Source organism: Methylobacterium sp. Leaf88 (genome assembly GCF_001422795.1).
Taxonomy (GTDB): Bacteria; Pseudomonadota; Alphaproteobacteria; order Rhizobiales; family Beijerinckiaceae; genus Methylobacterium.
This window is the reverse complement of record NZ_LMMK01000012.1, coordinates 342,678-398,486: the sequence shown is the minus strand read 5'-3', so window position 1 is coordinate 398,486 and position 55,809 is coordinate 342,678. Positions and strand designations below refer to the sequence as shown.

The 55,809-nt window shown below is 68.7% G+C and carries 54 protein-coding genes (1 of these 54 cut by a window edge); 29 read left to right on the top strand and 25 right to left on the bottom strand.

Annotation, left to right across the window (positions count from 1 at the left end; translation table 11 throughout):
* Positions 1-509: the 5' portion of a UDP-2,3-diacylglucosamine diphosphatase gene (locus ASF20_RS08235; protein ID WP_056272837.1), read on the bottom strand. Its footprint begins 313 nt before the window's first position; only the first 509 of its 822 coding nucleotides appear in the window; its start codon is at positions 507-509; the stop codon falls past the left edge of the window.
* Between the two features lie 586 nt (positions 510-1,095).
* Here ASF20_RS08235 and ASF20_RS08230 point away from each other — a divergent pair.
* The 9 genes from ASF20_RS08230 to ASF20_RS08190 all read left to right on the top strand — a co-directional run bounded on the left by ASF20_RS08230 (position 1,096) and on the right by ASF20_RS08190 (position 12,116).
* Positions 1,096-2,304 carry an aminotransferase class V-fold PLP-dependent enzyme gene (locus tag ASF20_RS08230; RefSeq protein ID WP_056210979.1) on the top strand — a complete coding sequence of 403 codons (1,209 nt, stop codon included), beginning with the start codon at positions 1,096-1,098 and terminating at the stop codon, positions 2,302-2,304.
* A gap of 130 nt (positions 2,305-2,434) precedes the next feature.
* Entirely contained in the window at positions 2,435-3,373 is a 939-nt protein-coding gene (locus ASF20_RS08225; RefSeq protein ID WP_056210981.1) for a D-2-hydroxyacid dehydrogenase, read from the top strand.
* Positions 3,374-3,489: 116 nt separating this feature from the next.
* Entirely contained in the window at positions 3,490-4,350 is an 861-nt protein-coding gene (locus tag ASF20_RS08220) for an NADP-dependent methylenetetrahydromethanopterin/methylenetetrahydrofolate dehydrogenase (RefSeq protein ID WP_056272833.1), read from the top strand.
* A 5-nt stretch (positions 4,351-4,355) separates the two neighbouring features.
* Positions 4,356-4,997 carry a methenyltetrahydrofolate cyclohydrolase gene (gene fchA / locus ASF20_RS08215; RefSeq protein WP_056272830.1) on the top strand — a complete coding sequence of 214 codons (642 nt, stop codon included), beginning with the start codon at positions 4,356-4,358 and terminating at the stop codon, positions 4,995-4,997.
* A gap of 272 nt (positions 4,998-5,269) precedes the next feature.
* A complete protein-coding gene (locus ASF20_RS08210; RefSeq protein ID WP_056210987.1) occupies positions 5,270-6,448 on the top strand; it encodes a malate--CoA ligase subunit beta in 1,179 nt (392 codons plus the stop codon).
* Between the two features lie 18 nt (positions 6,449-6,466).
* The gene (gene sucD / locus ASF20_RS08205; protein ID WP_056210989.1) at positions 6,467-7,360 is read left to right on the top strand and encodes a succinate--CoA ligase subunit alpha; all 894 of its coding nucleotides are present in this window, start codon (positions 6,467-6,469) and stop codon (positions 7,358-7,360) included.
* A gap of 236 nt (positions 7,361-7,596) precedes the next feature.
* Positions 7,597-10,356, top strand: a complete 2,760-nt coding sequence (locus ASF20_RS08200; RefSeq protein WP_056210992.1) for a phosphoenolpyruvate carboxylase — start codon at positions 7,597-7,599, stop codon at positions 10,354-10,356.
* A gap of 130 nt (positions 10,357-10,486) precedes the next feature.
* On the top strand, positions 10,487-11,461 hold the full coding sequence (locus ASF20_RS08195) for a CoA ester lyase (RefSeq protein ID WP_056210994.1): 975 nt from the start codon (positions 10,487-10,489) through the stop codon (positions 11,459-11,461).
* 220 nt (positions 11,462-11,681) lie between these two features.
* Complete coding sequence (locus tag ASF20_RS08190; RefSeq protein WP_056272827.1) at positions 11,682-12,116, top strand: heme-binding protein; 435 nt, start codon at positions 11,682-11,684, stop codon at positions 12,114-12,116.
* A 107-nt stretch (positions 12,117-12,223) separates the two neighbouring features.
* Here the strand turns inward: ASF20_RS08190 and ASF20_RS08185 are convergent, their stop codons facing one another.
* Positions 12,224-13,093, bottom strand: a complete 870-nt coding sequence (locus ASF20_RS08185; protein ID WP_056272825.1) for a hypothetical protein — start codon at positions 13,091-13,093, stop codon at positions 12,224-12,226.
* Positions 13,094-13,324: 231 nt separating this feature from the next.
* Between ASF20_RS08185 and ASF20_RS08180 the strand changes: the two genes are divergently transcribed.
* Together ASF20_RS08180 and ASF20_RS08175 are read left to right on the top strand one after the other, a co-directional pair.
* Positions 13,325-13,504 carry a hypothetical protein gene (locus ASF20_RS08180; RefSeq protein WP_056189372.1) on the top strand — a complete coding sequence of 60 codons (180 nt, stop codon included), beginning with the start codon at positions 13,325-13,327 and terminating at the stop codon, positions 13,502-13,504.
* 131 nt (positions 13,505-13,635) lie between these two features.
* A complete protein-coding gene (locus ASF20_RS08175) occupies positions 13,636-13,854 on the top strand; it encodes a hypothetical protein (RefSeq protein WP_056272822.1) in 219 nt (72 codons plus the stop codon).
* 7 nt (positions 13,855-13,861) lie between these two features.
* On the opposite strand, the gene ASF20_RS23915 is transcribed toward ASF20_RS08175, so the two are convergent.
* The 3 genes from ASF20_RS23915 to ASF20_RS08165 all read right to left on the bottom strand — a co-directional run bounded on the left by ASF20_RS23915 (position 13,862) and on the right by ASF20_RS08165 (position 17,156).
* Positions 13,862-14,032 carry a hypothetical protein gene (locus ASF20_RS23915; RefSeq protein WP_156647994.1) on the bottom strand — a complete coding sequence of 57 codons (171 nt, stop codon included), beginning with the start codon at positions 14,030-14,032 and terminating at the stop codon, positions 13,862-13,864.
* 28 nt (positions 14,033-14,060) lie between these two features.
* A complete protein-coding gene (locus tag ASF20_RS08170; RefSeq protein ID WP_056272819.1) occupies positions 14,061-14,819 on the bottom strand; it encodes a molybdopterin-binding protein in 759 nt (252 codons plus the stop codon).
* A gap of 69 nt (positions 14,820-14,888) precedes the next feature.
* Complete coding sequence (locus ASF20_RS08165; RefSeq protein WP_056272815.1) at positions 14,889-17,156, bottom strand: transglycosylase SLT domain-containing protein; 2,268 nt, start codon at positions 17,154-17,156, stop codon at positions 14,889-14,891.
* A gap of 187 nt (positions 17,157-17,343) precedes the next feature.
* Between ASF20_RS08165 and dapA the strand changes: the two genes are divergently transcribed.
* Both dapA and smpB read left to right on the top strand, forming a co-directional pair.
* Positions 17,344-18,243, top strand: coding sequence for a 4-hydroxy-tetrahydrodipicolinate synthase (gene dapA, locus ASF20_RS08160; protein ID WP_056272814.1), 900 nt, complete (start codon positions 17,344-17,346; stop codon positions 18,241-18,243).
* An 82-nt stretch (positions 18,244-18,325) separates the two neighbouring features.
* Entirely contained in the window at positions 18,326-18,799 is a 474-nt protein-coding gene (smpB, locus tag ASF20_RS08155) for an SsrA-binding protein SmpB (protein WP_056189358.1), read from the top strand.
* A 554-nt stretch (positions 18,800-19,353) separates the two neighbouring features.
* Here smpB and ASF20_RS08150 read toward each other — a convergent pair.
* The 3 genes from ASF20_RS08150 to rpoZ form a co-directional block, all read right to left on the bottom strand.
* The gene (locus ASF20_RS08150; protein WP_056211007.1) at positions 19,354-20,028 is read right to left on the bottom strand and encodes an NYN domain-containing protein; all 675 of its coding nucleotides are present in this window, start codon (positions 20,026-20,028) and stop codon (positions 19,354-19,356) included.
* 385 nt (positions 20,029-20,413) lie between these two features.
* A complete protein-coding gene (locus ASF20_RS08145) occupies positions 20,414-22,657 on the bottom strand; it encodes a bifunctional (p)ppGpp synthetase/guanosine-3',5'-bis(diphosphate) 3'-pyrophosphohydrolase (protein ID WP_056272811.1) in 2,244 nt (747 codons plus the stop codon).
* A gap of 184 nt (positions 22,658-22,841) precedes the next feature.
* Entirely contained in the window at positions 22,842-23,252 is a 411-nt protein-coding gene (gene rpoZ / locus ASF20_RS08140; protein WP_056211011.1) for a DNA-directed RNA polymerase subunit omega, read from the bottom strand.
* Positions 23,253-23,484: 232 nt separating this feature from the next.
* On the opposite strand from rpoZ, the gene ASF20_RS08135 reads away from it, so the two are divergent.
* From ASF20_RS08135 to fabF, 5 genes are all read left to right on the top strand, one after another.
* Positions 23,485-24,207: a carbonic anhydrase gene (locus tag ASF20_RS08135; RefSeq protein WP_056272808.1), complete on the top strand. Its 723-nt coding sequence runs from the start codon at positions 23,485-23,487 to the stop codon at positions 24,205-24,207.
* Positions 24,208-24,324: 117 nt separating this feature from the next.
* A complete protein-coding gene (fabD, locus tag ASF20_RS08130) occupies positions 24,325-25,266 on the top strand; it encodes an ACP S-malonyltransferase (RefSeq protein WP_056273708.1) in 942 nt (313 codons plus the stop codon).
* A gap of 16 nt (positions 25,267-25,282) precedes the next feature.
* Positions 25,283-26,023 carry a 3-oxoacyl-[acyl-carrier-protein] reductase gene (fabG, locus tag ASF20_RS08125; protein ID WP_056272807.1) on the top strand — a complete coding sequence of 247 codons (741 nt, stop codon included), beginning with the start codon at positions 25,283-25,285 and terminating at the stop codon, positions 26,021-26,023.
* A gap of 374 nt (positions 26,024-26,397) precedes the next feature.
* Positions 26,398-26,634, top strand: a complete 237-nt coding sequence (locus ASF20_RS08120) for an acyl carrier protein (protein WP_018044468.1) — start codon at positions 26,398-26,400, stop codon at positions 26,632-26,634.
* 88 nt (positions 26,635-26,722) lie between these two features.
* A complete protein-coding gene (gene fabF, locus ASF20_RS08115; protein ID WP_056272804.1) occupies positions 26,723-27,985 on the top strand; it encodes a beta-ketoacyl-ACP synthase II in 1,263 nt (420 codons plus the stop codon).
* Positions 27,986-27,996: 11 nt separating this feature from the next.
* On the opposite strand, the gene ASF20_RS23910 is transcribed toward fabF, so the two are convergent.
* Positions 27,997-28,254 carry a hypothetical protein gene (locus ASF20_RS23910; RefSeq protein ID WP_156647993.1) on the bottom strand — a complete coding sequence of 86 codons (258 nt, stop codon included), beginning with the start codon at positions 28,252-28,254 and terminating at the stop codon, positions 27,997-27,999.
* A gap of 604 nt (positions 28,255-28,858) precedes the next feature.
* Positions 28,859-29,260 carry a hypothetical protein gene (locus ASF20_RS23905; protein ID WP_156647992.1) on the bottom strand — a complete coding sequence of 134 codons (402 nt, stop codon included), beginning with the start codon at positions 29,258-29,260 and terminating at the stop codon, positions 28,859-28,861.
* 294 nt (positions 29,261-29,554) lie between these two features.
* Between ASF20_RS23905 and mltG the strand changes: the two genes are divergently transcribed.
* The 4 genes from mltG (at position 29,555) to ASF20_RS08095 (ending at position 34,346) form a co-directional block, all read left to right on the top strand.
* Positions 29,555-30,916 carry an endolytic transglycosylase MltG gene (mltG, locus tag ASF20_RS08110; RefSeq protein WP_056272802.1) on the top strand — a complete coding sequence of 454 codons (1,362 nt, stop codon included), beginning with the start codon at positions 29,555-29,557 and terminating at the stop codon, positions 30,914-30,916.
* Positions 30,917-31,294: 378 nt separating this feature from the next.
* Positions 31,295-32,173 carry a YicC/YloC family endoribonuclease gene (locus tag ASF20_RS08105; RefSeq protein WP_056272799.1) on the top strand — a complete coding sequence of 293 codons (879 nt, stop codon included), beginning with the start codon at positions 31,295-31,297 and terminating at the stop codon, positions 32,171-32,173.
* Positions 32,174-32,185: 12 nt separating this feature from the next.
* Positions 32,186-32,848: a guanylate kinase gene (gene gmk / locus ASF20_RS08100; protein ID WP_056272798.1), complete on the top strand. Its 663-nt coding sequence runs from the start codon at positions 32,186-32,188 to the stop codon at positions 32,846-32,848.
* A 100-nt stretch (positions 32,849-32,948) separates the two neighbouring features.
* On the top strand, positions 32,949-34,346 hold the full coding sequence (locus ASF20_RS08095; RefSeq protein ID WP_056272794.1) for a dihydrolipoyl dehydrogenase: 1,398 nt from the start codon (positions 32,949-32,951) through the stop codon (positions 34,344-34,346).
* A 21-nt stretch (positions 34,347-34,367) separates the two neighbouring features.
* Here ASF20_RS08095 and ASF20_RS08090 read toward each other — a convergent pair whose 3' ends face one another.
* The 3 genes from ASF20_RS08090 to ASF20_RS08080 form a co-directional block, all read right to left on the bottom strand.
* Positions 34,368-35,282: an EamA family transporter gene (locus ASF20_RS08090; protein WP_056272791.1), complete on the bottom strand. Its 915-nt coding sequence runs from the start codon at positions 35,280-35,282 to the stop codon at positions 34,368-34,370.
* 10 nt (positions 35,283-35,292) lie between these two features.
* Positions 35,293-36,399 carry a lysylphosphatidylglycerol synthase domain-containing protein gene (locus tag ASF20_RS08085; RefSeq protein WP_056272786.1) on the bottom strand — a complete coding sequence of 369 codons (1,107 nt, stop codon included), beginning with the start codon at positions 36,397-36,399 and terminating at the stop codon, positions 35,293-35,295.
* A gap of 100 nt (positions 36,400-36,499) precedes the next feature.
* On the bottom strand, positions 36,500-36,877 hold the full coding sequence (locus ASF20_RS08080; protein WP_056272782.1) for a (2Fe-2S) ferredoxin domain-containing protein: 378 nt from the start codon (positions 36,875-36,877) through the stop codon (positions 36,500-36,502).
* Positions 36,878-37,153: 276 nt separating this feature from the next.
* Between ASF20_RS08080 and ASF20_RS08075 the strand changes: the two genes are divergently transcribed.
* A complete protein-coding gene (locus tag ASF20_RS08075) occupies positions 37,154-38,467 on the top strand; it encodes a hypothetical protein (protein WP_056211034.1) in 1,314 nt (437 codons plus the stop codon).
* Between the two features lie 136 nt (positions 38,468-38,603).
* A complete protein-coding gene (locus tag ASF20_RS08070) occupies positions 38,604-38,882 on the top strand; it encodes a hypothetical protein (protein ID WP_056211036.1) in 279 nt (92 codons plus the stop codon).
* Between the two features lie 42 nt (positions 38,883-38,924).
* On the opposite strand, the gene ASF20_RS08065 is transcribed toward ASF20_RS08070, so the two are convergent.
* From ASF20_RS08065 to ASF20_RS08030, 8 genes are all read right to left on the bottom strand, one after another.
* Positions 38,925-40,292: a sigma-54 dependent transcriptional regulator gene (locus ASF20_RS08065; RefSeq protein WP_056272777.1), complete on the bottom strand. Its 1,368-nt coding sequence runs from the start codon at positions 40,290-40,292 to the stop codon at positions 38,925-38,927.
* A gap of 65 nt (positions 40,293-40,357) precedes the next feature.
* Positions 40,358-40,702, bottom strand: coding sequence for a flagellar motor switch protein FliN (gene fliN / locus ASF20_RS08060; protein ID WP_056211040.1), 345 nt, complete (start codon positions 40,700-40,702; stop codon positions 40,358-40,360).
* A 40-nt stretch (positions 40,703-40,742) separates the two neighbouring features.
* Complete coding sequence (locus tag ASF20_RS08055; protein WP_056272775.1) at positions 40,743-41,342, bottom strand: FliH/SctL family protein; 600 nt, start codon at positions 41,340-41,342, stop codon at positions 40,743-40,745.
* Positions 41,339-42,391: a flagellar motor switch protein FliG gene (fliG, locus tag ASF20_RS08050; RefSeq protein ID WP_056272771.1), complete on the bottom strand. Its 1,053-nt coding sequence runs from the start codon at positions 42,389-42,391 to the stop codon at positions 41,339-41,341. The genes ASF20_RS08055 and fliG overlap by 4 nt, the downstream gene beginning before the upstream one ends.
* 42 nt (positions 42,392-42,433) lie before the next feature.
* Complete coding sequence (fliF, locus tag ASF20_RS08045; protein ID WP_056211431.1) at positions 42,434-44,047, bottom strand: flagellar basal-body MS-ring/collar protein FliF; 1,614 nt, start codon at positions 44,045-44,047, stop codon at positions 42,434-42,436.
* Positions 44,048-44,273: 226 nt separating this feature from the next.
* Positions 44,274-44,549, bottom strand: a complete 276-nt coding sequence (locus tag ASF20_RS08040) for a DUF1153 domain-containing protein (protein ID WP_018044452.1) — start codon at positions 44,547-44,549, stop codon at positions 44,274-44,276.
* Between the two features lie 101 nt (positions 44,550-44,650).
* Entirely contained in the window at positions 44,651-45,325 is a 675-nt protein-coding gene (locus ASF20_RS08035; RefSeq protein WP_056211045.1) for a flagellar hook capping FlgD N-terminal domain-containing protein, read from the bottom strand.
* Between the two features lie 11 nt (positions 45,326-45,336).
* Positions 45,337-46,770, bottom strand: a complete 1,434-nt coding sequence (locus ASF20_RS08030; RefSeq protein ID WP_056272768.1) for a flagellar hook-length control protein FliK — start codon at positions 46,768-46,770, stop codon at positions 45,337-45,339.
* A gap of 275 nt (positions 46,771-47,045) precedes the next feature.
* Here ASF20_RS08030 and mnmA point away from each other — a divergent pair, with 275 nt between their 5' ends.
* From mnmA to ASF20_RS08010, 4 genes are all read left to right on the top strand, one after another.
* On the top strand, positions 47,046-48,197 hold the full coding sequence (gene mnmA, locus ASF20_RS08025; protein WP_056272764.1) for a tRNA 2-thiouridine(34) synthase MnmA: 1,152 nt from the start codon (positions 47,046-47,048) through the stop codon (positions 48,195-48,197).
* A 52-nt stretch (positions 48,198-48,249) separates the two neighbouring features.
* On the top strand, positions 48,250-48,903 hold the full coding sequence (locus ASF20_RS08020; protein WP_056272761.1) for a class I SAM-dependent methyltransferase: 654 nt from the start codon (positions 48,250-48,252) through the stop codon (positions 48,901-48,903).
* Entirely contained in the window at positions 48,900-49,709 is an 810-nt protein-coding gene (locus ASF20_RS08015) for a VTT domain-containing protein (protein WP_056272758.1), read from the top strand. The genes ASF20_RS08020 and ASF20_RS08015 overlap by 4 nt, the downstream gene beginning before the upstream one ends.
* A 240-nt stretch (positions 49,710-49,949) precedes the next feature.
* On the top strand, positions 49,950-51,386 hold the full coding sequence (locus tag ASF20_RS08010) for a HAMP domain-containing sensor histidine kinase (RefSeq protein WP_244476381.1): 1,437 nt from the start codon (positions 49,950-49,952) through the stop codon (positions 51,384-51,386).
* A gap of 37 nt (positions 51,387-51,423) precedes the next feature.
* Here ASF20_RS08010 and bioB read toward each other — a convergent pair whose 3' ends face one another.
* Positions 51,424-52,446, bottom strand: coding sequence for a biotin synthase BioB (bioB, locus tag ASF20_RS08005; protein WP_056211057.1), 1,023 nt, complete (start codon positions 52,444-52,446; stop codon positions 51,424-51,426).
* A gap of 50 nt (positions 52,447-52,496) precedes the next feature.
* Positions 52,497-53,381 (bottom strand): fumarylacetoacetate hydrolase family protein, encoded by an 885-nt coding sequence (locus ASF20_RS08000; protein ID WP_056211059.1) that lies wholly within the window; start codon positions 53,379-53,381, stop codon positions 52,497-52,499.
* Between the two features lie 438 nt (positions 53,382-53,819).
* Between ASF20_RS08000 and ASF20_RS07995 the strand changes: the two genes are divergently transcribed.
* Positions 53,820-55,154, top strand: coding sequence for an outer membrane protein transport protein (locus ASF20_RS07995; protein WP_056273705.1), 1,335 nt, complete (start codon positions 53,820-53,822; stop codon positions 55,152-55,154).
* Between the two features lie 13 nt (positions 55,155-55,167).
* Here ASF20_RS07995 and ASF20_RS07990 read toward each other — a convergent pair whose 3' ends face one another.
* Both ASF20_RS07990 and ASF20_RS24885 read right to left on the bottom strand, forming a co-directional pair.
* Complete coding sequence (locus tag ASF20_RS07990) at positions 55,168-55,638, bottom strand: GNAT family N-acetyltransferase (RefSeq protein WP_244476358.1); 471 nt, start codon at positions 55,636-55,638, stop codon at positions 55,168-55,170.
* Positions 55,635-55,809, bottom strand: a 175-nt coding sequence (locus ASF20_RS24885) for a hypothetical protein (RefSeq protein ID WP_244476380.1), incomplete at its 5' end; no start/stop codon positions are given. The genes ASF20_RS07990 and ASF20_RS24885, both read right to left, overlap by 4 nt.

The following is a 55,809-nucleotide window of genomic DNA, read 5'->3' as shown; positions in this document are numbered from 1 at the left end:
GAGAGCGACCAGTAGGCGAGGCCGAGGCGGCGGCGCACGGTGTTGACGTAGGTGTTCACGAAGAGGGCGAAGGTGTAGGCGCCGTCGCCCAGGAACGCGAGCCACCGGGCATGGCGGACCACCATGTCGAATTGGTCGCCGTGGATGACGAGGTAGCGCTTGCCGTCGGCGGCCTCATGCACCCGCTGATCGGCGATTTCGATGCCACCGAAGGTCATGCCGATATAGTCGCGCAGGAACTCGTCGTGGTTGCCCGGGACGTAGACCAGCGTCGAGCCCTTGCGGACCTTGCGCATGAGCTTCTGCACGACGTCGTTGTGGCTCTGCGGCCAGTACCAGCCGGACTTGAGTTGCCAGCCATCCACGATGTCGCCGACGAGGTAGATCTCGTCCGCATCGTAATCACGCAGAAATTCGAGCAGCAGATCGGCTTGGCAACCCTTGGTCCCCAGATGCATGTCGGACAGGAACAGGGTCCGGACGCGGGTCGTCTCGGTGTCTTCGCCCACGTTCGCCTCCGGGACAGCCTCCGATCCCTGGAGCCAAACCGGATTCCCGTATCAGTTTGATGACGTCGGCCTCGCCAGACCGGCCGCCTTCGGCGCCGCGACGTAAGCTCTTCTTCCACAAAAAAAATTTTGATTTGAGACCAAGTATTTCGGGTTTTCCTTTCGGCGGGAAGCCGGGCATAGTCCCGCTCAAGGTGCCCCACCGGGCGGCGTTCGAGAACGCATGACCGGAGCCCATCGAGGCGAACTAAGGGTGCCGTCCCCGGGGACGACGACGCTGAAACGGCCCAGCGGTCAGCGCGTGTCGCGCGACCCGGCCCATGGAGAAGAGGCTTGTGGTATTCGGTGGCGCGCGCGGCGACGGGCGTCGAAGGGCTTTCTTCGGCGCGGGCGGACCTGGGTCCTGTATCCGTCCACAGGTCGCGCACGTACGAGTTCGTCCCGCGATTCATCTAACCAGCGGCCGCTACGAGCACTCGGGATCGTCCCGGGACGCCCCGTGCGATCCGCTTCAACCCTCGGCGCATCATTGTCGCCGCACGCCAGGGCGCGTGTGGTCACTAACGTGAGAAACGGAGAAAACATCATGGCGGCAACGCGACGTCCCGGCCGGAACCACCTGTTCGTCCCGGGCCCGACGAACATCCCGGATCGCGTGATGCGCGCGATGATGGTGCAGTCCGAGGATCACCGTTCGGTGGACTTCCCCACGCTGACCAAGCCGCTCTTCCAGGACACGAAGGCCGTCTACGGTTCGACCGAGGGCACCATCTTCCTGTTCCCGGCCTCCGGCACCGGCATCTGGGAATCCGCCCTGTCCAACACCCTGTCACGCGGTGACAAGGTCCTGGCCGCCCGCTTCGGCCAGTTCAGCCACCTCTGGATCGACATGGCCCAGCGCCTCGGCCTGGAAGTCATCGTCCAGGACGAGGAGTGGGGCACGGGTGCGAACCCGGAGCGGATCGGCGAGGCCCTGCGCGCCGACAAGAACCACGAGATCAAGGCCGTCATGGTCGTCCATAACGAGACCGCCACCGGCGTCACCAGCGATGTCGGTGCCGTGCGCAAGGCGATCGACGCCGCCGGCCACCCGGCCCTGCTGTTCGTCGACGGCGTCTCCTCGATCGGCTCGCTCCCCTTCAAGATGGACGAGTGGAAGGTCGATTGCGCCATCGCCGGCTCGCAGAAGGGCCTGATGCTCCCCGCCGGCCTCGGCGTAATCTGCGTCAGCCAGAAGGCGCTCAAGGCCGCCGACACCTCGTCGGGCCAGAACGACCGCCTCGCACACGTGTACTTCGACTGGGCCGACCACCAGAAGCAGAACCCGGCCGGCTACTTCCCCTACACCCCGTCGCTGCCGCTGCTCTACGGCCTGCGCGAGGCCCTGGCCTGCCTTAACGAGGAAGGCCTCGAGAACGTCTACCACCGCCATCACGTCCTCGGCGAGGCGACCCGCCAGGCCGTGGCCGCCTGGGGCCTGAAGACCTGTGCCAAGGAGCCCAAGTGGAACTCCGACACGGTCACGGCCATCCTGGTGCCGGAGGGCGTCGACGCCGCCGCGATCATCAAGCACGCCTACGTGCGCTACAACTTGGCGCTCGGCGCCGGTCTGAGCCAGGTGGCCGGCAAGGTGTTCCGCATCGGTCACGTCGGTGACATGAACGAACTGTCGCTGCTGGGCGCCATCGCGGGTGCCGAGATGTCGATGCTCGATCACGGCGTGAAGGTCCAGCCCGGCTCCGGCGTCGCCGCCGCCTCGAGCTACCTGCGCGAGAACCCGCTCTCGAAGTCCTGAGCCTCCCCGGGTTCCGGATCTTTCGAAGCCAGACGTTCGGCCGGGATGGGTTCGCCCATCCCGGCCACGACCTCGACCCCACCCGTGACGTGCCCTATCCGAGACTTGGCCGGATCGGCCAGAGGATTCCATGACGAAGAAGATCGTGTTCCTCGACCGCGAGTCCCTGGACGCCAAGGTCCGTGAGTTCAACTTCCCCCACGAGTACGTCGAGTACGAGTCGACCTGGACGCCGGAGGAGATCGTCGAGCGCCTGAAGGGTGCCGAGATCGCGCTGATCAACAAGGTCCCGATGCGGGCCGAAACCCTTAAGCAGCTCCCCGACCTCAAGCTGATCGCGGTGGCCGCCACCGGCACCGACGTGGTCGACAAGGAGGCCGCCAAGGCCCAGGGCATCACCGTCGTCAACATCCGCGGCTACGCCTTCAACACCGTGCCCGAGCACGTGATCGGCCTGATGTTCGCCCTGCGCCGGGCCATCGTGCCCTACGCCAACTCCGTGCGCCGGGGCGATTGGGCGAAGTCGACCCAATTCTGCTACTTCGACTACCCGATCCACGACATCGCCGGCTCGACGCTGGGCATCGTCGGCTACGGCGCGCTCGGCAAGTCCATCGCCAAGCGGGCGGAAGCCCTCGGCATGACGGTCATCGCCTACGACGTGTTCCCCCAGGAGGGCCTCGTCGACTTCGAGACGATCCTGCGCGAGTCCGACGTCATCACGCTGCACGCGCCGCTGACGCCCGAAACCCGCAACATGATCGGGCGCGAACAACTCGCGAAGATGAAGAAGCACGCGCTCCTCATCAACACCGCGCGCGGCGGCCTCGTCGACGAGGAGGCTCTGGCCGAAGCCCTTAAGGCGGGCACCATCGGCGGCGCCGGCTTCGACGTGGTGATGACCGAGCCGCCCAAGAACGGCAACATCCTGTGCGAGCTCGACCTGCCCAACCTCATCGTCACGCCGCACGTGGCCTGGGCCAGCAAGGAGGCCATGCAGATTCTCGCCGACCAGCTCGTCGACAATGTTGAGGCCTTCGTCGCCGGCAAGCCGCAGAACGTAGTGTGACGCGGGCCCGCGCTCCCCACTCGCGCGGGGGCGCATCGTGATCGCCGAAGCGATCGACCAAATCGAAACCAAACGCCAGCCGCGCCGAGCGCGGAACCGACAGGGATCCTGAAGACATGAAGAAGCTGCTGTTCCAATTCGACACCGACGCCGTCCCGAGCGTGTTCGACGTGGTCGTCGGTTACGATGGCGGCGCGGATCACATCACCGGCTACGGCAACGTCACTCCGGACAATGTCGGCGCACTGGTCGACGGCACGATCTACACCCGCGGCGGCTCCGAGAAGAAGTCGACGGCGATCTTCGTCGGCGGCGGCAGCATGGCGGCGGGCGAGGCCGTGTTTGAGGCGGTGAAGAAGCGCTTCTTCGGCCCGTTCCGCGTCTCGATCATGCTCGATTCCAACGGTTCCAACACCACCGCCGCCGCCGGCGTCGCGCTGGTGCAAAAGGCGGCCGGGTCGCTGCAGGGCAAGAAGGCCGTCGTGCTCGCGGGCACCGGCCCGGTCGGCATGCGCTCGGCCGCGCTCCTCGCGCAGGAAGGCGCCGACGTCATCCTGTGCGGTCGCTCCCTCGACAAGGCCCAGGCCGCCGCCGACCTGATCAACACCCGCTTCAAGGTGAACATCAAGGCCGCCGAGACGCCCGACGCCGCCTCGCGCGCACAGATCGTCAAGGGCCAAAACCTCGTGTTCTCGGCCGGCGCCATCGGCCTCGAGCTCCTGCCCGAGGACGCCTGGAAGGACGAGGCCAGCATCGAGTTCGTCTCCGATTACAACGCCCAGCCGCCCCTCGGCTTCGGCGGCATCGAGGCCATGGACAAGGGCAAGGATCGGCACGGCAAGAAAGTGTTCGGCGCGCTCGGCATCGGCGGCCTGAAGCTCAAGCTGCACCGCGCCTGCGTCGGCCAGCTATTCGACAACACCGAGCAGGTGCTCGACGCCGAGGCGATCTACGCGCTCGCCAAGAAGATGGCCTGATCGCCATGACGGAGAAAGAGAATCCCGCGCACGAGACGATCCAGACCTTCCTGGATGGTCTGGCGAGTTCGGCGCCCACGCCCGGCGGCGGCGGTGCCGCCGCCATCTCGGGCGCCATGGGTGCCGCCCTCCTCAGCATGGTGTGCAACCTCACCATCGGGAAGAAGAAGTACGTCGAGGTCGAGGGCGAGCTCACGGAGATCCTCGGACAGTCCGAGGCCCTGCGCGCCGAACTCACCGGCATGATCGCCGACGACGTCGAGGCCTTCGACGCGGTCATGGGCGCCTATGGGCTTCCCAAGACCACCGACGAGGAGAAGGCCGCGCGGGCGGACCGGATCCAGGCCGCCCTCAAGGTCGCCACCGACGTGCCGCTCGAATGTTGCCGCGCCTGCCGCAAGGTCATCGACCTCGCCCAGACGGTCGCCGACAAGGGCAACCTGAACGTGATCTCGGATGCCGGTGTTGCGGTGCTCTCCGCGCATGCGGGCCTGCGCAGCGCGGCCCTGAACGTCTACGTCAACGCCAAGGGCCTCGACGACCGCGCTTTCGCCGACGAGCGCCTGCGCGAACTCGAAACCCTCCTGGGCTCGGCCGGTCCACTGAACGAGTCCATCTATGAGGTCGTCAAGGCCAAGGTGAACTGAGGCGCGATCCGACCCGGGACCCGAGGTGAGTCGGCCTCGGGAACGTCCGGGCGGTTCCGCGAGGCATCGGCGCAAGACAAACCGGACGATCAGAGGTAACAAGAGCTGCTCCCGACGCCATCGGGGCAGCTCTTGTGCAAAATGAATACAGTTCACCGTCCCTCAAGGCAGAGTGAACGGTAATTTAAAAAAATATAAATGGCGAAGCACTTTCCGTGAAGTGAAATTTACGAGACAGTCGCCCCAAGAAAGAAACGCCGAGGAGAACGCTGATGGACGTGCACGAGTACCAAGCCAAGGAACTGCTTGCCGGCTTCGGTGTCGCCGTTCCCAAGGGAGCCGTGGCCTTCAGCGCCGACCAGGCGGTCTACGCCGCGACCGAGCTCGGCGGATCGTTCTGGGCCGTGAAGGCGCAGATCCACGCCGGCGCCCGCGGCAAGGCCGGCGGGATCAAGCTGTGCCGGACCTACAACGAGGTGCGCGACGCCGCCAAGGACCTCCTCGGCAAGCGCCTCGTGACCCTCCAAACGGGGCCCGAGGGCAAGCCGGTCCAGCGCGTCTACGTCGAGACCGCGGATCCGTTCGAGCGCGAACTCTACCTCGGCTACGTCCTCGACCGGAAGGCCGAGCGCGTGCGGGTCATCGCCTCCCAGCGCGGCGGCATGGACATCGAGGAGATCGCCGCCAATGAGCCGGAGGCGTTGATCCAGGTGGTCGTCGAACCCGCCGTCGGCCTGCAGCAGTTCCAGGCCCGCGAGATCGCGTTCCAGCTCGGCCTCAATATCAAGCAGGTGTCGGCCGCCGTGAAGACGATCATGAACGCCTACCGGGCGTTCCGCGATTGCGACGGCACCATGCTGGAGATCAACCCCCTGGTCGTCACCAAGGACGACCGGGTCCTGGCGCTCGACGCCAAGATGTCCTTCGACGACAACGCCATGTTCCGCCGGCGCAACATCGCCGACATGCACGACCCCTCGCAGGGCGACCCGCGCGAGGCCCAGGCCGCTGAGCACAACCTCTCGTATATCGGCCTCGAGGGTGAGATCGGCTGCATCGTCAACGGCGCCGGCCTCGCCATGGCCACCATGGACATGATCAAGCATGCCGGCGGCGAGCCCGCGAACTTCCTCGATGTCGGTGGCGGCGCCTCGCCGGACCGGGTCGCCACGGCCTTCCGCCTCGTCCTGTCGGATCGCAACGTGAAGGCGATCCTCGTCAACATCTTCGCTGGCATCAACCGCTGCGACTGGGTCGCGCAGGGCGTCATTCAGGCGGCGCGCGAGGTGAAGATCGACGTGCCGCTGATCGTGCGGCTCGCCGGCACGAACGTCGAGGCGGGCCAGAAGATCCTGGCCGAGAGCGGCCTCGACCTCATCACCGCCAACAGCCTGTCCGACGCCGCCGCCAAGGCCGTCGAGGCCTGCGCCGCGACCAAGCGCGCCAACTAAGAACGGGGAGGATACGTCATGAGCATTCTGATCGACGAGAAGACCCCGATCATCATCCAGGGCATCACGGGCGACAAGGGCACTTTCCACGCCAAGGAGATGATGGAGTACGGCTCCAACGTCGTCGGCGGCGTCACCCCCGGCAAGGGCGGCAAGACTCATCTCGGCGTGCCGGTGTTCAACACCGTCAGGGAGGCCGTGGAAGCCACCGGCGCCACCACCTCCATCACCTTCGTGGCGCCTCCCTTCGCGGCCGACGCCATCATGGAAGGGGCCGATGCCGGCCTCGCGCTGATCTGCTCGATCACCGACGGCATCCCGGCCCAGGACATGATGCGGGTGAAGCGCTATCTGCGCCGCTACCCCAAGGACAAGCGCACCATGGTGGTGGGCCCGAACTGCGCCGGCATCATCTCGCCCGGCAAGTCGATGCTCGGCATCATGCCCGGTCACATCTACCTGAAGGGCAATGTCGGCGTGATCTCGCGCTCCGGCACCCTCGGGTACGAGGCCGCCGCGCAGATGAAGGACGAGGGTATCGGCATCACCACCTCGGTGGGCATCGGCGGCGACCCGATCAACGGATCGTCGTTCCTCGATCATCTCGCTCTGTTCGAGCAGGACCCGGAGACCAAGGCCGTCCTGATGATCGGCGAGATCGGCGGTCCGCAGGAAGCCGAGGCCTCCGCCTGGATCAAGGAGAACATGACGAAGCCGGTCATCGGCTTCGTGGCCGGCCTCACCGCCCCGAAGGGCCGCCGCATGGGCCATGCCGGTGCGATCATCTCGGCGACCGGCGATTCCGCCGCCGAGAAGGCCGAGATCATGCGCTCCTTCGGTCTCACGGTCGCCCCGAGCCCCGGTGAGTTCGGCACGACGGTGGCGCAGGTGATGCGTAAGCTGGCGGCGTGAGCCGACGCCGATCCGTCCTGCGGATCGGCCACGCGCCGACATTCGAACCTCGACTCCCCGCTCCCCCCCGGCGGATCGCCGGCCTAGCCGAAACCGATCGCGCTTGTGGGGAGGGGCGACGCGACTGAAAACCCGACGGCTGGCGCCGATCCCATGCCGGCGGGGCGCAACAGACCAATCCATTGGCTGCCTCCGTCGCGGTCAATCGGCTGATACTTCCCTCGAGGTGGCCTTCGATGACGGATACCCTTCACGCCCCGGTCGGAGCCGTCGACCACGCCTTCGCGCCGCCCGTCATCACGGGCACCTCGTCGAAGGAAGCGCTCGACATCCTGTTCCATGCCCTCCTGGACGTTGCCCGCCGGCACGAGCCCGAGCTCGAGGATGTGCTGCACGGCCGCGCCAACATCTCGGAATTCTCGCCTGAGCTGCTGGCCCGTGCGCTGCAGGTGCAGGGCATCTGGTTCCAGCTCCTCTCGATCGCCGAGCAGAACGCCGCCATGCGCCGGCGCCGTCAGGTCGAGCGCACGAAGGGCCGCGAGGCGCTGAGCGGCAGCTTCAGCGCCGTGCTGGCCGATGCGGCGGCGAATGGCATCAAGGCGCCGGAAATCCACGCGCTGCTCAAGGATCTCCGAATCCGCCCGACGATCACCGCGCATCCCACCGAGGGCAAGCGCGTCACCGTGCTGGAGAAGTTCCGCCGCATCTACCTCGTGCTGCGCGAGCTGGAACTGCCGCGCTGGACCGAGCGCGAGCGCAACGGCCTAATGAACGAGCTGCGCGACCAGATTGAGCTCGTCTGGATGACGGGCGAACTCCACCTGGAGAAGGCCACCGTCGAGCGCGAGGTCGCCTGGGGCTTGCACTTCTTCGACGAGACGCTGTTCGAGATGCTGCCCGAGGTGCTCTATTCCCTGGAGGAGAGCCTGGCGCAGTACTACCCGGACGAAAAGTTCGAGGTGCCGGCGTTTTTCCAGTTCGGCTCCTGGATCGGCGGCGACCGCGACGGCAACCCCTACGTCACCTCGTCCGTCACCCGCACCACCCTGCAGCGCAACGCGCTCGCCTCCCTGCGGCGCTACCGCGACGGCGTGACGTCCCTCGGGCGCACGCTCTCCCTCACCGAACGCTCGCTGCCGGTGCCGGCGACCTTCAAGGCCGAATTGGCGCAGATGCTGGCCGAGAGCGGCGACGGCCGCGCCATCGCCAACCGCAACCCGGGCGAGGCCTATCGGCAGTTCCTCACCTGCATCCTGCGCAAGCTCGAGGCGACGATCCTGCGTAACAAGGGTCAGCGCTCGACCGGACCCGACTACCCGAGTGCCGACGGCCTCATCAACGACCTGCGGACCCTGGAGCAGGGGCTCGCCGACGCGAAATGCGCCTCGCTGGCGATCGACTTGGTGCGCCCGGTGCGGCGCATGGTGGAGATCTTCCGCTTCTCCACCGTCCGCCTGGACCTGCGCGAGAACACCACCCGCACCACCAAGACCCTGCAGGCCCTGTGGATTCAGTCCCATGGGCAGAACCGCACCCCGCCCGACGTCGATTCACCCGAGTGGAAGAAGTGGCTGATCGAGGAACTGGCCAAACCCCGGACCGGGGAGCGCAGCTTCGACGACCTGCCGGACGACGCCCGCGAGACCCTGGAGACCTTCGCGCTGGTGGGCGAGATGCGTGAGCAGCTCGACCGCGAAGCCTTCGGCGCCTTCATCCTGTCGATGACCCGCTCGGTGCAGGACATCCTCGGCGCCTACCTGCTGGCCAAGGAGGCCGGCAACTTCCTCGACGCCACCGGCACCGAAATTTGCTGTCTGCCGATCGTGCCGCTGTTCGAGACCATCGACGATCTCCGCGCCGCGCCTGCGATCATGAAGGAGCTGTTCTCGATCCCGGTGGTGCGCCGCTCGACCCGCTGGCAGGGCGGCGTCCAGGAGGTGATGATCGGGTACTCGGACTCGAACAAGGACGGCGGCTTCGTCGCCTCGAACTGGGAACTTTACAAGGCGCAGGACAAGCTGACCCAGCTCGGCAAGGCCTCCGGCGTGCCGATCGCGTTCTTCCACGGCCGCGGCGGTTCGGTCAGCCGGGGCGGCGCTCCGACCGCCCGGGCCATCGCGGCCCAGCCACCGGGCTCGATCAACGGACGCTTCCGCACCACCGAGCAGGGCGAAGTCGTCTCGTTCAAGTATGCCAACCGGGGTACCGCCGCCTACCAGATGGAGCTTCTGGCCTCCTCGGTCTTCGAGCACGCCCTGAAGTCGGAGCGCGAGGCCGCCAAGATCCCCCGTAACGAGTTCGACGATTGCCTGGAGGCGCTGTCGGGCGCCTCGCGCGCGGCCTACGTCAACCTGATCCAGCACCCCGACCTGGTGACGTATTTCGGCGCCGCGAGCCCCCTCGACGAGATCGCGCTCCTCAACATCGGCTCCCGCCCGGCCCGTCGCTTCGGCGCCCGCTCGCTCTCCGACCTGCGCGCCATCCCGTGGGTGTTCGCCTGGTCGCAGAACCGCCACGTCATCACGGGCTGGTATGGTGTCGGTTCGGGCCTCAAGAGCTTCCTCGATGTGCGCGGTCAGCAGGGCGAGGCCCAGCTGCGGCGGCTGTTCGCCGAATCGAAGCCGTTCCGGCTCATCCTCGATGAGGTCGAGAAGACGCTGCTGATGGTCGATCTGGAGATCGCGCGCGACTACGCGAGCCTCGTCCCCGACGAGAACGCGCGCAACAGCATTTTCCCGATGATCGAGGCCGAGTACGCCCTGACCCGCGAGATGGCCCTGCGGGTCAGCGGCGGCCGCGAGCTCGCCGAGCGCTTCCCCCTGTTCCGCGACCGCCTCAACGGGCGCCTGCCGACCATCAACCAGGTCAGCCGCGAGCAGGTCGAGCTCCTGCGCCGCTTCCGCTCGGAGGAGGACGAGGATCGACGCGAGGCGGTGAAGTCCGCCCTGCTGCTCTCGATCAATTGCATCGCCGTCGGCTTCGGCGCGACGGGGTGATCCATTTGTCCCAAGACCGAAGGCCACCACCGGCCCTCGGTCTTGCGCGCAGCCGCACCCGGACGGGTATGGTGGCCCGACCGTCGGGTCTCCTGAACGACCCAATCATTCGCAACAGGAAGGATTCCCCATGAGCTTTACCCTGATCCAACAGGCCACGCCGCGCCTCCACCGCTCGGAACTCGCCGTCCCGGGCTCCAACCCGACCTTCATGGAGAAGTCGGCCACCTCGAAGGCCGACGTGATCTTCCTCGATCTTGAGGACGCGGTCGCTCCCGACGACAAGGAGCAGGCCCGCAAGAACATCATCCAGGCGCTCAATGAGATCGACTGGGGCAACAAGACCATGATGATCCGCATCAACGGTCTCGACACCCACTACATGTACCGCGACGTGGTCGACATCGTTGAAGCGTGTCCGCGCCTCGACATGATCCTGATCCCCAAGGTCGGCGTGCCGGCCGACGTCTACGCCATCGACGTGATGGTGACGCAGATCGAGCAGGCCAAGAAGCGCGAGAAGAAGATCGGCTTCGAGGTCCTGATCGAAACCGCTCTCGGCATGGCCAACGTCGAGGCGATCGCCACCTCGTCGAAGCGCCTGGAAGCCATGTCCTTCGGCGTCGCAGACTACGCCGCTTCGACCCGCGCCCGCTCCACCGTCATCGGCGGCGTGAACAAGGACTATTCAGTCCTGACCGACAAGGACGAGGCCGGCAACCGCGAGACCCATTGGCAGGACCCGTGGCTGTTCGCCCAGGCCCGCATGATGGTCGCCTGCCGGGCCTATGGCCTGCGCCCGATCGACGGTCCCTTCGGCGACTTCTCCGATCCGGACGGCTACACCTCCGCCGCCCGCCGCTGCGCCGCGCTCGGCTTCGAAGGCAAGTGGGCGATCCACCCCTCGCAGATCGACCTCGCCAACGAGGTGTTCACCCCGTCCGCTGCCGAGGTCGACAAGGCTCGCCGCATCCTGGCGGCCATGGAAGATGCCGCCAAGGCCGGCAAGGGCGCCGTGTCCCTCGACGGCCGCCTCATCGACATCGCCTCAATCCGCATGGCCGAGGCGCTGATCGAGAAGGCCAACGCGATGTCGGCGAGCTGAAGGCTCGGCCCGACGCCTGACGAAACCCGCAACTCGGCCGCCCCTCTGGGGGCGGCCCTTTTGTTTGGTGACCGGTCCGCAGCCTGGCCGGCACCAAGACCGCCCGTCATTCGTTAATCCACGCCCGCCATGGCCAAGCGTTGCGGCAAACCTGCAAGAGCGAGCCGACTGACGGGCGCATGACATAAGACCCTCACCAGGTATTCAGGGAGATCCCATCATGCACGTGACCATCGAAGACGCGCACAAGGCCATCGAGGCCGCCCGCGCGAAGGCCGTGGAGCTCGGCACACAGATGTGCATCGCCGTCGTGGATTCCGGCGGAAACCTGAAGGCCTTCTACCGGATGGACGGCGCCTGGGTCGGCTCCATCGACATATCGCAGAAGAAGGCCAAGACCTCTGTCTTCTTCGGCATGATGACCGGGCAGATCGGTCAGCTCTCGCAGCCCGGCGGACCGCTCTACGGGATCGAGCATTCGAACGACGGCCTGATCACCTTCCCGGGCGGAATCCCGATCGTCGACAAGGACGGCGAGATGTCCGGCGCCATTGGCGTCAGTGGATCGACGGTCGAGAACGACCATGCGGTGGCGCTGGCCGGCGCAAGCTGCATCGGGTCGACGGAGCTGCCCGCGCACCCCTGGCGGACCTGATCTGCGCGCGACCCCCCTTCGAACAGCGAAAAGCCCCGCTCGCGAGAGCGGGGCTTTTCCTTGCGGGCCACGAACGCGACGGCCCCGCGGGGCCGCCGGATCGAAGCTTACATTGAGCCGAACTTGTAGTTGAAGCCAGCCTTGATCAGGTTGCCCTCGGTGTTGAAGCGCGAGGTGTACGAGCCGGTCGCCGGAGCGCCGAGACCGGTGTTGTTCACTAGAACGTTGCGGCTGCCGAGGTCGTAGCGGAGATACTCGGCCTTCAGCGTGATGGCGCTGGCGCCGAGAAGGCCGCCGATGAAGTTGAAGCGGTTCAGGAAGCTATCGGTGGGGATCGCGTACTCGATTCCGCCGCCGTATACGTAGCCCGTCTCCATGCCCTTGTAGCGACCGAAATAGGCGAGCTGATTGGCGGTGTTGAAGAAGTCGGCCTGGTACTTGACCTCGCCGTAGGCGAAACCACCGGTTCCGTACACGAGGAACCGATCGAAAGCGTAGCCCAGGCGACCCTGGACGGTGCCGAGATAGTTCAGACGGTTCCGGTAGCTGCTCGGATCCGGGATGAAGTTGTTCTGGGCGATGGCCGGGCCGAAATAGTCGCGGCGCTTGCCGATGTCGGTCCAGGTGACGTCGGCCTCGGCGCCGACGACGAAGCCGGAGCCCGGGGTGAACTGGTAGTTATAGCCGATGCCGCCACCGATGTTGCCGATGCCATCCTGCTCGGCCTTGAAGCTGGGAGCGCGGCGGCCGAGAGCGACGTTCGTGGCGGTGTTGGCGTTGTTGCCGACCGTGCGAATGGTCTGGCTGTCGCTGAAAGTGTAGGAGCTGTGCGTTCCCACGTAGAAACCGGTCCAGGTGAAGACCGGCACCGGCACGAAGACCGGCGGGGGCGCCTGACGGCGCGGAAGGTCGGCGGCATTTGCTGCGCCGATGGCGGCGAGCGAAGCGAGGCCAGCCAGGAAAGTCTTTGCAATCATCGGGGTGTCTGTCCCAGGGTCGGAGAGTTGCCGTCAAGCTACTCGCGGTTGTCCAAGCCGACTATGCCCCGCAAGCCACACCCCCCTCGGAAGCGTCAGACGGCGTACGAAATTCCGGCGGACGGCCCCGTCGGCATGCGAGCCGCGATGCACTGCGGGGGCCGACAACGGCCGGTTAAGCACGTCGCGCTATCCCAGTCCGGCACCCCTTCAGCCGTGACAGGAGCGACGATGACACGGGACCAGCTCGCCGCCGAACTGAAGCGCATCGCCACCGACCAGGTCAGTGACATCGAGCGCGCGGTCAAGGACGGCCACAAGACGATCGCCCTGAATGAGATCGCTGATCTCAACCGTAACCTGAAGGCCCTCGCGGCTGCCGTGAAAGGCAAGGGCCTGGTCCGAGCCTGACGTCGGCGCCGGCACATCTGCGTGTGCCGGCTCCCGAGATGTCGGGAGGGCGAGAAAAAGCTCGACAGACCGGTTGACCATTCCTGAACTTCGGCCAAATGTTCCTGATATGTTCTTAATCAGGATCGCTTATGCAGCCCCGGTCCACCTCCACGCCTGCCTGGACCGCGCCTGCGGAGGCGATCGTGGCCGCCTACCTGGAAGAGGCAGGCGGCGATGCGGTTCTCGCGCTCCGTCGCGGGGTGGCCGATGCCCTTACGGACCTTTGCGAGGCCGAGCGCCGGACCCTACGCCGGGATCGCCTGATCTCGCACGGCTACGTCCGGGGTCGGCCCGACCAGAACGGTTAGGGAGGGCTCACACCGCACCGTCGGAGGCTCTTCGCGCCTCGACCTCCGGCGCGACCCGACCGAAATTCAGAACCGCCGCCAGGGCGGTGTCACTGAAGATGTTTCCGATCAGGGCCGGCGGGAAGAGGCGCCCGGCATCGTCGCTTATCGAGCCGAGCCAGACGAAGAGGGCGATCACGATGGGAGCGGGCCGGTTCTGGGATTCTTCAGGCGGGCGTGCCGCTGCGCAATCTCGCGAGGAGCGCGTCCACTTCGGCCCGGGCGGCGTCCAGCGCCGTGGCTTCCCGACCGCGCACCACGATGCGATTGGCAAAACCGTTCGGCGTCATCGACGGATAGGAGCCGATCGAGACCGTGGGATGAGCCTTGGCGATGGCCGCGAGACCGCCGGCATAATTGCCTTCTGGTAGATTGCCGGCCTCGATCGTTTCCGACAGGACCTTGGCGCCGGTCACCAGCGTCGGCCCGACATTGTCGAGCATGGCCTGCATGATCCCCGGCACACCCGCCATGACGATGACGTTGTCGATGCGGAAGCCCGGCGCCTTGGAGATCGGGTTGGCGATGAGATCGGCCCCGGCGGGGATGCGTGCCATGCGAAGGCGGGCCTCGTTGAGGTCCTCGGGCTTGTGGCGCTCCAGCAGCATCGCCTTCGCGCGCGGATCGACGTCGATCGTGACGCCGAAGGCGGCAGCCACGCAGTCGGCGGTGATGTCGTCGTGGGTCGGGCCGATGCCCCCGGTGGTGAACAGGTAGGTGTAGGAAACGCGCAGGGCATTGATGGCAGGGACGATGCGGTCGGCCTCGTCGGGAACGATCCGAACTTCCTTCAGGTCGATGCCGATGGCGGTGCAATAGTCCGCGATCGTACCGATGTTCTTGTCCTTGGTGCGCCCGGACAGGATTTCGTCACCGATGACCAGGACGGCGGCGGTGACGGCGGCGGTTTCGGTGGGTTCGGGCACGGCGGATCCGGGGCAAGCGGGGGAGACCCTGCCAAGTAGCGCGGCCGGACCCACCTGACCACGCGACCTTCAGCGCGCCCCGCGCTGAAGGTCGCCGTCGATGAGCAGGGCGCTCTTGCCGTCCAGGCGATTGCGGTAGACCTGCAGGTTCTCCATCACCCGCTGGACGTAGTTACGCGTCTCGGTGAACGGGATGCGCTCGACCCAGTCGATGGGGTCGACACCGCCCTTGCGGGGATCGCCGTAGGCGTCGATCCACTTCTTCACGTTCCCGCCGCCGGCATTGTAGGAAGCGAAGGCAAGGATGTACGAGCCGCGCCAATCCTCCATCAGTTCGCCGAGATGGGCCTGACCAAGGCGGGCATTGTAGGCGGGGTCGCTGGTCAGGCGGTCCGGGTCGAAGCTGGCGCTGACCCGGCGCGCCGTGCGCTGGGCGGTGGCCGGCATCATCTGCATCAAGCCGCGGGCGCCCACGCTGGATTGCGCCTGCGGGTCGAATTGACTTTCCTGCCGAGCGATGGCGAAGACCATCGCCTTCTCCACCAGGGGAACGGCGGCCGAAGCCTCGTAGTTCGGGATGCCGATGGTCGGGTAGGCGTGGGCATCGAGCGGTAGCCCGCGCTGCACCGCGATCTTGCCGATGGCGACGAGGGCGCGGGAGTTGCGCTGCTCTGCGGCGACGTTGCCGAGCGCTTCGAGTTCGGCCGCATCCGTGAGGCGGTTCGCCGTATCGATGTAGAGCGGTAGCGCGAGGTCGCGGATCGCGGCAGCCTCCAGCATCTTCAGGGCACGGACGTAGAGGCGCTGGTCGAAGGCGGCCTGCTGGGTCGCGTCGAGGCTGGGGATGCTGCGCAGGGACAGGCTGGAACGTCCGAGTTTGGTCCGCGCCAGTTGTCCGTAATACGCGATGGGCTGGAGAGCGGCGCGCTCGTAGAAGGTCTTGGCGGACCCGGCCTGGCCCATCGCCTCGGCGGCCCGGCCCTGCCAATACGCGGTACGGGCGAGCGAGATCGGCGTCTCGGCGATCCGGGCGGCCTCGTCGAAGTGCTGCGCCGCCTTCGCGGCATCGTTCTGGAAGCGAAGGGCGATCCAGCCGGCGTGAAACTCGGCCTCGATGCGCTTCTCCACCGTGCGGGCGCAGGGGGCGCGGGCCACCGCATAGGCGGCGGCGGGGTCGTTGGCGTCGATGAGCTTGCGGGCGACGATCCGGCGCTCGACCCACCATTCGTCGCCGTCGACCAAAACGTCCGCGTTGGTCGGCGCGGTGGCCAGGATCGCGGCCGCCTCCACGACCTTGTCGTGGCGGCGCAGGTACTGCGCCCGGGACAGGATGTAGGAGGAATCGCTGCGCAGCGACGGCGGGACCGCGTTGAGGGCGGCAGGCGCGGCCGAACTCTTGTCCTCCACGGCTCGGCGGGCACGGACCAGGGTCGCGTAGCTGCCGCCGGCCAGGGTCGCGGCGCGACCGGCCGTGTCGTAATCCTCCTTCAGAAGGGCCCGCTCCATGCGGTAGCGGTGATCGATCCGGGTCAGAACCGTCGGAAAGGCATCCAGCACCTTCGTCTCGAGATTCCGGCCGAAGGTTTCCGAGCGCCACAGGTCGCGCACCAGAGCGGCGGCGTCCCCGTCGAGGCCGTCGGCCTTGAAGGCCAGCGCCAGGGCGAACTTGCCCGGCGCACTCGCCGGCCGCGAGGCGGCGAAGAAGGCCCGCACCGTGGCGGAATTCCTGCGCTCGGTCAGCAAGGCCTCCTCGGCGCGGCGGCGCAGGAGGGGGCCGGCCGGCCAGTCGGGATTGCTGCGCGTGAAGGCGACGGTGCGTTCGAAGCCGATGCCGGCACCGGCCCGGATCGCCACCCATTCGAGGAGCGCGCGCGCGGCCGGGTCCTTGACCCCGTCGCGCAGACGGTCGCCCTCGGAGACGCGCCCCTTGCGATAGGCGTCGATGGCTTGGCGCAGGGCCGGCAGGTCCACGTCAGGCGCCACCTGTGCCGCCCGGGCCGGGTCCGGCACATCGGGAATCGGAGCTGCGGGCGAAACCGCCGCGTCGGGAAGCGGAAACGCGATGCCGGCCTCAGGGTCGGCGGAGGCATAGGCCTTGGCGGCGGCGGGAAGAACCTGGCTCGGGGCGGCCTCCGGTGCTTTCGCGTCGATCTTGAGCGCGTCCGCCGCGACCGGGTCGGGGATCTTGGCTTCGGGCAGTGCCGCGGAGGGCGCCACCGCGTCGCTCGCCGGCCGCAGGCTCGGCTCCCCGTCCGGGCCCGCCGAGGCCGCGAGAGCGCCGGCCGAAGCCAGGCTGAGGGCCAGTATCAGGGCCGCGCGTTGCGTCGAGAACACCATGGTTCTTCCAGTCCCATCACCGTGGACAGACCTTCAAGCTCACCCGAAGGGCATTAAGAAGGCATTAACCCCATGAAAGCAGCGTTTGCGCCGGTGCGGGCGAGGGCCTATGTCTCCCCGTCCGCGCGAAGCGGTGCCGCTGCCGGACAACCGGCGCATGACGAGACCGACGTCTGGGAACGCCAGGATGACCGAGACCTCCACACGACGCCTCAGGGGCGCGATGTCCGCCCTCGTGACTCCGTTCAAGGACGGCGCCTTCGACGAGGCGGCCTTTCGCAAATTCGTGAATTGGCAGATCGCCGAGGGCATCCACGGGCTCGTTCCCACCGGTACCACCGGCGAGAGCCCGACCCTGAGCCATGCCGAGCACGACCGGGTGGTGGAGATCTGCATCGAGGAGGCCGCCGGCCGCGTTCCCGTGATCGCTGGCGCCGGCTCCAATTCCACTGCCGAGGCGGTGGAGCGCGCCCGCCACGCCGAGAAGGCGGGAGCGGATGCCGTACTCGTGGTCACGCCGTACTACAACAAGCCGACCCAGGCCGGCCTCTACGCGCATTTCAAGGCCGTGAACGACGCCATCGGCATTCCGATCATCCTCTACAACATTCCCGGGCGCTCCATCGTCGATATGAGCGTCGAGACGATGGCGCGCCTGTACGAACTGAAGAACATCGCCGGCGTGAAGGACGCGACGGCCAAGCTCGACCGGGTCAGCCTGCAGCGCCTAGCCATGGGCGAAGACTTCATCCAGCTTTCGGGCGAAGATGCGACGGCGCTCGGCTTCAACGCTCATGGCGGCCACGGCTGCATCTCGGTGGTCTCGAATGTCGCGCCACGGCTCTGTGCCGATCTCCAGGAGGCGAGCCTCGGTGGCGACTATGCCAAAGCGCTGCAGATCCAGGACCGGCTGATGCCGCTGCACGCCAGCATGTTCGTGGAGCCGAACCCGTCACCGGCGAAGTACGCGCTCGCGCGGCTCGGTCTGATGACCGACGAGGTCCGGCTTCCGCTCCTCACCGTGAGTGCAGAGACGAAAACCTTGGTCGACGCAGCCCTGCGTCACGCGGGCCTGCTCGACGCCTGAGCCCGACTGGCAAAGCGGTCCGCGCAGAACCATATTCCTCGGCCCGGTCGCGATGGCGCGACCGGCCTGACCCGACGTTGTGATGGCTCCCAAACCCGAATCGAACCGCCGCGTCGTCGCTGATAACCGCGCCGCCCGCTACCACTACGAGATCACCGATACGCTGGAGGCCGGACTCGCCCTGACGGGGACCGAGGTCAAATCCCTGCGCAAGGGCAAGGCGACGATCGGGGAGGCCTATGCCGGCCCGTCCGGCACCGACCTGATGCTGTTCAACGCCTACATCCCGGAATACGTCGAGGCGAACCGCTTCAACCACGAGACCAAGCGGCCCCGCCGGCTCCTGCTCCATCGTAAGCAGATCAACAAGCTGATCGGCGCCACCCAGCGTGAGGGCTTCACCGTGGTGCCGCTGAAGATCTACTTCAACGAGCAGGGACGCGCCAAGATCGAGCTCGGCCTTGGTCGAGGCAAGAAGCTGCACGACAAGCGCGAGGCTTCGAAGGAGCGGGATTGGCAGCGCGACCGCGCCCGCATCATGCGTGACAAGGGCTGAGGCCACGAGTGGTTCGCGGGCCCGGGCAATGCCGCGGCTACCAAGATCGGGGTCAGACAACATGCGGCAGCGCGTCCGCTGTCCAGGCGCCTACGGGTCGTCAGACGTTGCGCGCTCGCCCTGTTTTCCGAAGGCGGCCGAGAACCCATAACGCCATCCGCGTCCGCCGGCGGGCCACATCGAGCATCGACATCGGGTCCCCGCCGGCCAGCCGTAGGAACGGGTCGTGCCGAACATCGGCTCAGACGGCGCATCGGTCACGCGGGACAGGATGGTCTGCACTGTGATCGCCGCCTCCAATTGGAGCTGGAGACGTCGCGGAGCAGGTTGCGCCATTCCGGCATCGCCGGTACGCGTCGCTACAAACGCTGGAACGAAGCTTATGCGACGGGAGACGCTGTCGCCTTGACGTTGCTCTTGTGCCTCGGCCGAGGCGCCGATGACTTCGGCCAGGACGGCTCGATGCCCGTCGGCCGGCATGACGTTCGACCGGGCGACGGGATCGCCCGGCCTCATCCTTCAGTCTCTGCGGCAAGCGCCAGTCTTCCGACGTTTCAGGGCTCGACCGCCTCATCGCTCTGGCGAATGCCGTAACGGCTTTCCAGAGCGGGGCTCGGCCGCGCCGAGCGCTCCGGCGTCTCGCCGCGGAAGCGGGTTCCCGTATCGCCGGAATTTCGGCTGTCCGGGGCGCGCGGGCTTCGCTCGCCGGGATCGCGGCCGATCCGTGCGATCAGTTGCGCGAGATCCACGAACTCGTCGGCCTGCCGGCGCAGATCGTCCGCGATCATCGCGGGCTGCGTCTGGATCGTGCTGACGACCGTGACCCGAACACCGCGGCGCTGCATCGCCTCGACCAGGGACCGAAAATCCCCATCGCCGGAGAAGAGCACCATGTGGTCGATATGGGGGGCCAGTTCGAGCGCGTCGATCGCCAGCTCGATATCCATATTGCCCTTCACCTTCCGCCGACCCATCGAATCGACGAATTCCTTCGCAGGCTTGGTGACGACACGAAAGCCATTGTAATCGAGCCAATCGATCAGCGGACGAATGGACGAATATTCTTGGTCTTCCACAATTGCCGTATAATAGAAGGCGCGAAGAAGCGAATCTCTTGACTGGAACTCTCGTAGAAGACGCCGGTAATCGATGTCGAACCCGAGTGCCTTTGTCGCTGCGTAAAGATTCGCGCCATCAATAAATATGGCGCTGCGCTGTTGTGCGCTCATGGGTTGACCCGCTTAAGAGGAAGACAAAAAACGAATATCTTTGTAAAAAATAGTGGGCGACCCCGAACCTTATGCTTGCTCCGAAGCCCTGGTCGCAGATGCTGAGAATGCACTTGAAGCAAAGAAGAACGGATTGATCACGCAACGAAGCTTTGTCGACTGAAATACCTTCTGATTGTTTAAAGCCGTATCACGTCAGAAGTCAAATTTCGTCGGTTATGCATTCGGGCAGACAGCAATCTGCAGAGGTTCACGCCAGAAATACAACCGCCGCTGCGTGCCGCATCGGGTCCTTCGCGTTCTCGTCCACACGCGAGCGGATGGGCGAAAGGGGAGCGGCAGGCGGCCGAATAGACGCGTCGGGTTTGTTAAGCGCGCCTTCGCCTCAGCCGTTGACGCGTTCGACCTTGTTCACGGTCCGCTTTCCGCGAAGCTCAGAGATAATGGCGTTCAAGTGCTTCAGGTCCCAGACCGAGAGATCGATGACGATTTGGGTGAAATCCTGCGTCTTCCGCTTCATCGAAACATTGTCGATATTGCCGTCATGATCGGCGATCACCTGAGCGATCTGTGCGAGGACGCCGGGCTCGTTGATCGATTGCAAGGCGAGACGTGCCGGAAAGCGCTCGCTCGTCCCGGCCTCGACGTCCCAGCGCACATCGAGCCAGCGATCGGGCTCGTTGTCGAAATCGGCGAGAGCAGCCGACTGGATCGGGTAGATCGTGACGCCGACGCCCGACGTCAGGATACCGACGATGCGATCGCCCGGAACAGCACCACCGTTGGGCGCAAAGCTGACCGGCAGGTCGCTGTCGAGACCGCGGATCGGAATTCCGTCCGAGCGGCCATGCTCCGCGCTTCGCCCCTCCGGGAAGGTCAGCCGCATGGTCTGATCCTTGGACAGACTGAGGCGTCCGGCTCCGTCGGTCGAGGTCGGCTGCGGCAGGGGTGCCGGGGCACCGCGGCGCTCGTCCTTGTAGTCCGGATAGACCGCCCGCACGACATCGCCCGAGAACATCTCGCCCCGTCCGACGGCAGCAAAGACATCTTCGGTGCTCTGACGAGCGAGACGGGGCAGCGCCCCGCGGAGCTTATCCTCCGAGAAGCTCTTGGCCGCCCGCTCGAAGGCACGATCGAGGATCTGGCGCCCGAGGCCCGCATATTGGCGCCGGACGGCCGAGCGGGTCGCGCGCCGGATCGCCGAACGCGCCTTGCCGGTCACCACCAGGGATTCCCACGCAGCAGGCGGCGAGGCGCCATCCGACCGGGCGATCTCGACCTCGTCGCCATTGACGAGTTCGTGCAGCAGCGGTGCCATGCGGCCGTTGATCTTGGCACCCACCGCCGAGTTCCCAACGTCCGTATGGACGGCGTAGGCGAAATCGATCGGGGTCGCCCCGCGGGGGAGGGCGATCAGGCGACCCTTCGGTGTGAAACAGAACACCTGGTCCTGGAAGAGTTCGAGCTTGGTGTGCTCCAGGAATTCTTCGGGGCTGTCGCCCTCGGCCAGGAGTTCGATGGTTCGACGCAGCCATTGGTAGGCGCCGCTCTCGGTCGCGAGACGCGGGTGTCCACCGCCGATCTCGTCCTTGCCGCCGCTCTCCTTGTAGTGGGCGTGCGCCGCGATGCCGTACTCGGCGATCTCGTCCATGGCCGCCGTGCGGATCTGCAGCTCGACGCGCTGGCTCTTCGGGCCGATCACCGTGGTGTGAATCGAACGGTAGTCGTTCTGCTTCGGCGTCGAGATGTAGTCCTTGTACCGGCCTGGGACCATCGGCCAGCTCGTGTGCACGACACCGAGAGCGCCGTAGCAATCGGCCAGGGTCTCGACCACGACACGGAAGCCGAAGATGTCGGACAACTGCTCGAAGGCGACCGACTTGCGCTCCATCTTGGCCGAGATGGAGTAGGGCCGCTTCTGCCGCCCCGTGACGACGGCCTTGATGTCCTGGGCCGCGAGCTTGGCGGTCAGGTCATGCTCGATGCTCTCGACGAGGCGTTCCGACTTGGCGGAGAGGTCGGACAGCCGCTGGGCGATGGTGGCGTAGATCTCCGGCTTGAGGTTGCGGAGCGCGAGATCCTCGAGTTCCTCGCGCAACTCCTGCATGCCCATCCGCCCGGCGAGCGGCGCATAGATGTCGAGGGTCTCCTGTGCGATCCGCTCGCGCTTGTCCGCCCGCATGTGGTGGAGTGTGCGCATGTTGTGCAAGCGGTCGGCGAGCTTGACGAGCAGCACCCGGACATCGGCCGCCACCGCCAGGAGCAGCTTGCGGAAATTCTCCCCCTGCGCCGCCCGCTTGGACACGAGGTCGAGGCGCTTCAGCTTGGTCAGGCCGTCCACCAGGGCGCCGATCTCGGGGCTGAAAAGCTCCCGGATCTCGTCCAGGGTAGCCGCCGTATCCTCCACGGTGTCGTGCAGAACGGCCGCCACGATCGTGGCATCGTCGAGCCGGAGGTCGGTGAGGATCGCGGCGACTTCGAGGGGGTGGGCGAAGAAAGGGTCCCCGGAGGCCCGTTTCTGCGTGCCGTGGGCGCGCATGGCGTAGACGTAGGCGCGGTTCAGCAGGGCCTCGTTCGCGGCGGGATTGTAGCGCTTCACCCGCTCGACAAGTTCGTATTGGCGCATCATCCGCCGGAAGACCCTTTCACGCGCGACGGCCCCGGTACCGGATCCGTTCCCACGATGTGTCCCGCATCGCACGCGGGCACGCCAGCCCCACGGCGTCGCATCGGCCGCGATTCCGGGGTCCCGAGACGAAAAAACCCGGCGCAGCGGCCGGGTTCTTCATCGGATCTGGGGGATCGACGATGGCTTACTCGGCCTCGTCGTCCGTCTCGGTGGGCGGCGCCAGGTTCTCGAGGCCGCGTAGCAGGTCTTCCTCGCTCATGCGATCGAACTGGACGGCGCTGTCGTCGCTGGAGGAGGGGGGGGCGACGGCGGCAGCGGCCGGCGAGCTCGACAGCAGCGGCACGGTCTCGGCCTCCGGCTCGTCGACCTCGACGTACTTCTGCATCGAGTGGATGAGCTGCTCTTTCAGGTCGTCCGCGGTGATCGTCTCGTCGCCGATCTCGCGCAGGGCGCAGACGGGGTTCTTGTCGCGGTCGCGATCGATCGTCAGCGGCGCGCCGGCGGCGAGCAGGCGAGCGCGGTGGCTGGCCAGCAGAACCAGCTCGAAGCGGTTCTCGACCTTGTCGATGCAGTCTTCAACGGTGACGCGAGCCATGGCGGACGGCTCCTTCCTCGGACGGAATTTCTGGGCTGAGCCCGCCTCATACACCCCTTGACGCCGGGCAACAAGCGCTGCGGCGGGTCTATCCCGTTGCGCACGTTCGGCGATCCTTCGGCAATCCCCTTCTGCGGTCCCGCATAACGCCTCAGCGACGCGGTGCTGCGGCACGGTTTAGAAGATCCGGGCGCGGCGGTGCATCGGCCGGGCGAGGGGGGGATATTCCACGATGACCACGATACTCAGTCGTCGCAGCCTGCTCGGCTGTGGATGCCGGCTCGGGGCCGGATGCTTCGCGGCCACGGCGTTGCCGACCCTCGCCTTCGCCGCGGCGCCTTCGACCAAGAAGACGACCCTGACCGCCGACCAGGCGCTGGAGGCCCTGAAGGAAGGCAACCGCCTCTACCAGACCGACAGCCCTGTCCGCGCGGTCCAGGGTCGCGAGCGCCGGATCGAGATCGCGCTGGGCCAGACCCCGTTCGTGGTGCTGGTGAGCTGCTCGGATTCGCGCGTGTCGCCGGAGATCCTGTTCGGGCGCGGCCTCGGCGAGCTTTTCATCGTGCGCAACGCCGGCAATTGCGTCGACACCGCCGCTCTGGGCTCCATCGAGTACGGCGTCTCGCAGCTCGGCGTGCCCCTGGTGCTGGTGATGGGCCATAGCCGCTGCGGCGCGGTGGAAGCGGCGATCGACGTCGTCCAGAACAACACCGTCTTTCCGGGTTCGATCGGCCGGATGATCGAGCCGATCGTGCCCGCGGTGCTGTCGCAGCGCGACAAGCCCGGCGACTTCACCGAGAACTGCGTGCGCGCCAACGTCAACCGGGTGGTGGAGCGCCTGCGCAGCGCTTCGGAGCCGTCGCTCCTCGATCCCCTGAAAGCCGGCAAGCTGCGGATCGTCGGCGCCTCCTACAGCCTCGATTCCGGCACGGTCGACTTCTTCAACGAGGGGTAGGGCGCCCGGCCTCGCTGCGGTGCCATGTTGACACAGGTGGCGGGCGGTGCGACTGCGCCGCCCTTCCTGTCCCGGGCCGAGCCTCTCGGGGCGACCCGGCACCACGAGGACTTCACCATGGCGCGCGCTTGCATCTTCCCCGGCCAGGGCAGTCAGGCCGTCGGCATGGGACGGGCGCTGGCCGAACACTTCCATCAGGCCCGCGACGTGTTCGCGGAGGTCGACGAGGCCCTGGGCCAGCCGCTCTCCCGCCTGATGTTCGAGGGCCCGGCGGAGGAACTGACCCTCACCGCCAACGCCCAGCCCGCCCTGATGGCCGCGAGCCTCGCGACCCTGCGGGTGCTGGAGGCCGAGCGCGGCCTCGACCTGAAGCGGGACGTCGCCTGCGTGGCCGGCCATTCCCTGGGCGAGTATACGGCCTTGTGCGCCGCCGGCACCTTCTCCATCGCGGACGCCGCCCGGTTGCTGCGCATCCGCGGCACCGCCATGCAGGACGCGGTGGCCCCCGGGGCCGGCGCCATGGCGGCCTTGATCGGGGCCGATGCCGAGACCGCGCAGGCGATCGCCGCGGAGGCCGCCGAGGGCGCGGTCTGCGAGGTGGCCAACGACAACGGCGGCGGCCAGGTGGTGCTTTCCGGTGACAAAGACGCGGTCGAGCGAGCCGTGGCCCTGGCCCCGGGGCGGGGGATCAAGCGCGCGGTCCTGCTCAACGTCTCGGCCCCGTTTCACTGCTCGCTGATGGCGCCGGCCGCCGCTCGTATGCAGAGAGCACTTGTCGAGGTCGCGATGCACAGCCCCGTGGTGCCGGTCTACGCCAACGTGCTGGCCGCGCCCCTCACCGATCCCGCCGCGATTCGCGAGGCCCTGGTCGCCCAGGTCACCGGAACCGTGCGCTGGCGCGACTGCGTCGCCGCCATGGCGGCCGCCGGGGTCGACCAGTTCACCGAGATCGGCACCGGCAAGGTGCTCACCGGACTCGTCAAGCGGATCGCCGCCGGCGCGTCGGCGAGCGCGGTCGGCACCCCCGACGACATCGCCGCGTTCCCTGCCTTCGGCTGAACCTCGAGGAAAGCCCATGTTCGACCTGACCGGCCGCAAGGCCCTCGTCACCGGCGCCACCGGCGGCCTCGGCGGCGCCATCGCCCGGGGGCTGCACGCGCAGGGCGCGACCCTCGCCATCTCAGGCACGCGGCAGGCGGCCCTGGAGGCCTTCGCGGCCGAGCTCGGGGGTGAGCGAATCCACGTCGTGCCGGGCGACCTTTCCGACAAGGCCTCGGTGGAGGCCCTGGTGCCGGCGGCGGAGGCGGCGCTGGGCGGCCTCGACATCCTGGTCAACAACGCCGGCATCACCCGCGACAACCTCGTGCTGCGCATGAAGGACGACGAGTGGGACGCGGTGATCGCCGTCAACCTCTCGGCGGCGTTCCGGCTGTCGCGGGCGGCCGTGAAGGGCATGATGAAGCGCCGCCACGGCCGCATCGTGAACATCGGCTCGGTGGTGGGCGCCACCGGCAATCCGGGCCAGGTCAACTACGCCGCCGCCAAGGCGGGCCTGGTGGGCATGACCAAGGCGCTGGCGGCCGAGGTCGCCACCCGCAACCTCACGGTCAACTGCATCGCGCCGGGCTTCATCACGTCGCCGATGACCGACGCGCTGAACGACAAGCAGCGCGAGGGCATTCTCGGCCGCGTTCCCATGGGGCGGCTGGGCACCGGCGCCGACATCGCCGCCGCCGCGATCTACCTTGCCTCCGACGAGGCCGCCTACGTCACCGGCCAGACCCTGCACGTGAACGGCGGCATGGCCATGTATTGAGGGGTTCTGACCCCCGGTTTCGCTGCGGCGCACAGACCAAAAAACAGGCGATTGGCTCGAAAAGGCCACACCGATGAACGGGTTGTGAACAGCCTCTCGCCAGCGTCGGAACCCTGTGTTAACACCCCGGCTGCCGTGCGAGGGGGGTGCCGATTCAGCGTGTTGCGGAGGTTTGAAAAACGTGGGTCACTGACTGGACAAGTCCGGTGACTTGCCCGAAACGCGCGATCGAACACACCGGCCGCTCCATCCGAACAGGTCGTCCCGGGACGGGACGGCGGCCACGGCACCTTCACCGACCTTCCACCAGCAAGTCTCTTCACCCACAAGATCCTTGCACCATCACGACCTTGAAGAGCTAAGGACCAAGACCGATGAGCGATATCGCTGAGCGCGTGAAGAAGATCGTTGTCGAGCACCTCGGCGTGGAGCCGGAGAAGGTGGTCGAGGGCGCGAACTTCATCGATGATCTCGGCGCCGACAGCCTCGACACCGTCGAGCTCGTGATGGCGTTCGAGGAAGAGTTCAACGTCGAGATCCCCGACGACGCCGCCGAGACCATCCAGACGGTCGGCGATGCGGTGAAGTTCCTCGAGAAGAACTCCGCTTAAACGTCACGGGTCGTGCGTCCGCGGGGTCCCCTGAAACGGACCCCGCGCGCCATTCGTTGTGATGACAGGACCGGTTCGGGATAGCGCGATGCGTCGGGTAGTGGTGACGGGCTTGGGGATGGTGACGCCGCTGGCCAGCGGGGTCGAAGCCACCTGGAGCCGGTTGATCGCCGGCGAATCGGCGGCCAAGGTCGTGACGGCGTTCCCCGTCGACGATCTCGCCTGCCGCATCGCCTGTTCCGTGCCCTTCGGCGACGGCAGCGACGGCAGCTTCAATCCCGACGCCTTCATGGAGGTGAAAGAGCAGCGCAAGGTCGACCCGTTCATCGTCTACGCGATGGCGGCCGCCGGCGAGGCCCTGAACGATGCCGACTGGCACCCGACCTCCTACGAGGACCAGTGCGCCACCGGCGTCATGGTCGGCTCGGGCATCGGCGGCATCGGCGGCATCTACGACGCCTCGGTGACCCTGCACGACAAGGGCCCGCGCCGGATCTCCCCTTTCTTCATTCCCGGCCGCATCATCAATCTGGCTTCGGGCCAGATCTCGATCGCGCACGGCCTGAAGGGCCCGAACCACGCGGTGGTGACGGCCTGCTCCACCGGCGCCCACGCCATCGGCGACGCGGCCCGGCTGATCCAGTTCGGCGATGCCGACGTCATGGTGGCGGGCGGCGCCGAATCGCCGGTGAACCGCCTCGCGCTCGCCGGCTTCGCCGCCTGCCGCGCCCTCTCCACCGGCTTCAACGACGCGCCCACCAAGGCCTCGCGCCCCTACGACCGCGACCGCGACGGCTTCGTCATGGGCGAGGGCGCCGGCGTCGTCGTGCTTGAGGAGTACGAGCACGCCAAGGCCCGCGGCGCCAAGATCTACGCCGAGGTGATCGGCTACGGCCTCACGGGCGACGCCTACCACATCACCTCGCCGGCCCCGGACGGCGACGGCGCCTTCCGCTGCATGAGCGCCGCCGTGAAGCGCGCCGGCATCCAGGCCTCGGACCTCGACTACATCAACGCCCACGGCACCTCGACGCCCATGGGCGACGAGCTGGAGCTGAAGGCCGTGGAGCGCCTGCTGGGCGACCACGCCGCCAAGGCCTCGATGTCCTCGACCAAGTCCTCCATCGGCCACCTCCTCGGCGCCGCCGGCTCCGTGGAAGCGATCTTCTCGATCCTGGCCATCCGCGACGGCATCCTGCCCCCGACCCTCAACCTCGACACCCCCTCCGTCGAGACCGCGATCGACCTTGTGCCGCATGAGGCCAAGCGCAAGCGGGTGGATACGGTGCTGTCGAATTCGTTCGGGTTTGGTGGGACGAATGCGAGCTTGGTGATGCGGCGGGTGGATTGAAATCCAACCCGTTACTCGTCGATACGACACGCTAGACCTGCTATTATAGCTGCATGTCGCAGATTATGCCGATCTGTATCGGCAGCCGCGATCATTCTTTGCTCCACATTGACGCCCGCGTCATTCAATGCCGCTTTAAACTCATTCTGGAAGCGCGCTTCGACGATCCGATCCATTGGATCGGTGAGCATGATGACGCGTTTTGGTTGGCGACGAGCAATTTCACTCGCATAATCAATGGGATCGACGAAGTCGGCATACCCGGTCACGTCCATCGTCAATCTAAGCGCCATTCCGCGCTGACGAACCGCAACATTACCCGACGCGATGATGGCGCAACCAATGTCGTCTCGCCGTGCGAGAAGCGCTCCGACCAGATGGCCGCCCCCCGGAGAAACCGGCCAGATCGAAGGATTTCCAACCGGACCGGCCCTTCAACGCATCAAGCGCAGCGTCCACCAAGGCGACTTCACGTGCCCTTCGACGCTCCAAGTGATGACCTGTAGAGCCAAATATTCTCGGCCGCGCCAAATTGATCAAGGTCCGACCTGCGGAGGCCGCGTAGAAGCTCACCTCACCTTGCATCAGGTTCGGCGTCAGCTTTTGGTAGAACTCTGCCACGCGCCAGAGCGGAGGTTCTCCGTAGGGCGATGCCAAATGAACCACATCGCCTTCCAGAAAGACCAAAGGCGATCGTTTCTCTGTTCCTGCCTCAGCCTTATAGAAGCGCAAACAATCGTTGCGTCCCTCGACCGAAAACCGAATTTGATGTGCGCCACCGCAATCGCCGGAAAGGCACCCCTCTAGAACGTCATCTGCAGAGAATGGCACCTCGTCCATTGAACCCAAGTCTCGGAGGATCATCACCGACCTCTACAGGCGTGAGGAAACAGAGCTGACGCGTATGTCCCGAACCGGCGCGATGCGCTTCTTCGGCACAAGGAGGACCACAGCGGTCACAAAGGCAAGGAGGATCAATAAGCATATTCGGATCACGCCAATGTGCCGACGTATAATGCGAACAATAGCCGTATTATTGAGATAGGCAGAATTTTTGACAATCAAATACAGAAAACTACCAAAGAACGTATAAGCGCTTAAAATAAGTATGATAGTGAAAATTCCGTCGTTGGCCGGATGGCGAGGCGTCAATCCGGTGATCGAGAGGGTAAACACAATAAAGAACGGAGCCAGCAAAAATCCGGCAATGATATTTCCGCGTCTCATGTGAAAAACATGCAATCTGCCAAGGTCATAGACTTTAGCATAGGGCATAATTGAAGTCTATCGATATCATAGATCGATTGCGCATGCCTTCTCAGTCAATACGTGTCGAGCGCCGAACTTCCTCTCGGCAAAAACCGGTCGCCGCCCCGCGCTCCGCCGACCGGAAGAATCGCCAAGGCTCAGCCGTCTTGCCGGTTCGGCCCATCCCATTTCGCCACAAAACCCACCAAGTTCGCGCGCCAGACTGCCCGTCCCGTGCGCCCCCCTCGACTCGGGCGCACGGACTCCCCTAAAAATCCGGCGGCGGCCGGGGCGGGGACCTGAGGCCCGAACAGGATGTCCATGTTCTTCCGCAAACGCCCAGATCCGGCGCAGACGCCGGTGGCCTCCGACGAGCCGGCCCTGCCCAACCGGCTCTCGCCCCGCAGCCCCAGCGAGGCGATCAAGCCCACCGCCGCGCCGCCGCCGCCCGACCGTCCGGTCCGTGAGCGCGGCGGGCTGCTGGCCCGCATCTCCGGCCTGCTCACCGCCTCGGTCGTTCTGGCCATCGCCGTGATGATCGGCGTGACCCTGTTCGAGCGCCAGACCAAGGAGCCGGGTCCGCTGCCCGCCGACAAGGTCGTGGTCATCCCGCCCCGCAGCGGCACCACCGAGATCGCCGAGGCGCTCAGCCGCGAGGGCGTCATCACCCACACCGCCCTGTTCGAGTGGGCCGCGCGCTTCTCGGGCAAGGCCCTGAAGGCCGGCGAGTACACCTTCAAGGCCCATGCGAGCATCGGGGAGGCCATCGAGACCCTGTCCTCCGGCCGGCAGGTGCAGCACGCCATCACCTTCCCGGAGGGGCTGACCTCCGAGCAGATCGTGATGCGCCTCAACGACAACGACGTGCTCACCGGCGACGTCAACGAGATCCCGCCCGAGGGCTCGCTCCTGCCCGACACCTACAAGTTCGAGCGCGGCGCCACCCGGCAGCAGATCGTCAACCTGATGCGCGCCAAGCAGCGCGAGGTCCTGAACCAGATCTGGCTGCGCCGCTCGGCCGAGATCCCGGTCAAGACGCCGGCCGAGATGGTGACCCTGGCCTCCATCGTGGAGAAGGAGACCGGCCGGGCCGACGAGCGGCCCCGCGTCGCCGGGGTGTTCGTCAACCGCCTGAACAAGCGCATGAAGCTGCAATCGGACCCCACCATCGTGTACGGGCTGGTGGGCGGGCGCGGCACCCTCGGGCGCGGCATCCAGCGGGCCGAGATCGAGCGCGCCACGCCCTACAACACCTACGTGATCGAGGGCCTGCCCCCGGGCCCCATCGCCAATCCGGGCCGCGCCGCCCTGGAGGCCGTGGCCAACCCCTCGCGCACCAAGGACCTGTTCTTCGTGGCCGACGGCACCGGCGGCCATGCCTTCGCCGAAACCCTGGAGGGCCATTCCCGCAACGTCGCCCGCTGGCGCCAGGTCGAGCGCGCCCGCCAGACGCCGACGCCGGACGCGGTGGTCGACAAGGCCGATCCGCCGGGTGCGCCCACCGTCCCCGGCACCGCCTCGGCCTACGCCCCCGACGGCACCAACATGGCCGCCAGCCCCGACGGCGCCGGCAACCGCGCGAAGGCCTTCGACGCCTCGGAGGGCACGCGCCTCGACCCCCTGCGCAACAAGACCTTCGACCTGAACTCGCCCAAGACCGTGCCGGTGCTCAAGCAGCCGTAGGGTCCGCCCACGCAGCCGGATGATCCACCCCGTCATCCCGGGGCCGCGCAGCGGAGCCCGGGATCCAGACACACAGGTGGGGCAAGGCCTTGCGCCGTCGGCGGCTCTGGATTGCACGCCTCCGGCGCGCCCCTGCGGGTCCGGGCTCGCCTGCGGCGCCCCGGAATGACGGGGTGTCATACGAACTCCGTTTGATCCCTTCGGGATGGCGGAGTTCGGCTTCGCTCAAGCGCCGCGCGGGCTGAGCGATACGGACCCCGCTTGAATCAAGCGGAGCCCGTATCATGTCCTGCAACCGACCCGCCTCCGCAACCGGCAGGGTCCCCCGACCACCCCCAGCCTCTCCCCACAGGGGCCGGGACGAACGCGAAGACAGCCATGATCCTCTCCAGCATGACGGGCTTCGCCCGCGCCGCCGGCTCCACCGGGCCGGTCCAGTGGGCCTGGGAGGTCCGCAGCGTGAACGGGCGCGGGCTCGACGTGCGCCTGCGCGTTCCCAACGGCTACGACGCCGTGGGCGAGGTCGCCCGCACCGCCCTGCAGAAGAGCCTGGCGCGGGGCCAGTGCCAGCTCTCCCTGACCCTCACCCGGCCGGAGGCGGCGCCCCGCGTCCGGATCAACGAGGCGCTGCTCGGCCAGCTCGCCGCCGCCATCGCGCGGGTGCCCCGGCCCGAGGGCGTGGCGCCCGCCACCCTCGACGGGCTGCTCGGCATCCGGGGCGTCGTCGAGGCCGACGAGGAGCCCGGCGCCGACGCGGAGGCCCTGGCCCGCGACCTCGCCGAGGGCGTGGTCCGCCTCGTCGCCGACCTCGTGGAGGCGCGCCGCGCCGAGGGGCGGGCCCTGCGCGGGGTCATCGAGGGCCAGCTCGCCGCGATGGCCCGGCTCACCGCCGCCGCCGAGGCCTGCCCGGCCCGAACGCCCGAGGCCGTGAAGGCGCGCCTCGCCGCCACTGTCGCGACGCTGCTGGAGGCGGGCCACCTCGATCCCGACCGCCTGCACCAGGAGGCGGTGCTGCTCGCCGCCAAGGCCGACGTCCGCGAAGAGCTCGACCGCCTCCAGGCCCACCTCGCCAGCGCGGCCGAGCTCCTGGCCGCCGGGGGCGCCATCGGGCGCAAGCTCGACTTCCTGGCCCAGGAGCTCGGGCGCGAGGCCAATACCCTGTGCGCCAAGGCGAATGACATCGCGCTGTCGCGGATCGGACTCGACTTGAAGGCCGTGGTGGAGCAATTCCGGGAGCAGGTTCAGAACGTCGAGTAGGTTTTTTCAGCGATGCGGGACGCTTTGACGATGGAGGCCGGGGTGATCGCGCGGCGCGGGTTCATCCTCATCCTGTCCTCCCCCTCGGGCGCGGGCAAGACGACCCTGACCCGGGCCGTCGCCGCCGACCCGAAATGGGGCCTCGACCTCTCGATCTCGGTGACGACCCGGCAGCGCCGCCCGTCCGAGATCGACGGCAAGCACTACACCTTCATCGACCGCGAGGCCTTCGACGCCCTGCGCAGCGCCGACAACCTGCTCGAATGGGCCGAGGTGCACGGCAATTTCTACGGCACCCCGCGCCGCCCGGTGGAGAAGGTGCTGGGCGCCGGCCGGGACATGATCTTCGACATCGACTACCAGGGCACCCGGCAGGTGCGCGCCAAACTCGCCGACGACGTCGTCACGGTGTTCATCCTGCCGCCCTCGCTGGCCGAGCTGCGCCACCGCCTGGAGCGCCGGGCCGAGGATTCGCCCGACACCATCGAGAAGCGCCTCACCAACGCCCGGATGGAGATCCAGCGCTGGACCGAGTACGACTACGTCATCGTCAACGACGACCTCGACGACGCCTTCCGCTCCCTGGAGGGCATCCTCATCGCCGAGCGCCTGAAGCGCGCCCGCCGCACCGGCCTGACCAGCTTCGTGGAGGGCCTGCTCGCCGAGCCCGACTGACGGGCGGGTTGCCGCAGACAGGAACGTTCATCGAGGCACGGGGGTTGGCCCGCGATTCCGACGGTCGGGGTCGAGAGGCGCGAACCCGAGAGCCGTCGCGATGCGCGAGAGATCCTGTGACATCGCCGTGATCGGCGCCGGCACCGCCGGTCTCGCCGCTCTCCGCGCCGCCCGCGATCGCGGCGCCGACGCCGTCCTGATCGAGGCCGGGCCGGGCGGCACCACCTGCGCCCGCGTGGGCTGCATGCCCTCGAAGCTGCTGATCACCGCCGCCAATGCCGCCCATGCGGCCCGCCACGCCGACGTGTTCGGCATCGATGCCGGCTCCGTTCGGGTGGATGGCCCCCGCGTGATGGCGCGCGTCCGGCGCGAGCGCGACCGCTTCGTGGCCGGCGTCCGCGCGGGCGTCGACGAACTGCCCGCCGAAATCCGCATCGCCGGCCGCGCCCGCTTCATAGGCTCCGACACCCTGACGGTGGACGACCACACCGCCTTGCGCTTCCGCGCCGCGATCGTCGCCACCGGCTCCAGCCCGGCCGTCCCCGAGCCCCTGCGCGACCTCGGCGACCGGCTCCTCACCAGCGACACGGTGTTCGAGATCCCCGACCTGCCCGAGTCCCTGGCGGTGCTCGGCGGCGGCGCCGTCGGCCTCGAGCTGGCGCAGGCCATGGCCCGCCTCGGCGTCGCCGTGACCCTGTTCGACCCCGGCACGCATCTCGCGTCGCTGCGCGACGACGGCCTCGCCGAGACGGCCCGCCGGCTCTTCGCGGCCGAGATGATGCTGCGCCTCGGCTGCAGGGTCACGGAGGGCGACCGCGCGCCCGAGGGCGTGCGCCTGACCTGGACCGACGCGGCCGGGGCGACCGGGACCGGCACCTTCGCGCGGGTCCTGGCGGCGGCCGGGCGGCGCCCCAACGTCCGGCATCTCGGGTTGGAGGCCGCCGGCCTCTCCCTCGACGAACGCGGGATGCCGGCGTTCGATGCCCGCAGCCTGCTCTGCGCCGGCGGCCCGGTCTTCCTCGCGGGCGACGCCAACGCCGACCGGCCGGTGCTGCACGAGGCCGCCCGCCAGGGCCGGATCGCCGGCGCCAACGCGGCCCGTCTCGTCGCCTCCGGCCGCCACGCCGTCGAAGCGCCCCGGCGCTGGACCAACCTCGCCATGGTGTTCACCGAGCCGCAGGCGGCAAGCGTCGGCGCGCCCTACGATCCCGCGGACGCGACCCTCGTCCGCGGCAGCGTCGATTTCGGCGACCAGGGCCGGGCCAGAATCATGGCCGAGAATGCCGGGGCGCTGCACCTCCACGCCGACCGCAGCGGCACCCTCCGGGGGGCCGAGATGCTTGGACCGGCCTGCGAGCACCTCGCCCAGTTCCTCGCCCTTGCCATCGCGGACGGGCTGACCGCCGAGGCTCTCCTCGACCGGCCGTTCTATCACCCGACGGTGGAGGAGGGGCTGAAGACCGCCCTGGAGACGATCGTCGCCGCCCTGGACCGCTGAGCCGGATCCGTCGCGCGACCGTCAGACCGGCGTCAGCGCGGCCGCGGCGGCCACCCGGCCGCGATGGCTCGTCACCGTGTTGCCCACCGAGGCCACCACGATGCAGGCGATGGCCAGCCACTCGGTGGGGGTGAGGTGCTCGCCCAGGATCGCGAGGCCGGCCAGCGAGCCCACGGCCGGCTCAAGGCTGAGTAGAACGCCGAAGCTCTGCTTCGACAACCGCTTCAGGGCGACCATCTCCAGCGTGTAGGGCAGGGCGCTCGACAGGGCCGCCACCGCCAGGCCGATTCCGAGCATGGCCGGCTGCAGGAGCAGCGTCCCCGCCTTCGCGATGCCGAACGGCAGCACCACCAGGGCCGCCACCGACATGCCGATGGCCACCGCCCGTCCGCCATGGAGATGGCCGACGCGCTGGCCGAAGACGATGTAGAGCGCCCAGCATAGGGCCGCGCCGAGCGCGCAGGCGACGCCGATGGGATCGAGCCTGGTGGACAGGTCGCCGAGGGGCAGCAGCAGCGACAGGCCGAGGATCGCGCAGCCGATCCAGGCGAAATCGATCCCCCGGCGGGAGACTGCGAGGGCGAGCGCCAGGGGCCCGGAGAATTCGATCGCGATGGCGAGGCCGAGGGGGATCGTGCGCAGGGACAGGTAGAACAGCAAATTCATGGCGCCCAGCACGGCCCCGTAGCGCAGCAGGGCCTGCCGGTCGGCGCGGCCGGGACGCAGGCGCCAGGGCCGCCAGATCGCGACGAGCATCAGCGCCGAGAGGCCGACCCGCAGCGCGGTCGTGCCCTCCGCGCACAGGATCGGGAACAGCTGCTTGGCGTATGAGGTGCCGACGCTGAGGGAGACGATGCTGCCCAGGAGGGCCGCGACGGGCAGCAGCGTGGCGACCAGGCCGCCGGGGGCCGAAGATCCGTGCGAAGCGGGAGCCATGGCGCGGGCGTCAGGCCGCCGGGGGCAGGATCAGCGCGCGCCGGGCTTCCAGGGCCTGCCAGAGCAGCAGGGCCGGAAGGCCGAGGACGACGTCGGGCACGCGCTTGATCAGCGACAGGGCGAGGGCGGTGCCCGCATCGATGCCGAACAGGCTGCCGAGCAGGACGAAGCCGCCCTCCTGGACGCCGAGGCCGCTCGGCACCGGGAAGGCCGCCGACTTGATGGCCTGGCTCAGGGCCTCGATCACAACGACCTCGGTGAAGCTCACCGAATCGACGCCGATGCAGGTGAGCGCGATCCAGATCTCCAGGGCGCCCAGTCCCCAGGCGGCGAGGTGCAGAAGGACGGACGCCGCGAGCCGTCCGCGCCGACCCGGTGCCCAGACGGCATCGAGGGCGTCGTAGACGCTGCCGCCCGACGGCGACGGAGCGACGGGGTCACCCCGAAAGACGCGGCGCACGCCGTCGACGGCCCTGCGCCCGATCGCGCGCGCCGCGGCGCTGCGCTGGACGGCCAGGAAAGCCCCCAGCAGCAGGGCGGTGACCGCCAGGGCGCGCAGGACCCAGGTGGCCAGCGCCTGCGCCGCCTCGCCGCCGACCTGAAGCAGGAGGCCCACCCCCGCCAGGGCGAAGACGGCCTGGGTCCCAGCCTGGAACAGCATGTCCACGAGGATCGAGGCGGCCGCCAGGGTTCCGGTGGTTCCCCAGAAGGTCAGCAGGCGGCCGCCCACCACGTCGCCGCCGACGGAGGCCACCGGAAGCAGCACGTTGATGCCCTCGCGGACGAGGCGCAGCAGCACGAAGGCTCCGGTGCGGGCCTGACCCAGCCCCGCGAGCCCCTGGATGACGCAGCCCCAGGCGAGGCCGCACAGAAGGATCACCGACAGCCGCACCAGCACGATGGCCGCGAGGCCGCCGGCGCCGACCCGGCCGAAGGCATCGGTGACGGCGGCCAGATCGTTGGTGGCGATGAGCCAGACAGCGAGGCCGAGGCCCAGGAGGGTTCCGACCAGGGGAAGCCGGCGCAGCACGAGGCGCCCGAGACGACCGGACCCGGTCCGCTCGCCCGCTGGACGTTCGGCGACCCGGGTCGTCGCGAAGCGCGGCTCGTCAGGCATCGGACCCGTCCCGAATCGTCCGTTTCAAGGATTCCCCGCTCCCGCATCCGTCGCGCCGGGACGACGATCCCGGCTTCCCGTTCCGGCGCGCGGCTCCGACCTAGCGGTGCGGCGATTCCGCAGCGTCCGGCAGGTCTAGGCGGCCTTTGGGGCCGAAATCGGGGAACAGCACCTCCACGGATTGGGCCGGCGTGGCCTGCGGGTCAAGCAGGTGGATGCGCTGCTTGGCGAGGCTGTCCGCCGTGATCACCGCGAGGGCACGCTTGGGACAGGGGCCAAGGCACCCGACCTCGACCACGCGAGGCTTGCGCGCCGTGAGGCGCCGCTTGAGTTCGCTCTTGAGCTGCCGCCGCACCGAGCCCTTCTTCAGGCCCTGGCGCTTGACGCACTTGCTGCAGACCAGCACGAGTTCCGTGAACCCGGCCCGCGCCATGCGGATCCGCGCCGGGCGGGCCGCCTCCCTGTCCGTGTCATCCATGCCGTCCCCGATGTCCCCTGCGGCCCCATGCGCCGAAAGCCCGATGCGCCGAAAGCCCCCTGCGCCGAAACCCCCCGCACCCAGGCCCCGCCACCAGGGCGACGCGCCTTAAAAAGGGCCGAAAAATGAAGGATTCGTCGGGTTCAACACGAGGACGGCGAGAGGGCTCCCCAGGCGTGACCATATGCATCGTCATCAGGCTTGGGCAGACTCGCCGCCCATGATGCTGCGTCCGCCATCAGCCCTGATCGCGCCGAGCCTCGGGAACCGGAAATCATGAAGGCCGACGAGGTCAAGCAGACCGACCGCGTGCGGGGGGTGATCGATATCGCCCTGCGTTCCCTGCCGGATCTGCGCCGCAACGCCGAAACGGTCGATCCCGTTTCGCGGAGCCGCGTCCCGGCCCTCCTGCGCCGGGCGCAGGAGCGGCTGGACTGGCGCCAGCTCCCGGGCCTGCGGCCGCCGCCGAGCAAGCCGAAGAATCTGGTCGGCAGTCTTTTGCGCCAGTTCGGCGTCTTCGTCCTGCTGCCGACGGTCCTGGCGGGGATCTATTTCTACGCCTTCGCGGCCGATCAGTACGTGGCCGTGTCGCAATTCGCCGTGCGCGGCAACGTCGAGCCGATGGAAGAAAGCTCGGGCGGGCAGTTCTCCGACCTGATCATGAAGCACAACAGCCAGGACAGCTTCATCATCCGGGACTTCGTCGAGAGCCGCGCCATCGTCGCCAAGATGGAAGAGAGCCTCCACATCTCGCAGATGTTCTCGCGGCCGGAAGCGGATTTCTGGACGCGCTACCGGGTCGATCAGTCCATGGAGGAACTGGTCAAGTACTGGAACAAGCATGTCGGGACGCGGATCGAGGTACTCTCCGGCATCATCACGCTGAGCGTGCGCGCCTTCACGCCGGAGGATGCCCTGGCGATCAATCGCGGGGTCGTGGCGCGAAGCGAGGCGCTCATCAACGACATCTCCCGCCGGGCCCAGGCCGACATGGTCAAGCATGCGGAGGCCGAGGCGACGAAGGCGCAGGAGCGCCTGCGCAACGCCCACATGGCGCTCCAGGTCTTCCGGAATCGCTGGGGCATCATCGATCCGGCCAAGGCCGCCGAGTCCACCCTGACGACGATCGGCACGTTGCGGAAGGACCGGCTCAAGGCCGAGTCCGACCTCGCGGTCCTGCGCGGCTCCAATCTCGACGAGAAGTCCCGCAGCATCCAGAACCTGGCGTCCACCGTCGCGGCCCTCGATCAGCAGATCCAGAAGCTGACCGACCAGCTCACCAGCGACGGCCTGTCGGGCTCGAACGCCGCGAACAACATGACCCGCGCGCTCCTCGAATACGAGGGCCTTCAGGTCGAGCGCGTCATCGCCACCAAGCTCAACGAATCCGCGAACCTGATGGTGGACCGGGCCCGCATCGCCGCCAACAAGCAGCAGATCTACCTGGCGACGTTCGTCGAACCGGCCCTGCCCGACGATTCGATCTTCCCGCAGCGCGGCTACAGCATCATGGTCGTCTTCTTCGGGTGCCTGGTGGTCTGGAGCTCGATCGCCCTCATCCTCGCGGGCGTCAACGACCAGCGCCTCTAGAGTTTGTCAGGGATCGGCGGAAACCCGCTATCCCGAGGAGACAAGCGACAGAAAAGACATCGAGCGTCTGCCGGGTCCAGGATGAACCCGACGGACTCCAGCCCGTCCCACGCCCCGGTCGTTCCCGCCAGCACGCATGTCCGAATTCACCGATCTCATCGCCCGCGCGGTCAATCCCGCCATGTCCCGCACGGAGCGGGAAGCGGTCTACAGCGTCGTCAAGCAGGCGGTCGAGCGCTTGCAGGCCCGCGACGGCCTGGAGGCGAACGATCCGCGCAGCGCGCTGCAGCAGCATCTCGTCGAGGAGACGATCCGCGACGTCGAAGCCGACATCGCCCGGTTCCATTCGATGGAGAAGCTCGAACGCGCCCACGAGGCCCAGATGGCCGCCGAGCGCGCCAACAACGGGCGCTAAGGTCGGCCCGTGGGGGCGACCCGGGCTTTTCAGCTCCCGCGATCAGCCATAGGCGGCCACGGCCCGGACGCTGCCGGGCTCGGCCACCGACAGGCCGGCCTCGACGTACTCGTTGAGCTTGTTGCGCAGGGTGCGGATCGAGATGCCGAGGATCCTGGCGGCATGCGTCCGGTTGCCGAGGCAATGGTCCAGGGTGTCGAGGATGAGGTCGCACTCGACCTGCGCCACCGTCTGCCCCACGAGGCCGCGCGTGGCGGCCTCCGCCACCCGGGCGGCGCGCTCGGCCGGCCCGGCCGAGACCGGTGCGATGCTGTCGCCCTCCGGGGTCAGGATCGCGTCGGGTCCGATCTCGGGGCCCGCGGCCAGGAGCACCGCGCGGTGCAGGGTGTTCTCGAGTTCGCGGACGTTGCCGCGCCAGGGATTGGCGCGCATCAGGCCCTGGGCCTCGGCGCTGAGGGGCCGCACCAGCACGCCGTTCACCTCGGCGTACTTCCGGGCGAAATGCGCCGCCAGTTCGAGGATGTCGGCGGGGCGCTCGCGCAGGGGCGGCAGGCGCAGGTGTACGACGTTCAGCCGGTAGTAGAGATCCTCGCGGAAGGTGCCCTTGCGGACCTCCTCCACCAGGTTGCGGTTGGAGGTGGCGAGCACGCGGATGTCGACCTTGACCGGCGCGGTCCCGCCGACCCGGTCGATCACCCGCTCCTGCAGGGCGCGCAGGAGCTTCGACTGCAGCCGCACGTCCATCTCGGAGATCTCGTCGAGGAGGAGCGTGCCGCCATGGGCCTCCTCGAAGCGGCCGATGCGGCGCGCCACGGCGCCCGTGAAGGCGCCCTTCTCGTGGCCGAACAGCTCGGATTCCAGCAGCGCTTCGGGAATCGCCGCACAGTTCACCGAGACGAAGGGCCGGTTGGCCCGGTTCGACTTGCCATGGAGATGGCGGGCCAGGACCTCCTTGCCCGTGCCGCTCTCGCCGGTGATGAGCACGGACGCCTCCGAGCGGGCCACCTGCTCGGCGAGCTTGACCACCTTCTCCATGGAGGCGTCGCGCCAGACGAAGGCGCGCCCGTCCTCGGAGACCGCCTGCAGCACCGCCGCGATCAGCTCGGGATCGGGGGGCAGGGGGATGTATTCCCGCGCGCCGGCCTGGATCGCGGCCACCGCCGCCTTGGCGTCCGTGGCGACGCCGCAGGCGATGACGGGGGTGCGGATGCGCTCCTCGGCCAGGGCCGTGACCAGATCGCGGATCGCCAGGGCCACGTCGATCATGATGAGGTCGGCGCCCTTGGCCCGCAGCACCGCGAGGCCCTGGGCGAGGCTCTCGGCATTGGTGACGGCCGCGCCCCGGTTCATGGCGATCTTGGAGGCGGTGATCAGCTCGCCGTTGAGCCGTCCGATGATGAGAAGCCGCATGGCTCAGGGTCTCCGTCAGGGTCGGCTTCGCGCGGGGGGCGCGGCAGCCGGGAAGGCGAGGGGGGTCAGTGGTCGCTCTTGATGATCTCGGTCATCGTGACGCCGAGGCGATCCTCGACGAGCACCACCTCGCCGCGCGCCACGAGGCGGTTGTTCACGAAGATGTCGATGGCCTCGCCGACCTTGCGGTCGAGCTCGAGCACGGCGCCGGGCTGAAGCCGGAGCAGGTCGCCGATCGGCATGCGCGAGGAGCCGAGCACCGCCGAGACCACCACCGGCACGTCGAAGACCTGCTCCAGGTCGGCGGCGCTCTTGGGCGTGGTGGGCGTCTCGCGGATCGACTCGGTGCCGAGGCCGTCGAAGGAGGCATCCAAGCCGTTGAGCTGGGGCAGGCTGAAATCGTCGGACATGCGGAGGTTTCTCGGGCTGAGTTCGGGTCGGGCGGGCGGTTCAGGCTGGAAGTCCGAGGGCGGAGAGCACCGCGGCTTCGATCTGGGCCCGGTCCCGGACGACGCCGCCATCGGCCCATTCCATGCGGGCATCGCCCGGCGCGAGATCGGGCTCGCCGAGGACCACGAGGCGGCCCTCGAAGCCGCGCTCGCGGGCGAGCCGCTTCACCAGGGCCTCGGAGTCGTCGACCAGGCTCTCGTGCACCCGGACGACGAGGTGGGGGACGCCGCGCAGGTGCTGGAGCGCGGCGCGGGCCGCGTCGCCGATCGCCGCCAGGGGCTGCGCGTCCAGGGCCTCGCCGGCGATCTTGCGGGCGAGCAGGATGGCGAAGTCGAGGGCCTCGTCCTCGCGCGCCTGGTCCCGGGCGTCCGATTGCCCGATCAGGCCCGCCGCGGCGAGGCCCACCCGGGTGAGGGCGTCGGACAGGCGCGCCTGGATCTGCTGCTCGGCCAGGGCCTGGCCCTCGCGCAGGCCGCGCGCGTAGCCCTCGGCCTCGGCGCGCGCCACGGTCTCCGCCAGGGCGGCCGCCTCCTTGGCGGCGACCGGGTTGTCGGGCCGGGGCCGGAAGTCGGTGTCGAAGAGGAAGCGGCGCGCGTTCAATAGACCAGCTCCTCCTCGCCGCTCGACTTGGCGATCATGATCTCGCCCTTCTCGGCGAGTTCCTTGGCCAGCTCGGTCATCTTGGCCTGCGCCTCGTCGACGTCCTTGAGGCGGATCGGGCCGAGGGAGCCCATCTCGTCGTTGATGTTCTTGGCCGCGCGGGTGGACATGTTCTTCAGGAAGAAGTTGCGCACCCGGTCGTCGGCGCCCTTCAGGGCCCGGCACAGGGTCTCGTTGTCGACCTTGCGCAGGAGGGTCTGGACGCTGCCGGCATCGAGCTTCAGCAGGTCCTCGAAGGTGAACATCAGCTGGCGGATCTTCTTGGCCGAGCCGCGATTGGCCTGGTCGAGGGCGGTGAGGAAGCGGCCTTCCGTCTGCCGGTCGAAGGCGTTGAAGACGTCGGCCATCAGCTCGTGGGCGTCGCGTCGCGTGGTCTGCGCGATGGTCGACACGAACTCGACCCGCAGGGTCTCCTCGATGTGGCGCAGGGCCTCCTTCTGCACCGTCTCCATCCGCAGCATCCGGTTCAGGACGTCGATGGCGAAGTCCTCGGGGAGGATGGTGAGCACCCGGGCCGCGTAGTCCGAGCGCACCTTGGAGAGCACCACCGCGACGGTCTGCGGGTACTCGTTGCGCAGGAAGGAGGCGAGGATCTCGGGATCGATCTGGGTCAGGCTCGCCCAGACGCGCTTGCCCGAGGCGCCCTTGATCTCCGCCATGATCGAGGAGACCTGCTCGGACGGGAAGATCTTGAGGAGCAGGGATTCCGTCCGCTCGAAGTTCGAGGTGATACCGCCGCCGGAGGACAGGCGGGACACGAAGTCGACGATGAGCTTCTCGACCGTCTCGGCCTCGAGGGAGCCCAGCTGCACCATGGCGTGCGAGACGAGCTTCACCTCGTCCTCGTCGAGCATCTGCCAGATCGGCGCGCCCTCGCTCTCCCCGAGGAGGAGCAGGAGCGCGGCGGCGCGCTGGGCCCCGGTCATGGCGCCGAAGGCGCCGTTGCCGCCCTTGGCGAGTTCCGCCTGGAGGTTCAATCCCGAGGACATGGTCTCAACGCCTCACGGTGGGGAGGGGGGACAGGACGCGCATCAGCTCTCGTGAATCCAGTTGCGGAGCACTTCCACGGTCTCGCTCGGGCTGGCGCGGACCATGTCGACCACGCGCTGGACGGTCTCGGCCTGGACCTTGCCGTTGAGCTGCGCGAAATCCACGAGGCGGGCGGTCGGGTTGTCGGGCGCCACCATCAGCGCCTCGCCGCCCGCCACCGCTCCCGCCGCTCCGGCGCCCGAGACCAGGGCGATCTGGATCGGCTCCGAGGCCAGCACTTTCTTCAGGAGCGGGCGCACCACCGCCATCAGGACGATCAGGGTCAGCATCGTTAGCACGCCGAGTTCGACGATCCGCATGATCTCCTCCTTGGAGGGAGAGAGCAGCGACTGGACCAGGGACGGCTCGGCGAACTCGGCCGGGACCGGCGTCTCGGCGAAGCGGAGGTTCACCACCTCGACCTGATCGCCGCGCGCCTTGTCGAAGCCGATGGCCGAGCGCACCAGGGCGGCGATGCGGTCGACCTCGGCGGCCGGGCGAGCCTGGTAGACGGGCTTGCCGTCCGGGCCGGGCACGTAGGCGCCGTCCACCACCACCGCCACGGAGAGGCGCTTGATCCGGCCGCCTTCGGCGACCTCGGTCTTGGTCACCCGGGAGATCTCGTAATTCGTGGTCTCCTCGTTCTTGTTCGTGGAATCCTTCTGGGTCGGCGTCTGGCCGGGCTGATTGGCGCCCGGGAGCTCGTTGCCGACGCTGACCGCGCCCTCGGCACCGCCCGTCAGCGAATTCTCGGTGCGGGTCTGGGTCGAGCGCACCACCCGGCTCTCGGGGTCGAAGCTCTCGGACCGGCTCTCGATGCGGTTCAGGTCGAGCTCGGCGCTGACCTGGATGCGGGCGCGCCCGGCGCCGACGATGCCGGCGACGATCTCCTCGATCTGCGCGCGCAGGCGGCGCTCGATGCCGACCTGCTTCTCCTCCATGCCGGCGCCGGTCTCGGCCTCGGCCCCGCGGGCGCCGTCCGCGAGCAGGCGCCCGCGCTCGTCGACGATGGAGACCCGCTCCGGCTTCAGGCCCTCGACGGCGGAGGCTGCGAGGTGGCGGATGGCGCGCACCTGGGAGGGGTCGAGGTCGCCCATCAGCTTGAGCACGATGGCGGCGCTCGGCATCTCCCGGTCGCGCTCGAACAGCCGTCGCTCGGGGATCACGAGGTGGACGCGCGCCGCCTGGACCCGCCCGATGGCGCGGATGGAGCGGGACAGCTCGCCCTCCAGGGCGCGCAGGTGGTTCACGTTCTGGACGAAGTTGGTGGACGAGAAGGCGTCGCCCTTGTCGAAGATCTCGTAGCCGACGCCGGCGGCGCTCGGCAGGCCCTTGCCGGCGAGGTCCATGCGCAGGCGGGGCAGGTCGGCCCGGGGGGCGAGGATGGTCTGGCCCGCGTCGCCCTTGGTCTCGTACTTGATGCCGCGCGCGTCGAGGTCACGGATCACGGCAGAGGAATCCGACATCGACAGGTCGGCGAAGAGCACGCCCATGTCGGGCTTCGAGACACGCAGGATCACGAAGGCGAAGAAGCCGATCAGCGTCATCGTGACGGCGGCCATGGCGGCCAGGCGCGCCGGGCCCAACTTGGTCACGAGGTCGAGGACCGGTTTCACGACGCGACGCACCCACCCGAGACGCGGCGCCGGACTGCCGGCACCCGCTCGGCAAAATTTGCCTGGGTCGTGGTTAGCGTCGAGTTAACGATCCTGAACGAAGGGGTGTCGGCGCCACCCGGGAAGACCGCAAAACGCGAAAGCCGCGCCCGGGTGAGGGGACGCGGCTTCCGGGTTCGGGAGGGGCGGCGACGGGGTCCGACGGAGACCCCGGCCATCGCCCGGCTCAGTGGCGGTAGTGCTGGATGCGCGTGGTGCGCAGGCCGGCCAGACCGTGCTGATCGATGGAGAACTGCCAGCTCAGGAACTCCTCGGTGGTGAGGGTGTAGCGCTGGCAGGCCTCTTCGAGGCTGAGCAATCCGCCTCTGACGGCGGCGACCACTTCGGCCTTGCGACGGATCACCCATCGCCGGGTCGTGGTCGGCGGAAGGTCCGCGATGGTTAACGGACTTCCATCAGGCCCGATGACGTACTTAACTCTCGGGCGGCTTGGTTCGGTCATGATACGCTCTACAACTCGACTGACCTGTCGAGATTGGAAGCTACTTGTGCCCACTTAAGATATCTTGAAGCGGATCGTTCGCATTGGATTCGCCCTGTTCGTCATGTGGACAACCCGGCGCCGATGTCCTGAACGGTGGAGACCGGAACCCGTGATTTGCCGACCATCAGCACCGGCTCCGAGCCGCTGAGATCGACGCTGTCGACGGTCCCGCTCACCTTGGTGTCGACCGTGACCTTCGCCCCCGTGGCGTCCACGGCATCGACCTTGATCGCGTAGGTCCCGTTGGGCGCGGTGAAGCCGCTGGACGAGCGGCCGTCCCAGGTGAAAGCCTGTTCGCCCGCGGTGAGGGCCTTGGTCTGCGTCGCCACCACGTTGCCCTTGGCGTCGCTGATCGTCATCGTCGCCTGCTTGGCCGCCCGCGCCGGCGTCAGGGTCCAGCTCGCGGCGCCGTCCTTGAGAGCCGTGGACTTGCCGTCCGCCGTGATCGTCTGGCCGATGAAGCCCGTGGCCGAGGCGGCGCTCGACGACTTCGCATTGCTCAGGATCGAGTCCAGGCGGTCGTTGGACTTCAGCTGCTGCTCCACGCCGGCATACTGCACCAGTTGCTGGGTGAACTGGTTGGTGTCCATCGGGTCGAGGGGATTCTGGTTCTTCAGCTGCGTGGTCAGCAGCGTCAGAAACTGGGTGAAATTCCCGGCGAGCTCCTGCTGCGAGGTCTTGGTCGTTCCGCTCGACGCGGTGGTACTCGAAGCGCCGGTGATGCCTGAAGCCATGATCGGGTTCCTCAGATGCGGATGTCGATGCCGAGGAGGGCGCCGTAACGGCGCATCGGAACGGCGGCGAGGGAAGTCGGATCGGGTGTGTCGGCACGGGCGCTCCGGCCCGTCTCGGACCGCTGCCCATCGGAACCGGCGCCGCTCTGTCGGTCGTCGGACGGACCATCTCCGCGGAGCGAGAGGTTGATGCTGCCGTCGCCGGGATTCAGGCCGGCCTGGGCCAGGGCCTGCTGCAGGTTGCCGGCGTCGCGCTGCAGCAGCGCCAGGGTCTCGGGGCGGTCGACGACCAGACGCGCCTGGACCGCGCCGGTCTCCTTGTCGATGTCGAGGTTGACGTCGATGCGGCCGAGATCCTTCGGATCGAGGCGGATCTCGAACTGGTTGCTGCCCGCGAGGGAGCGCAGGCCGATCGTCATCGGCACGGCGCCGAGGGGCACCGGCGCCGGTGCGGGCGCGCTCGGCGCGCCGGGGGCGGCCGCCTCCGCCGCCTTCGCGTGCGCCGGCGCGGGCGCCGCCGGGGCGGCAGGCGTCAGGTCGGTGCGTGCGGCGGCGTCCGAGGCCGGGGCGAGGGCGGCGGCGAGATCGCCCTGCGGCTTGCCGTTGCCCGGCTCACCGCTCTCGGACCCGTCGCCACGGCCGGCGGGCGCCTGGACCTGCAGGCCGGGCAGCCCCCGGGCCGCGCTCCCGTCGTGGTTCGTGCCCACGGCCACGACCGGCGCAGCGGTCCCGGACGCATCGGCGGGAACCGCGCCGCCGGGGCCGGCCGCCGCGGCGCCCTGCGCGGCGGAGGCCAGGGCGGTGGGCGGTGGGGCAGTCGGCAGAAGCAGGATCGGCGTCGCGGCCCCGATTTGCGCGGTGGCCTCGGTCTTATCCGACGGGTCGGCGGAGGCGGCTTCCCCGGCTGTCGTGGCGCCGGTGGCTGCGTCGCTCTCGGCCGGCGCGGTCGTGTCCTGGCGCGCGCTCGCCCCGGGTGATGCGTTCGTCGCGTCGCGCGGGCCCCGCGCCGCGTCCGATGCTCCGGGACGGGCGGGGACGGGTCCGCCGCGGGCCTCGGCGCCGGCCGCGCCCGTCCTGTTGCTGCCCGCCTTGGCCCCGTCCGCCTTGGCCCCGTCCGCCTTGGCCCCGTCCGCCTTGGCCCCGTCCGCCTTGAGCGCGCGCGCCTCGACCTGACGCGCCTCGGCCGCGGCCTTCGCGGTGTCGCGGGCCTGCGCCGCCTCGCGGTTCGCCGCCGCGTCGTTGGCCCGTTGGGAGGCGATCCGGTCGCTGCGGGCATCGGCCGCCGCACGGTCGTCCCGGGCATGGGCCTCCGCGGCCCGCGGACGAGGGTCGGGCGCGGGAGGGTCGAGCCGGAAGGTGGTGGCGGCCGATCCCCGCGACGGAACCGCGCCCGGCGAAGCCGTGCGCCGGGATAGTGCGTTCCAATCGATCGATGAGACGGCCATGGGCGACAATCCTCTCCGCCGCATCCCTCCGCAAGGTGCGGGCCAGCGCGCGCGGAACGCAAGCCACTGTACAGAAAAGTCTTTTTCTCTGAGACCCCGTCCCGCGCCGGTGCAAGGGGGCAAATCCTGCCGGGCGCCCGGCAGCTTTGGCCCGACCGCCGCCGCCATGCTCTGGGACACACCCGGCGTACCGGCCTCCCTGGAACTCGCGCCCGAGGATGGCTATAGACTCACGCGCGGGGCCGGACCGGTCCCTCCCGGCACAGTCTGGCGCGATGAATTCCCTCGATTTTCCCAAGGCTCCCCACGAGACGCGCGTCGTCGTCGCCATGTCGGGCGGCGTCGATTCCTCCGTCGTGGCCGGGCTCCTGAAGCGGCAGGGCTACGACGTCGTCGGCATCACGCTCCAGCTCTACGATCACGGCGCCGCCACCCATCGCAAGGGGGCCTGCTGCGCCGGCCAGGACATCCACGACGCGCGCCGGGTGGCCGAGACCCTCGGCATTCCCCATTACGTCCTCGATTACGAGGACCGCTTCCGGGAATCGGTGATCGACCGCTTCGCCGAGAGCTACCTCGCCGGCGAGACTCCGATCCCCTGCGTCGAGTGCAACCGCTCGATCAAGTTCCGCGACCTGCTGCGCACCGCCCGGGACCTGGAGGCCGATTGCCTCGCCACCGGGCACTACGTGGCGAGCCGGCCCGAGGCCTCCGGCGGACGCAGGCTCTACCGCGCCCTCGATCCGGCCCGGGACCAGAGCTACTTCCTCTATGCCACCACGGCGGAACAGCTCGACTTCCTGCGCTTCCCCCTGGGCGAGCTTCCGAAGGACGAGACCCGGCGCCTCGCCCGCGACCTCGGCCTCGCCGTGGCCGAGAAGGCCGACAGCCAGGACATCTGCTTCGTGCCCCAGGGGCGCTACGGCGACGTGATCGCGCGGCTGCGGCCGGACGCGGCCCGGGCCGGTGAGATCGTCGATCTCGGCGGCCGGGTGCTCGGGCAGCACGAGGGCATCATCCACTACACCGTCGGCCAGCGCCGGGGCCTGCGCCTCGCGGTGGGCGAGCCCCTCTACGTCATCCGCCTCGAGCCCGACACCGCCCGGGTCGTGGTCGGGCCGCGCGCGGCGCTCGCCACCAGCCGCATCCGCATCACCGACCTGAACTGGCTCGGCGACGCGGGGCCGGTGGAGAACCTGCCGGTGGCGGTGCGCGTGCGCTCGACCCGGGAGCCGCGACCGGCCCTCCTGAGCCGCGATGCGTCGGGCGACGGCGCCGAGATCGTCCTCGCCACCCCGGAGGACGGCGTCTCGCCCGGACAGGCCTGCGTGCTCTACGCCGATGACGGCCCGCGCGCCCGGGTCCTCGGCGGTGGCACCATCCGGCGCATCGACGCGTTGGCGACCGGCGCGGCCGAAGCGGCCTGACCGGATCACGGCCCGAACGAACCCCATCCCCCAACAGGACGACGAGATCGACATGCTGAGCGAGCCGCGGGAGGCCGGTCCGAGCACCGCCCTGATGCGCAAGGCCTATGCGCGCTGGGCGCCGGTCTACGACGTGGTCTACGACAAGCTGACGGAGCCGGCCGCCCGCGACGCGGTGAACGCCGCCGTCGCCTGCGGCCCGCGCATCCTCGAGGCCGGCGTCGGCACCGGCCTGTCGCTGGGCTACTACCCCCCGACGAGCTTCGTCTGCGGCGTCGACCTCTCCGAGGACATGCTGAAGCGAGCGCGCGCCAAGGTTCTGCGCCGCGGCCTGCGCCACGTGCGCGGCCTCCAGGTGATGGATGTCTGCCGCCTCGGCTACGCCGATGCGAGCTTCGACGCCGTGGTGGCGCAGTTCCTCATCACCCTGGTGCCGGATCCCGAGGCCGCCCTCTCCGAGTTCCTCCGCGTGATCCGGCCGGGCGGCGAGATCGTGCTGGCCAATCATTTCGGCCAGGACACCGGGCCCGTGGCCAAAGTCGAGGAGATCGTGGCGCCGCTCTGCACGAAGATCGGCTGGTCCTCCGACTTCAAGGCGAGCCGGATCGTGGCCTGGGCCCGTGCCCATGGGGTCGAGTTCATCGGCGTCGCGCCGACCTTCCCGGGCGGGTTCTTCAAGATCCTGCGGATGCGCAAGCGCGGGTGAGCGCGCCGACGCCTCCGCCCGCCGGATCCGAAGGAGCGCCGAGCCGGCTGAAGCGCCTCCTCCGCTGGGGACCGCTCCTGCTCCTCGTCTGCGCCTCCCTGGCCGTGCTGGCCTCCGGCGCCTCGCATCTCCTCAGCCTCGACCGGCTGCTCGCCTCCCGGGCCTGGCTCAACGCCTGGGTGGCCGAGGATCGCTTCCGCGCGATGGTGGTCGCCTACCTCGTCTATGTCGGGGCCGTGGTGGTGTCGGTGCCGGCCTCGCTCTTCCTGACGATGCTGTGCGGATTCCTGTTCGGGATCGTGCCCGGCGCCCTCGTCGCCGTCGCCTCGGCCACCACGGGGGCCGCCATCGTCTTCACCATCGGGCGCGGGGCTGCCTCCGACCTGCTCCTGCGTCGGGCCGGTCCCCGCCTGGCGGGCCTCGCGGCGGGCTTTCGCGAGGACGCCTTCGGCTACATCGCCTTCCTGCGCCTGCTGCCGATCTTTCCGTTCTGGATGACCAACCTCGCCCCGGCCGCCTTCGGGGTGCGGCGCAGCACCTTCGTGCTGGCGACCCTGGTCGGCCTCCTGCCAGGGGCCTTCGTGTACGCCGCCACCGGCGCGGCGATCGAGGACGTGGTGCTGGCGCACGAGACCGCCAAGGCGGCCTGCCTCGCCGCCGACGGCCTCGATTGCGAGAACGCCCTGACTTTGCGTGCGCTCATCACCCCCAAGATGGTGCTCGGCCTGGGCGCCCTGGCCGCCCTGGCCCTGATCTCGGTATTCCTACGACGTCGCCTCCAGGCGCGGCGCCGGCTAGAATCCTGATCGAATTTGGCCAGACACCTGATCTAAAAAGTTGTATCTCCGGACGCAGCCTAATGCGGTGCGGAGCGTTGGTGGGCAATCGCGCTCCGAGCCGTCGCCCTGAAAACGCCACTGGATCACGCTCCAGATCGGGTTCACGCCGTCACCCGCCGCGCCGTTGGGACACCGGAAACGCCAAGTACCGAGATGGGTGTGACGTCGCGCGTCGAATTACAGCAGGAGGCGACCGCCACGAACCCCGTGGCCGCCCGCGGTCTCGGCCGGCATCTCGGCCTGTCCGGTCGGCTCTTCCTGCTCACCGTGGCGTTCGTGGCGCTGATCGAGGTGCTGATCTACGTCCCGACGGTGGCGAATTACCGCCGGATGTGGCTGTCGGACCGGATCGCCGCCGCCCAGGTGGCCGCCCTCGTCCTCGACGCGGCCCCCGACCAGCAGGTCTCGGAGGGGCTGTCCCAGCGCCTGCTCGCGGGTGCGGGCGCGCGCGCCATCGCGGTGCGCGGCAACGGGACCCGCCGGCTCCTCGCCAACGAACCGGTCCCGGACACGGTCTCGGACACCATCGACCTGCGGTCGGAGCATTGGATCCGGTCGATCAACGGCGTCGCCCGGACGCTCCTGACCGAATCGGGCGATCCGATCCGCGTGATCGGGCACGGCCGCGACGGCTTCGACCTCGTGGAGATCCTGATGGATCCCCACCCCCTGCGGGAGGCCGTGGCGGATTTCTCGATCCGGCTGGCCCTGTCCTCCCTGGCCCTCGCGGCGACGGTCGCGGGCCTGATCTTCCTCGTCCTGCAGCGGGTGATCGTGCGGCCGGTCCGGCGCCTCGTCCAGAACATCACGGGGTTCGCCGACGATCCGGAAGCGATCGACGGCGTGATCGTGCCCTCGCGGCGCACGGACGAGATCGGCCATGCCGAGATCGCGCTCGCCCGCATGGAGACGGCGCTCGCGAGCGAGCTGCGCGAGAAGCGGCGGCTGGCTGGCCTCGGGTTGTCGGTGAGCAAGATCAACCACGAACTGCGCAACCTGCTGACGACGGCTCAGCTCCTCAGCGACCGCCTCGACGGCGTCGCCGATCCCGTAGCCCAGCGGGTGGCCCCCCGCCTCGTCGCGACGCTGGATCGGGCGATCCGGTTCTGCGAGGAAACCCTGGCCTACGGGCGGGCGACGGAGCGCAACCCGAACCGCCGCCTCGTCCCCATCGCCCAGATCGTCGCCGAGCAGGCGGACCTGGCCGGGCGCGGGCGCGATTCGAAGATCGTCATCCGCGAACTCTGTCCGACCGAGCTCCGGATCTTCGTCGACCCGGACCAGTTCTCGCGCGCGCTCGCCAACATCGTCCGGAACGCCGTGCAGGCCCTGAGCCCGCAGGGGGCGGGCTACGAGGCGCCGTCCCAGGAGAACCCCGAGATCACCATCCGGGCCCGCCGCCAGGGCCAGCCCGGCGCCGGCGAGACGACGATCCTCGTGGCCGACAACGGCCCCGGCCTGCCGCCCCGGGCCCGCGAGCACCTGTTCTCCCCGTTCAAGGGCTCGTCGCGCTCCGGCGGCACCGGCCTCGGCCTCGCCATCGCGTCGGAGCTGATCGAGCTGAACGGGGGGCGCCTCAGCCTCGACGACACCGCGATCGGCACCTGCTTCCGCATCACCATCCCGGACGCCGCCGTCGCCTGAGCCGACGTCGCCGGATGGCGGACCGAACGGGCGGGCGCTACTCCGCTGCCGCCGCCAGGGTCAGGCCCGGTACGGTGATGCCGATGTCGCGCAGGAGCTCGGCATCCGAATCGGTCTCGTTGTTCGCCGTGGTCAGCAGCCGCTCGCCGTAGAAGATCGAGTTGGCCCCGGCGAGGAAGCAGAGGATCTGCGCCTCGCGGGTGAGGCCCTTGCGGCCGGCGCTGAGGCGCACGCGGGCGCGGGGCATCACGATGCGGGCGGTGGCGCACATCCGCACGAGGTCGAGGGGGTCGACGGCGGGGCGGTCCTCCAGGGGCGTGCCCTCCACCGCCACGAGCGCGTTGATCGGCACGCTCTCGGGGTGCGGCGCGTGGTTGGCCAGCACCTGGAGCATGCTCGCCCGGTCCTTCACCCCCTCGCCCATGCCGACGATGCCGCCGCAGCAGACGCCGATGCCGGCATCGCGCACGTTCTGAAGCGTGGTGAGGCGGTCCTCGTAAGTGCGGGTCGAGATGATGTCGCCGTAGAAGTCGGGGCCGGTGTCGAGGTTGTGGTTGTAGGAGGTCAGCCCGGCCTCCGCGAGGCGCTCGGCCTGCGCAGGCGAGAGCATGCCGAGGGTGACGCAGGCCTCCATGCCGAGCCCGCGCACGCCGCGCACCATCGCCAGCACGGCGTCGAATTCCGGCCCGTCCTTGGGCTGGCGCCAGGCCGCCCCCATGCAGAAGCGGTGGGCGCCCGCCGCCTTGGCCTCGGCCGCCTCCCGCAGCACGGCATCGACCGGCATCAGGCGCTCGCGGGCCATGCCGGTGCCCTTGTGGTGGGCGGATTGCGGGCAGTAGGCGCAATCCTCGGGGCAGCCGCCGGTCTTGATCGACAGCAGGCTGGCCCGCTGGATGTCGGCCGGATCGTTGTGGGCGCGATGGACCTCCGCCGCCCGGAACACCAGGTCGAGGAGCGGGAGGTCGTGGATCGCCTGGATCTCGGCCACGGTCCAGTCGTGACGGATCGCGGCTGAGGCGGGAGCCGCGCGGGCGGCGAGGGGGGCCAGGGTGTCGGTCATAGCCCCCATGAGGCGAATCTCGGCCGGAAAATCAAGCCGGCCGCACGCCCTCAATGCGTCGGTTCGCCCGCCGCGACCTTGGCGGTCCAGTCGTCGAAGGCGATGATCTCCTGGCGCTGCTCGCCGAGCCCGGCGATGCCGAGGGTCATCACGTCGCCGCTGCGCAGGAAGCGGGGCGGCTTGCGCGCCATTCCGACGCCGGGGGGCGTGCCCGTGGTGATGATGTCCCCGGGCTCCAGCATCATGAAATGCGAGACATAGGCGACGAGTTGCGCCGCGTCGAAGATCATCGTGGCCGTCGAACCCGTCTGCATCCGGGTGCCGTTGACGTCGAGCCACATGCCGAGATTCTTCAGGTCGGGAATCTCGTCGAGGGTGACGAGCCAGGGACCGAGGGGTCCGAAGGTCGGGCAGCCCTTGCCCTTCGTCCAGGTGCCCCCGCGCTCCATCTGGTACGCGCGCTCGGACACGTCGTTGCAGATGCAGGCGCCCGCCACGTAGGACAGGGCCTCGTTGGCGTGCACGTAGGAGGCGCGCGCGCCGATCACCAAAGCGAGTTCCACCTCCCAGTCGGTCTTGGCCGAGCCCTTGGGCAGGATGACCCGGTCGTTCGCCCCGGCGAGGCACGAGGGCGCCTTGTTGAAGAGGATCGGCTCCGGCGGAATGTCGGCGCCGATCTCGGCGGCATGGTCGCTGAAGTTCAGCCCGATGGCGACGAAGTTGCGGGTGCCGCCGACGCAGGGGCCGAGGCGGGTGTCCGCCGGCAGGGCCGGCAGGCTCGCCGGATCGAGCCGGCGCAGACGCTCCAGGGTCTCGCGGGACAGGGCAGGCCCGGCGATGTCGCGCACATGGGCCGAGAGGTCGCGCAGGACACCCTGCGCATCGATGAGACCCGGCTTCTCGTCTCCGCTCGCGCCGTGGCGTACCAGTTTCATCGCTCGTGCCTCCGCATGGCTGTCCCCTGCCTGACATCGATCGGAGCGGGACGGGCGGCAAGGGGCAATCGGCGACGGATGGCCTGCCGTCTCACCGGCCGATCGCGCCGGGACGCCGGGCCCATGACTGGCCTGTCGCCGAAAGGTCACACCCCCGTCCGGAGATGCGCCGGGCGCATTTTTTCGCCCGCGCGGCTTACTCACGTCGACGAGAGTTTAGATGTGAACCATTCTGCCGGCATGCTCGCCAGAGCGCGGCCAGGCCTGCAATATCGCGCCAATTACAGTATTGCTTCCGAACTATCCGACAGTTTTACTTTTCAATCCGTGATTTGCGAAGTCGCGCCACTCGCGTCATTGTCGCTCCCAAGGTGCGAGGCCGTCCCGAACGGGACAGGACAAGCGAGCACCAACAATAGGGATGGGTCTGACGTCATGATGGGCACGATTCGGCGCCGTTCTCTGCGCGGCCTCGCGCGATCGGGAGTTTCCACGGCCATCCTCTGCGCCGGCGTGGCCGGCGCCTCGGCCGGCGCCTTCGGCATCCGCGAGCAGAGCACCGAGGCCCAGGGCCTCGCCTTCGCGGGCGCCGCCTCGGGATCCGGCGGCGTCTCCTCGATGTTCTGGAACCCCGCCACCGTGACCATGCGGCCGGGTTGGGTCACCGAGCAGAACCTGTCCTTCATCAACCTGTCGGCGAAGATCACGCCCGACGTGGGTACGAACCCGGCCTTCGGCCGCCTGGGCGACAGCGGCGAGCTCGGCCAGGGCGCGATCGTTCCGGCCGGGGCGACCTCCTACCAGATCAACGACCGCCTCTGGGTCGGCATCACCTCCGGCGCGCCCTTCGGCCTCGTGACCAAGCCGCGGCAGACCTGGTCGGGCGAGCTCTACGGCCGGTCGAGCCGCATCTTCTCCCTGGCCTTCAACCCGGTCATCGGCTTCAAGGTCAACGAGTGGCTCTCCCTCGCCGCCGGCCCGAACATCGAGTATTTCAAGCTCGTCCTGCGCCAGGCCTTCATCCCGTCCCCGGTCTTCAACCCGGCGGCCCTGCCGAGCTCCGGCCTGAAGGGCGACTCCTGGGGCGTCGGGTTCACCGCGGGCGCCCTGATCACGCCGTTCGAGGGCACCGCGATCGGCGTCGGCTACCGCTCGTCGGTCCATCACGACATCGGCGGCCAGCTCATCCTGCCCGGGGCCCTGGCGGCGCTGGGCGGCGACATCAAGGCCAAGCTGAACACCCCCGAGAAGCTCAGTGTCGGCCTCACCCAGGCGATCACCCCGGTGGCCCGCGTCAATCTCGGCTTCGAGTGGGACAACTGGAGCCGCCTCGGGCTGGTCAACATCGTCTCGGCCGGCGCCCGCGCCGCGGCCCCGCCGCTGACCCTGAACTACAAGGACGGCTACACCTACTCCATCGGCGGCGAGTACGACTGGTCCCCGGCCCTGACGGTCCGGGCCGGCGTCGCCTACGAATCCTCCCCCATCGACTTCTCGAACCGGTCGGTGCGCCTGCCCGACGGCGACCGGGTGAACGTGTCGGTCGGCGGAAGCTACCGCTGGAGCGAGAAGCTGACCCTCAACGTCGCCTACTCGCACTTCTTCGTGGACAAGGGGCGGATCCTGGCCGGCCCCGGCCGCGACTACAACGTCCAGAACGTCGTCTTCGCGGGCGTGGCCGACAGCAGCGCCGACATCGTCTCGGTGGGCTTCCGCTACGTCTTCGGGGAGCCCGTCGCCGCCGCGCCGGCCCCGCTGGTGCGCAAGTTCTGAGGGCGCCGGGTATTCAGGGCGGCGGAACCGCTGCGGTCCCGCCGTCGTCGAAGCGCTTCACAAAGAAGATCCGGTCATGGCCGGGCGGATAATCGGTGATCCACCCGCACTCGGTGAAGCCGAGGCGCGCGTAGAAGCCGGGGGCCTGGAACGTCCAGGTGTCGAGCCAGATCCCGGACAGGCCGCGCCGGCGCGCCTCGGCCTCGGCCTGCCGCATCAGGCGCCGTCCCAGGCCCTGCCCGCGCGCCGGCCCCAGGGCCAGCAACTCCACGAAGAGCATGCCGTAGCCGTGCCGGCCCCAAAGGCCGCCGACGATGGCGCCGTCCGCATCCCGCACCGTGAGGGCGAGGAGGCCCCAGTCGCCGCCCGGCACCTGCGCCTCGTTATAGGCGACGAGGGGCGCCAGGATCGCGGTCCGCATCCCCGGGTCGGGCTCCGCCTCCAGGCGGATCGTCCAATCGGACCCCGTCGCGGCGACGCTCACGCCTTCATGCGCACGTAGGTGCCGGGCGCCGGACCGAGGGAAGCGAGGCCGCCTTCGCCCGGCACCCGTGCCGGGACGCGGGCGGGGGCCTGGTGCTCCAGCCACGCGAACCAGTAGGGCCACCAGGAGCCCTTGGTCTCGGTGGCCGCCGCCATCCAGTCCTCGAACCGG

Excerpts from the sequence above, each read along its gene's own strand:
- ASF20_RS08230 (WP_056210979.1), top strand. The coding sequence starts at position 1,096 with ATGGCGGCAACGCGACGTCCCGGCCGGAACCACCTGTTCGTCCCGGGC.
- ASF20_RS08225 (WP_056210981.1), top strand. The coding sequence starts at position 2,435 with ATGACGAAGAAGATCGTGTTCCTCGACCGCGAGTCCCTGGACGCCAAG.
- ASF20_RS08220 (WP_056272833.1), top strand. The coding sequence starts at position 3,490 with ATGAAGAAGCTGCTGTTCCAATTCGACACCGACGCCGTCCCGAGCGTG.
- fchA (WP_056272830.1), top strand. The coding sequence starts at position 4,356 with ATGACGGAGAAAGAGAATCCCGCGCACGAGACGATCCAGACCTTCCTG.
- ASF20_RS08210 (WP_056210987.1), top strand. The coding sequence starts at position 5,270 with ATGGACGTGCACGAGTACCAAGCCAAGGAACTGCTTGCCGGCTTCGGT.
- sucD (WP_056210989.1), top strand. The coding sequence starts at position 6,467 with ATGAGCATTCTGATCGACGAGAAGACCCCGATCATCATCCAGGGCATC.
- ASF20_RS08200 (WP_056210992.1), top strand. The coding sequence starts at position 7,597 with ATGACGGATACCCTTCACGCCCCGGTCGGAGCCGTCGACCACGCCTTC.
- ASF20_RS08195 (WP_056210994.1), top strand. The coding sequence starts at position 10,487 with ATGAGCTTTACCCTGATCCAACAGGCCACGCCGCGCCTCCACCGCTCG.
- ASF20_RS08190 (WP_056272827.1), top strand. The coding sequence starts at position 11,682 with ATGCACGTGACCATCGAAGACGCGCACAAGGCCATCGAGGCCGCCCGC.
- ASF20_RS08185 (WP_056272825.1), bottom strand. The coding sequence starts at position 13,093 with ATGATTGCAAAGACTTTCCTGGCTGGCCTCGCTTCGCTCGCCGCCATC.
- ASF20_RS08180 (WP_056189372.1), top strand. The coding sequence starts at position 13,325 with ATGACACGGGACCAGCTCGCCGCCGAACTGAAGCGCATCGCCACCGAC.
- ASF20_RS08175 (WP_056272822.1), top strand. The coding sequence starts at position 13,636 with ATGCAGCCCCGGTCCACCTCCACGCCTGCCTGGACCGCGCCTGCGGAG.
- ASF20_RS08165 (WP_056272815.1), bottom strand. The coding sequence starts at position 17,156 with ATGGTGTTCTCGACGCAACGCGCGGCCCTGATACTGGCCCTCAGCCTG.
- dapA (WP_056272814.1), top strand. The coding sequence starts at position 17,344 with ATGACCGAGACCTCCACACGACGCCTCAGGGGCGCGATGTCCGCCCTC.
- smpB (WP_056189358.1), top strand. The coding sequence starts at position 18,326 with ATGGCTCCCAAACCCGAATCGAACCGCCGCGTCGTCGCTGATAACCGC.
- ASF20_RS08150 (WP_056211007.1), bottom strand. The coding sequence starts at position 20,028 with ATGAGCGCACAACAGCGCAGCGCCATATTTATTGATGGCGCGAATCTT.
- ASF20_RS08145 (WP_056272811.1), bottom strand. The coding sequence starts at position 22,657 with ATGATGCGCCAATACGAACTTGTCGAGCGGGTGAAGCGCTACAATCCC.
- rpoZ (WP_056211011.1), bottom strand. The coding sequence starts at position 23,252 with ATGGCTCGCGTCACCGTTGAAGACTGCATCGACAAGGTCGAGAACCGC.
- ASF20_RS08135 (WP_056272808.1), top strand. The coding sequence starts at position 23,485 with ATGACCACGATACTCAGTCGTCGCAGCCTGCTCGGCTGTGGATGCCGG.
- fabD (WP_056273708.1), top strand. The coding sequence starts at position 24,325 with ATGGCGCGCGCTTGCATCTTCCCCGGCCAGGGCAGTCAGGCCGTCGGC.
- fabG (WP_056272807.1), top strand. The coding sequence starts at position 25,283 with ATGTTCGACCTGACCGGCCGCAAGGCCCTCGTCACCGGCGCCACCGGC.
- ASF20_RS08120 (WP_018044468.1), top strand. The coding sequence starts at position 26,398 with ATGAGCGATATCGCTGAGCGCGTGAAGAAGATCGTTGTCGAGCACCTC.
- fabF (WP_056272804.1), top strand. The coding sequence starts at position 26,723 with ATGCGTCGGGTAGTGGTGACGGGCTTGGGGATGGTGACGCCGCTGGCC.
- ASF20_RS23905 (WP_156647992.1), bottom strand. The coding sequence starts at position 29,260 with ATGCCCTATGCTAAAGTCTATGACCTTGGCAGATTGCATGTTTTTCAC.
- mltG (WP_056272802.1), top strand. The coding sequence starts at position 29,555 with ATGTTCTTCCGCAAACGCCCAGATCCGGCGCAGACGCCGGTGGCCTCC.
- ASF20_RS08105 (WP_056272799.1), top strand. The coding sequence starts at position 31,295 with ATGATCCTCTCCAGCATGACGGGCTTCGCCCGCGCCGCCGGCTCCACC.
- gmk (WP_056272798.1), top strand. The coding sequence starts at position 32,186 with ATGCGGGACGCTTTGACGATGGAGGCCGGGGTGATCGCGCGGCGCGGG.
- ASF20_RS08095 (WP_056272794.1), top strand. The coding sequence starts at position 32,949 with ATGCGCGAGAGATCCTGTGACATCGCCGTGATCGGCGCCGGCACCGCC.
- ASF20_RS08090 (WP_056272791.1), bottom strand. The coding sequence starts at position 35,282 with ATGGCTCCCGCTTCGCACGGATCTTCGGCCCCCGGCGGCCTGGTCGCC.
- ASF20_RS08085 (WP_056272786.1), bottom strand. The coding sequence starts at position 36,399 with ATGCCTGACGAGCCGCGCTTCGCGACGACCCGGGTCGCCGAACGTCCA.
- ASF20_RS08080 (WP_056272782.1), bottom strand. The coding sequence starts at position 36,877 with ATGGATGACACGGACAGGGAGGCGGCCCGCCCGGCGCGGATCCGCATG.
- ASF20_RS08075 (WP_056211034.1), top strand. The coding sequence starts at position 37,154 with ATGAAGGCCGACGAGGTCAAGCAGACCGACCGCGTGCGGGGGGTGATC.
- ASF20_RS08070 (WP_056211036.1), top strand. The coding sequence starts at position 38,604 with ATGTCCGAATTCACCGATCTCATCGCCCGCGCGGTCAATCCCGCCATG.
- ASF20_RS08065 (WP_056272777.1), bottom strand. The coding sequence starts at position 40,292 with ATGCGGCTTCTCATCATCGGACGGCTCAACGGCGAGCTGATCACCGCC.
- fliN (WP_056211040.1), bottom strand. The coding sequence starts at position 40,702 with ATGTCCGACGATTTCAGCCTGCCCCAGCTCAACGGCTTGGATGCCTCC.
- fliG (WP_056272771.1), bottom strand. The coding sequence starts at position 42,391 with ATGTCCTCGGGATTGAACCTCCAGGCGGAACTCGCCAAGGGCGGCAAC.
- ASF20_RS08040 (WP_018044452.1), bottom strand. The coding sequence starts at position 44,549 with ATGACCGAACCAAGCCGCCCGAGAGTTAAGTACGTCATCGGGCCTGAT.
- ASF20_RS08035 (WP_056211045.1), bottom strand. The coding sequence starts at position 45,325 with ATGGCTTCAGGCATCACCGGCGCTTCGAGTACCACCGCGTCGAGCGGA.
- ASF20_RS08030 (WP_056272768.1), bottom strand. The coding sequence starts at position 46,770 with ATGGCCGTCTCATCGATCGATTGGAACGCACTATCCCGGCGCACGGCT.
- mnmA (WP_056272764.1), top strand. The coding sequence starts at position 47,046 with ATGAATTCCCTCGATTTTCCCAAGGCTCCCCACGAGACGCGCGTCGTC.
- ASF20_RS08020 (WP_056272761.1), top strand. The coding sequence starts at position 48,250 with ATGCTGAGCGAGCCGCGGGAGGCCGGTCCGAGCACCGCCCTGATGCGC.
- bioB (WP_056211057.1), bottom strand. The coding sequence starts at position 52,446 with ATGACCGACACCCTGGCCCCCCTCGCCGCCCGCGCGGCTCCCGCCTCA.
- ASF20_RS08000 (WP_056211059.1), bottom strand. The coding sequence starts at position 53,381 with ATGAAACTGGTACGCCACGGCGCGAGCGGAGACGAGAAGCCGGGTCTC.
- ASF20_RS07995 (WP_056273705.1), top strand. The coding sequence starts at position 53,820 with ATGGGCACGATTCGGCGCCGTTCTCTGCGCGGCCTCGCGCGATCGGGA.